The organism is Mycolicibacter sinensis (assembly GCF_001667375.1).
Taxonomy (GTDB): Bacteria; Actinomycetota; Actinomycetes; order Mycobacteriales; family Mycobacteriaceae; genus Mycobacterium; species Mycobacterium sinense_A.
Map to the genome: position 1 here is coordinate 1 of NZ_LZIN01000091.1, position 51765 is coordinate 51765.

At 68.4% G+C, this 51765-nt stretch carries 41 protein-coding genes and 1 pseudogene; 31 read left to right on the forward strand and 11 right to left on the reverse strand.

Annotated features, from left to right (window positions below; all coding sequences use genetic code 11):
- Nucleotides 1–740, reverse strand: a 740-nt coding sequence (gene mmuM / locus A5771_RS18335) for a homocysteine S-methyltransferase (RefSeq protein WP_207545474.1), incomplete at its 3' end; no start/stop codon positions are given.
- Nucleotides 741–1008: 268 nt separating this feature from the next.
- Between mmuM and clpX the strand changes: the two genes are divergently transcribed.
- Nucleotides 1009–2292, forward strand: a complete 1284-nt coding sequence (gene clpX / locus A5771_RS18340; RefSeq protein ID WP_041317576.1) for an ATP-dependent Clp protease ATP-binding subunit ClpX — start codon at nt 1009–1011, stop codon at nt 2290–2292.
- Here the strand turns inward: clpX and A5771_RS18345 are convergent.
- Nucleotides 2289–3431, reverse strand: coding sequence for a fatty acid desaturase family protein (locus A5771_RS18345; RefSeq protein WP_064856622.1), 1143 nt, complete (start codon nt 3429–3431; stop codon nt 2289–2291). The two genes, clpX and A5771_RS18345, sit on opposite strands and share 4 nt — an antisense overlap.
- 459 nt (nt 3432–3890) lie before the next feature.
- Between A5771_RS18345 and A5771_RS18350 the strand changes: the two genes are divergently transcribed.
- From A5771_RS18350 to A5771_RS18425, 16 genes are all read left to right on the forward strand, one after another.
- The gene (locus tag A5771_RS18350) at nt 3891–5831 is read left to right on the forward strand and encodes a 2-oxoacid:acceptor oxidoreductase subunit alpha (RefSeq protein WP_064856657.1); all 1941 of its coding nucleotides are present in this window, start codon (nt 3891–3893) and stop codon (nt 5829–5831) included.
- Nucleotides 5828–6913: a 2-oxoacid:ferredoxin oxidoreductase subunit beta gene (locus tag A5771_RS18355; protein WP_064856623.1), complete on the forward strand. Its 1086-nt coding sequence runs from the start codon at nt 5828–5830 to the stop codon at nt 6911–6913. The genes A5771_RS18350 and A5771_RS18355 overlap by 4 nt, the downstream gene beginning before the upstream one ends.
- 15 nt (nt 6914–6928) lie before the next feature.
- Nucleotides 6929–7504, forward strand: a complete 576-nt coding sequence (mobA, locus tag A5771_RS18360) for a molybdenum cofactor guanylyltransferase (RefSeq protein WP_064856624.1) — start codon at nt 6929–6931, stop codon at nt 7502–7504.
- A 756-nt stretch (nt 7505–8260) separates the two neighbouring features.
- Nucleotides 8261–8740, forward strand: a complete 480-nt coding sequence (locus tag A5771_RS18365) for a transglycosylase family protein (RefSeq protein ID WP_428844422.1) — start codon at nt 8261–8263, stop codon at nt 8738–8740.
- 80 nt (nt 8741–8820) lie between these two features.
- Nucleotides 8821–10077, forward strand: a complete 1257-nt coding sequence (locus A5771_RS18370) for a saccharopine dehydrogenase family protein (protein WP_064856626.1) — start codon at nt 8821–8823, stop codon at nt 10075–10077.
- 102 nt (nt 10078–10179) lie between these two features.
- Nucleotides 10180–10770 (forward strand): DUF937 domain-containing protein, encoded by a 591-nt coding sequence (locus A5771_RS18375; RefSeq protein ID WP_064856627.1) that lies wholly within the window; start codon nt 10180–10182, stop codon nt 10768–10770.
- 79 nt (nt 10771–10849) lie between these two features.
- Nucleotides 10850–13501 carry a valine--tRNA ligase gene (locus A5771_RS18380; protein WP_064856628.1) on the forward strand — a complete coding sequence of 884 codons (2652 nt, stop codon included), beginning with the start codon at nt 10850–10852 and terminating at the stop codon, nt 13499–13501.
- A complete protein-coding gene (folC, locus tag A5771_RS18385; RefSeq protein ID WP_064856629.1) occupies nt 13498–14925 on the forward strand; it encodes a bifunctional tetrahydrofolate synthase/dihydrofolate synthase in 1428 nt (475 codons plus the stop codon). Before A5771_RS18380 ends, folC begins: the two co-directional genes overlap by 4 nt.
- On the forward strand, nt 14922–15272 hold the full coding sequence (locus A5771_RS18390; protein WP_064856630.1) for a DUF4233 domain-containing protein: 351 nt from the start codon (nt 14922–14924) through the stop codon (nt 15270–15272). Before folC ends, A5771_RS18390 begins: the two co-directional genes overlap by 4 nt.
- A gap of 28 nt (nt 15273–15300) precedes the next feature.
- On the forward strand, nt 15301–15747 hold the full coding sequence (ndk, locus tag A5771_RS18395) for a nucleoside-diphosphate kinase (protein ID WP_064856631.1): 447 nt from the start codon (nt 15301–15303) through the stop codon (nt 15745–15747).
- Nucleotides 15748–16043: 296 nt separating this feature from the next.
- Complete coding sequence (locus tag A5771_RS18400) at nt 16044–18878, forward strand: Rne/Rng family ribonuclease (RefSeq protein ID WP_428844423.1); 2835 nt, start codon at nt 16044–16046, stop codon at nt 18876–18878.
- Between the two features lie 139 nt (nt 18879–19017).
- Entirely contained in the window at nt 19018–19329 is a 312-nt protein-coding gene (rplU, locus tag A5771_RS18405; RefSeq protein ID WP_064856633.1) for a 50S ribosomal protein L21, read from the forward strand.
- Nucleotides 19330–19343: 14 nt separating this feature from the next.
- Complete coding sequence (gene rpmA, locus A5771_RS18410) at nt 19344–19610, forward strand: 50S ribosomal protein L27 (RefSeq protein WP_064856634.1); 267 nt, start codon at nt 19344–19346, stop codon at nt 19608–19610.
- Nucleotides 19611–19712: 102 nt separating this feature from the next.
- Entirely contained in the window at nt 19713–21158 is a 1446-nt protein-coding gene (gene obgE / locus A5771_RS18415) for a GTPase ObgE (RefSeq protein ID WP_064856635.1), read from the forward strand.
- Nucleotides 21155–22261, forward strand: coding sequence for a glutamate 5-kinase (proB, locus tag A5771_RS18420; protein ID WP_064856636.1), 1107 nt, complete (start codon nt 21155–21157; stop codon nt 22259–22261). Before obgE ends, proB begins: the two co-directional genes overlap by 4 nt.
- A 12-nt stretch (nt 22262–22273) precedes the next feature.
- On the forward strand, nt 22274–23035 hold the full coding sequence (locus A5771_RS18425) for a PE-PPE domain-containing protein (RefSeq protein WP_064856637.1): 762 nt from the start codon (nt 22274–22276) through the stop codon (nt 23033–23035).
- Here A5771_RS18425 and A5771_RS18430 read toward each other — a convergent pair.
- On the reverse strand, nt 22996–23646 hold the full coding sequence (locus A5771_RS18430) for a TetR/AcrR family transcriptional regulator (RefSeq protein WP_064856638.1): 651 nt from the start codon (nt 23644–23646) through the stop codon (nt 22996–22998). The genes A5771_RS18425 and A5771_RS18430 overlap by 40 nt on opposite strands.
- Nucleotides 23647–23738: 92 nt before the next feature.
- On the opposite strand from A5771_RS18430, the gene A5771_RS18435 reads away from it, so the two are divergent.
- Nucleotides 23739–24998 (forward strand): cytochrome P450, encoded by a 1260-nt coding sequence (locus tag A5771_RS18435; RefSeq protein WP_064856658.1) that lies wholly within the window; start codon nt 23739–23741, stop codon nt 24996–24998.
- Nucleotides 24999–25065: 67 nt separating this feature from the next.
- On the opposite strand, the gene A5771_RS18440 is transcribed toward A5771_RS18435, so the two are convergent.
- From A5771_RS18440 to A5771_RS18450, 3 genes and pseudogenes are all read right to left on the reverse strand, one after another.
- Nucleotides 25066–26328 carry an MFS transporter gene (locus A5771_RS18440; RefSeq protein WP_109401200.1) on the reverse strand — a complete coding sequence of 421 codons (1263 nt, stop codon included), beginning with the start codon at nt 26326–26328 and terminating at the stop codon, nt 25066–25068.
- A 173-nt stretch (nt 26329–26501) separates the two neighbouring features.
- Nucleotides 26502–27335: pseudogene (locus A5771_RS18445) on the reverse strand (SIR2 family NAD-dependent protein deacylase); the annotation flags it as partial.
- Between the two features lie 4 nt (nt 27336–27339).
- Nucleotides 27340–27879 carry a cysteine hydrolase family protein gene (locus A5771_RS18450; protein ID WP_064856639.1) on the reverse strand — a complete coding sequence of 180 codons (540 nt, stop codon included), beginning with the start codon at nt 27877–27879 and terminating at the stop codon, nt 27340–27342.
- 58 nt (nt 27880–27937) lie between these two features.
- Here A5771_RS18450 and A5771_RS18455 point away from each other — a divergent pair, with 58 nt between their 5' ends.
- Genes A5771_RS18455 through A5771_RS18470 form a run of 4 tightly spaced genes read left to right on the forward strand, consistent with a single transcriptional unit; the run spans nt 27938 to nt 31402 of the window.
- Complete coding sequence (locus A5771_RS18455) at nt 27938–29992, forward strand: NAD(+) synthase (RefSeq protein WP_064856640.1); 2055 nt, start codon at nt 27938–27940, stop codon at nt 29990–29992.
- A gap of 15 nt (nt 29993–30007) precedes the next feature.
- Nucleotides 30008–30748: a class I SAM-dependent methyltransferase gene (locus A5771_RS18460; RefSeq protein WP_064856641.1), complete on the forward strand. Its 741-nt coding sequence runs from the start codon at nt 30008–30010 to the stop codon at nt 30746–30748.
- A gap of 43 nt (nt 30749–30791) precedes the next feature.
- Complete coding sequence (locus tag A5771_RS18465) at nt 30792–31013, forward strand: CopG family transcriptional regulator (RefSeq protein WP_064856642.1); 222 nt, start codon at nt 30792–30794, stop codon at nt 31011–31013.
- Nucleotides 31010–31402: a PIN domain-containing protein gene (locus A5771_RS18470; protein ID WP_064856643.1), complete on the forward strand. Its 393-nt coding sequence runs from the start codon at nt 31010–31012 to the stop codon at nt 31400–31402. The genes A5771_RS18465 and A5771_RS18470 overlap by 4 nt, the downstream gene beginning before the upstream one ends.
- Nucleotides 31403–31430: 28 nt before the next feature.
- On the opposite strand, the gene A5771_RS18475 is transcribed toward A5771_RS18470, so the two are convergent.
- Complete coding sequence (locus tag A5771_RS18475; RefSeq protein ID WP_064856644.1) at nt 31431–32288, reverse strand: ribokinase; 858 nt, start codon at nt 32286–32288, stop codon at nt 31431–31433.
- A 141-nt stretch (nt 32289–32429) separates the two neighbouring features.
- On the opposite strand from A5771_RS18475, the gene A5771_RS18480 reads away from it, so the two are divergent.
- From A5771_RS18480 to A5771_RS23480, 4 genes are all read left to right on the forward strand, one after another.
- Nucleotides 32430–33683, forward strand: a complete 1254-nt coding sequence (locus tag A5771_RS18480; RefSeq protein ID WP_064856645.1) for a glutamate-5-semialdehyde dehydrogenase — start codon at nt 32430–32432, stop codon at nt 33681–33683.
- Between the two features lie 17 nt (nt 33684–33700).
- Complete coding sequence (locus A5771_RS18485) at nt 33701–34591, forward strand: AAA family ATPase (protein WP_064856646.1); 891 nt, start codon at nt 33701–33703, stop codon at nt 34589–34591.
- An 11-nt stretch (nt 34592–34602) separates the two neighbouring features.
- On the forward strand, nt 34603–36045 hold the full coding sequence (locus A5771_RS18490) for a vWA domain-containing protein (RefSeq protein WP_064856647.1): 1443 nt from the start codon (nt 34603–34605) through the stop codon (nt 36043–36045).
- A 233-nt stretch (nt 36046–36278) separates the two neighbouring features.
- Nucleotides 36279–40742: a PE family protein gene (locus A5771_RS23480; RefSeq protein WP_165606126.1), complete on the forward strand. Its 4464-nt coding sequence runs from the start codon at nt 36279–36281 to the stop codon at nt 40740–40742.
- A 118-nt stretch (nt 40743–40860) separates the two neighbouring features.
- Here A5771_RS23480 and A5771_RS18500 read toward each other — a convergent pair whose 3' ends face one another.
- On the reverse strand, nt 40861–43473 hold the full coding sequence (locus A5771_RS18500) for a helix-turn-helix transcriptional regulator (protein ID WP_234783111.1): 2613 nt from the start codon (nt 43471–43473) through the stop codon (nt 40861–40863).
- 159 nt (nt 43474–43632) lie between these two features.
- Nucleotides 43633–44679, reverse strand: coding sequence for a class I SAM-dependent methyltransferase (locus A5771_RS18505; RefSeq protein ID WP_064856649.1), 1047 nt, complete (start codon nt 44677–44679; stop codon nt 43633–43635).
- Between the two features lie 107 nt (nt 44680–44786).
- On the opposite strand from A5771_RS18505, the gene nadD reads away from it, so the two are divergent.
- The 5 genes from nadD to A5771_RS18530 are packed head-to-tail and all read left to right on the forward strand — an operon-like array spanning nt 44787 to nt 48138.
- Nucleotides 44787–45458, forward strand: coding sequence for a nicotinate-nucleotide adenylyltransferase (gene nadD / locus A5771_RS18510; protein ID WP_082947318.1), 672 nt, complete (start codon nt 44787–44789; stop codon nt 45456–45458).
- Complete coding sequence (rsfS, locus tag A5771_RS18515; RefSeq protein ID WP_064856650.1) at nt 45455–45862, forward strand: ribosome silencing factor; 408 nt, start codon at nt 45455–45457, stop codon at nt 45860–45862. The genes nadD and rsfS overlap by 4 nt, the downstream gene beginning before the upstream one ends.
- Nucleotides 45859–46530: a glucosyl-3-phosphoglycerate phosphatase gene (gene gpgP / locus A5771_RS18520; protein ID WP_064856651.1), complete on the forward strand. Its 672-nt coding sequence runs from the start codon at nt 45859–45861 to the stop codon at nt 46528–46530. The genes rsfS and gpgP overlap by 4 nt, the downstream gene beginning before the upstream one ends.
- 16 nt (nt 46531–46546) lie before the next feature.
- A complete protein-coding gene (gene octT / locus A5771_RS18525) occupies nt 46547–47278 on the forward strand; it encodes a diglucosylglycerate octanoyltransferase (RefSeq protein ID WP_064856652.1) in 732 nt (243 codons plus the stop codon).
- Nucleotides 47275–48138, forward strand: a complete 864-nt coding sequence (locus A5771_RS18530; RefSeq protein ID WP_064856653.1) for a DegV family protein — start codon at nt 47275–47277, stop codon at nt 48136–48138. Before octT ends, A5771_RS18530 begins: the two co-directional genes overlap by 4 nt.
- Nucleotides 48139–48151: 13 nt before the next feature.
- Here the strand turns inward: A5771_RS18530 and A5771_RS18535 are convergent, their stop codons facing one another.
- Complete coding sequence (locus A5771_RS18535) at nt 48152–51067, reverse strand: RND family transporter (RefSeq protein ID WP_064856654.1); 2916 nt, start codon at nt 51065–51067, stop codon at nt 48152–48154.
- Nucleotides 51064–51507, reverse strand: a complete 444-nt coding sequence (locus tag A5771_RS18540) for an MmpS family transport accessory protein (protein WP_064856655.1) — start codon at nt 51505–51507, stop codon at nt 51064–51066. The genes A5771_RS18535 and A5771_RS18540 overlap by 4 nt, the downstream gene beginning before the upstream one ends.
- Between the last annotated feature and the right edge of the window lie 258 nt (nt 51508–51765).

The window sequence follows — 51765 nt, forward strand, 5'->3', positions numbered from 1 at the left end:
GCCCAGCCCCCGGCGCCCCAGCGTTCCCCGCTGTTGGGGTACGCGATCACCGGCTTGCCGGTGACCCGGCGGGCGATCTCGATGGCCGGCAGCACATCGGCGGGTGCACAGCAGTTCACCCCGACCGCGACGATCTGTGGTACCCCGGCCGCGACCGCGAAGGCGTCGGTCAGCGGCTGGCCCGCACGAGTCGCCGTGCCGTCGATGGTGTAGCTGAGCCAGGCCGGTACCTGCGCTTCGCGCACCAGGCCCACCAGGGCCTCGGCCTCGTCGATGTCGGGCACGGTTTCCAGCGCGAGCACGTCAGCCCCGGCGGCGGCCAGGACCTCCAGTCGGGGGCGGTGCCACGCCGCCAGCTCGGCAACCGAAAGCCCATACCGGCCAACGTATTCCGAGCCATCAGCGCGGGCGGCACCGTAGGGCCCGATCGAGGCCGCCACCCAGTGCCCACTCGCGGCGCCGCCGGCCTCCCGGGCGAGTTCCACACTGCGGCGCAGCAGCGCCAGCGCACCACGCTGGTCGACCCCGCGGGCGGCCAGGCCCGCGAAGCTCGCCTGATAGCTGGCGGTGGTGGCGATCTGCGCGCCCGCGGTGAAGAACGCGGCGTGTACGGCCGCGATCGCATCGGGGGCGTCGAGCAGCAGTCGGGCCGACCACAGCGGATCCGCCAGGTCGGCGCCGCGGGCTTCCAGCTCGGTGGCCAGCCCCCCATCGGCGACGAGCACGGTATCGTCGGGCACGGCGAACCCCACGTTCGCCACTGTAGGGCTCCTGGGCGCCGGCCGTCTTACGGCTGGATAACGCCGACGACACGCGCCAGCGCGTCAGACGCCGGGATGGCGGTACGGGCGATATCTTCTTGGAGCAGACGTACAGGCCCACAAACGAAATACCAACGACGCGATTCGGCCTTATCGGTCGCCTCGCACCGGAATGAGCGGGTAGCGTCGGGGCAGACACCGACACCCCGACGACTAACGGCGAACAGGAAGTAGGTCGTAACGCACTATGGCGCGCATCGGAGACGGCGGTGACTTGCTGAAATGTTCGTTCTGCGGAAAGAGTCAGAAGCAGGTCAAGAAGCTCATCGCGGGTCCGGGCGTCTACATCTGCGATGAATGCATCGACCTGTGCAACGAGATCATCGAAGAGGAGCTGGCCGACGCCGACGACGTCAAGCTCGACGAGCTGCCCAAGCCCGCTGAGATCCGGGACTTCCTGGAGGGTTACGTCATCGGTCAGGACACCGCCAAACGCACGCTGGCGGTGGCCGTCTACAACCACTACAAGCGCATTCAGGCCGGCGAGAAGAGCCGCGATTCGCGCTCGGGTGAGCCGGTAGAGCTGACCAAGTCCAACATCTTGATGCTGGGCCCCACCGGCTGCGGCAAGACCTACCTGGCCCAGACCCTGGCCAAGATGCTCAACGTGCCATTCGCGATCGCCGACGCCACCGCGCTGACCGAGGCGGGCTACGTGGGTGAGGACGTGGAGAACATTCTGCTCAAGCTGATCCAGGCCGCCGACTATGACGTCAAACGCGCCGAGACCGGGATCGTCTACATCGACGAGGTCGACAAGATCGCCCGCAAGAGCGAGAACCCGTCGATCACCCGCGACGTCTCCGGCGAGGGCGTACAGCAGGCGCTGCTGAAGATCCTGGAGGGCACCCAGGCGTCGGTTCCGCCGCAGGGTGGGCGCAAGCACCCGCACCAGGAGTTCATCCAGATCGACACCACCAACGTGTTGTTCATCGTCGCCGGGGCATTCGCCGGCCTGGAGAAGATCGTCTCCGACCGGGTCGGCAAGCGCGGCTTGGGATTTGGTGCCGAGGTTCGCTCCAAGGCGGAGGTCGACACCGTCGATCACTTCGCCGAGGTGATGCCCGAAGACCTGATCAAGTTCGGATTGATTCCGGAGTTCATCGGCCGGCTGCCGGTGGTGGCCTCGGTGACCAACCTGGACATGGAGTCGTTGGTCAAGATCCTCTCCGAGCCGAAGAACGCTCTGGTGAAGCAGTACACCCGGCTGTTCGAGATGGACGGGGTGGAGCTGGAGTTCAGCCAGGACGCGCTGGAGGCGATCGCCGATCAGGCCATCCACCGCGGCACCGGGGCGCGGGGCCTGCGGGCGATCATGGAAGAAGTGTTGCTGCCGGTGATGTATGACATTCCCAGCCGCAATGACGTCGCCAAGGTCGTGGTGACCAAGGAAACGGTGCAGGACAACGTGTTGCCGACCATCGTGCCGCGCAAGGCGTCGCGGTCCGAACGTCGCGACAAGAGCGCCTAGTCGACAGCGGGCGCGGCGGTCCGTTTCAGGGCGGTTCGCAGTCGGTGTCGCCGAGCACCCGGGCCGGCTGCCTGGGGGTCAGGCAGGGCCAGCCTGACAATGGTGCGGGCGACCATCAGGTACTGGCGCGGCAGCGGACCAGTGGTGTACGGCAGGTCGTACTTCTCGCATAACGCCCGCACTTGGACCGCGATCTCCGGGAGGCGGTTGCTGGGCAGGTCGGGGAACAGATGATGCTCGATCTGATAACACAGGTTGCCGCTCAGGTATCCCAGTACAGGTCCCGCGTCGAAGTTCGCGGAGCCCAGCATCTGTCGCAGATACCATTCGGAGCGGGTTTCGCGCTCCAGCACCGCCGGGTCGAATTTTTCGGCGCCGTCGGGAAAGTGGCCACAAAAGATCACCAGGTACGCCCACACGTTCCGGATCAGATTGGCGCTGGCGTTGGCCGCGAAGGTCCGGCGCCAGCGCTGTCCACCCAGCGCGGGAAAGAGCAGATATTCCTTGGTCACCTGGCGGGCGGCTTTGCGGAGGAACGTCCGGGTGGCCGCGGACTTCTCGGCGTCGGTCCGAGCGCGGCTGCGCCCAGAGGCCAGGGTGTGCAGGGCGACGCCCCATTGGAACCCCACCGCCAGCACCAGGTTGGCCAGCGGCTGTAACAGGTTGCCGGGTCCCCAAGGCTGGTCACGGCTGACCCGCATGATGCCGAACCCCATGTCCTCGTCCATCCCGATGATGTTGGTGAACACGTGGTGGGAATAGTTGTGGGAGTAGCGCCACTGTGCCGAGACGGCCGTCATATCCCATTCCCACGTGTTGGAATGGATCTCCGGATCGTTCATCCAGTCCCATTGGCCGTGAGTCACGTTGTGGCCGATCTCCATGTTTTCGACGCACTTTGCCACCGCCAGCGCGGCCGTGCCCAGCATCCAGCCCAGCCTGGTCTTGCTGCGGTGGATCACCACCCGCGCCGCGACATCCAGCAGCCGTTGGAACACGATCGTGCGGTGGATGTAGGCGGCGTCTCGGGCGCCGAGGGAGGCTTCGACGCCGCGGCGGATCGCGTCCAGCTCAAGGCCAAGCGCTTCGACGTCGGATTCGCTGAGATGGGCGTAGCGGCCGACCTGGCTGATTGCCACGTGACGATTCCTAAGGTGGTGGGTACGTCGACGGGGAGCCAGGGCTGTTTTGTCGATCTGGCCCGCACCCTACGCGACGATCTGCCTCGGTGCGACGCGAGCGGGACACCGGGAGCCGCTGGTCAGCTGCATCTCTGCGACACAAAGTAATCCCAGCTGTGCCGGGCGTTCATGCGCTGGCGACGGCGCCGCGCGGCCAAACCTTACTCGCCGGTAGCGATCTTTCTTAAAGTTCGGCCGCCGCCTATAGTGATGAAAACCACATTCTTGGTCGTGGTCGGGTGCGAACTCGGCCCTGACGTCGGGGTTTCACCGTCAACCGGTGCCGTTTCGACACGGTGTGGCGTCGAACCGTCTCTAAGAACGATGCAATAATCGGTACCGCCAGTGACAGAAAAAAATGTGGGTGCGCCAGTCGCGCTGCGCGGGCCCGGGGAGACAGTGATGGAAGGCGGGGCCGTGGGTCCGAGCGGTAACGGAGCCGGGTCGGCGCCCGGGCGCCAAAAACTCGAGAAAGTCGTCATCCGTTTCGCCGGGGACTCCGGTGACGGTATGCAGCTCACCGGCGATCGCTTCACCTCCGAGGCGGCGCTGTTCGGCAACGACCTGGCCACCCAGCCCAACTACCCGGCCGAGATCCGCGCACCTCAGGGCACCCTGCCGGGCGTGTCGTCGTTCCAGATCCAGATCGCCGACTTTGACATCCTGACCGCCGGCGACCGCCCCGACGTACTGGTGGCGATGAACCCCGCGGCCCTGAAGGCCAACATCGGCGACCTGCCCCGCGGCGGGATGGTGATCGTCAACTCCGACGAGTTCACCAAGCGCAACCTGGCCAAGATCGGTTACGAGAACAACCCGCTGGACACCGAGGAACTCACCGACTACGTCGTGGTCCCGGTCGCGATGACCTCGCTGACGCTGGGCGCGGTCGAGGTGATCGGCGCGACCAAGAAGGACGGCGCGCGCGCCAAGAACATGTTCGCCCTGGGCCTGCTGTCCTGGATGTACGGCCGGGAGCTGGCGAGCAGCGAACGCTTCATCCGGGAGAAGTTCGCCAAGAAGCCTGACGTCGCCGAGGCCAACGTGCTGGCGCTCAAGGCGGGCTGGAACTACGGCGAGACCACCGAGGCGTTCGGCACCACCTACGAGATCTCACCGGCCAAGCTGCCGGCGGGCGAGTACCGCCAGATCTCGGGCAACACCGCTCTCGCCTATGGCGTCATCACCGCCGGCCAGTTGGCCGACACCCAGGTGGTGCTGGGGACCTACCCGATCACCCCGGCCTCGGACATCCTGCACGAGCTGTCCAAGCACAAGAACTTCAACGTGCTGACCTTCCAGGCCGAGGACGAGATCGCCGGGATCGGTGCGGCGATCGGCGCCTCCTACGGTGGCGCGCTGGGCGTCACCAGCACCTCCGGCCCGGGCTTGGCGCTCAAGGCCGAAGCGCTGGGCTTGGCCGTGATGACCGAGCTGCCGCTGCTGTTGATCAATGTTCAGCGCGGCGGCCCGTCGACCGGCCTGCCGACCAAGACCGAGCAGGCGGATCTGCTGCAGGCGCTGTACGGCCGCAACGGTGAGTCGCCGGTCGCGGTGCTGGCGCCGTGCACGCCGTCGGACTGCTTCGAGACCGCCATCGAGGCCGTCCGGATCGCGCTGGCCTACCGCACGCCGGTGGTGCTGCTGTCCGACGGGGCGATCGCCAACGGTTCCGAGCCGTGGCGCATCCCCGACGTCGCCTCGATGGAGCCCATCGAGCGCAACCTGGCCAAGGCCGGCGAGCCCTTCCAGCCCTACGCCCGTGACCCCGAGACCCTGGCCCGGCAGTTCGCCATCCCGGGCACCCCAGGGCTCGAGCACCGGATCGGTGGGCTGGAGAAGGCCAACGGCTCCGGGGAGATCTCCTACGAGCCGGCCAACCACGACCTGATGGTGCGGTTGCGTCAGGCCAAGATCGACGGCATCAAGATCCCCGACCTGGTCGTCGACGACCCGACCGGTGACGCGGAGCTGCTGCTGCTGGGCTGGGGCAGTTCCTACGGACCGATCGCCGAGGCGTGCCGACGGGTCCGGCGCGGCGGCGTCAAGGTCGCGCAGGCGCACCTGCGCTACCTCAACCCGCTGCCGGCCAACCTGGGCGAGGTGCTGCGGCGCTACCCGAAGGTCGTGCTGCCGGAGATGAACCTGGGCCAGCTGGCGCTGCTGCTGCGCGGCCGCTACCTGGTCGACATCCAGTCGGTGACCAAGGTGGCCGGCAAGGCCTTCCTCGCCGAAGAGGTGGAGGGGATCATCGACGACGCGCTGTCCGGGACGCTGGCCGCGCGGGAGAACGAGAAGGCGTCGCTGGCCAAGGCCACGGCGGTCACCATTGCGGGTACAGCAGGAGCGAAGTCATGACCGCAGAACCGACGACCGAATCGCTGGTCGGCACCGAGCTGGGGCTGACCGCCCTCAGCGGGGTGCCCACCACCGACGAGCCGCAGAAGTCCAAGGACTTCACCTCCGACCAGGAGGTGCGCTGGTGCCCGGGGTGTGGCGACTACGCCATCCTCAACACGATGCGCAACTTCCTGCCCGAGCTGGGGCTGCGCCGGGAGAATGTGGTGTTCGTCAGCGGGATCGGCTGCTCCAGCCGATTCCCGTACTACATGAACACCTACGGGGTGCACTCGATCCACGGCCGCGGCCCGACGTTCGCCACCGGGCTGGCGACCGCCCGCGAAGACCTGAAGGTCTTCCTGATCACCGGTGACGGCGACGCGCTGTCGATCGGCGGCAACCACCTGATCCACACCTTGCGCCGCAACGTCAACATCACCATCCTGCTGTTCAACAACCGGATCTACGGCCTGACCAAAGGCCAGTACTCGCCGACGTCGGAGACCGGCAAGATCACCAAGTCGACGCCATTCGGGTCGCTGGACAACCCGTTCAACCCGGTCTCGCTGGCGATCGGCGCCGAGGCGACGTTCGTCGGGCGCGCCCTCGACTCCGACCGCAAGGGCCTCACCGAGGTGCTGCGCGGGGCGATGGAGCACCGCGGCTCGGCGCTGGTGGAAATCCTGCAGGACTGCCCGGTGTTCAACGACGGCTCCTTCGACCTGCTGCGCAAGGAGGGTGCGGAGAACCGCCTCATCAACGTCCGCCAGGGCGAGCGGATCATCTTCGGCGCCGAGGGTGAGTTTTGCGTGATCAAGACCGGCTACGGGCTGGAGGTCGCCAAGACCGCCAACGTGTCGGCCGACCAGATCGTCGTGCACGACGCCACCCTGGCCGACTCCTCCTACGCGTTCGCGCTGTCGCGGCTGTCCGAGCAGGACCTGTCGCACTTCCCGATGGGCATCTTCCGCAAGATCACCAAGCCCACCTACGACGACCTGGCTCGCGCGCAGGTCGCCGCGGCGCGGCAGGCAAGCGCGCACGACTCCGCCGCACTACAGGCGCTGCTGCGTGGCCGCGACACCTGGACCGTGGATTAAGGCGAGGCTGACACCATGACCGGCCGGTTGGCCGGGGTCGTACTGGCCGGCGGCGCCTCGCGCCGGATGGGCCGCGACAAGGCCGTCCTGACCGTCGACGGGATGTTCGACGGCCGCACCCTGGTGGAGCACCTGGTATCGGTCGTCTCCCGGCGCTGCGATCCGGTCTTCGTGGTGGCCGCCCAGGAGCAGGCACTGCCCGCTCTTGCCGCGCAGGTGCTGCGCGACGAGGTGCCCGGCCTGGGTCCGCTGCCGGCCATCGGACTGGGCCTGCGGGCCGCGGCGCACGCGGGCGCCGAACGCGCCTTCGTCTGCGCGGTCGACATGCCGTTTCTGACGCCAGAACTGATCGCCCACTTGGCCGGGACGCGCGCACCCGCCGACGTCGTGCTACCGCGGGCGGTCCGCGACCACTATCTGGCCGGGGTTTACCGCACAGCCTTGGCCGAGACCGTCGACGCGCTGGTCGCCGCAGGGGAGCGGCGAGTAGGGGCGCTGGTCGATCTGGTCGACGTCCGGCGCATCGTGGTGACCGATGCGGCCCCGCTGACCAACCTCAACTCTCCGGACGATGTGGCCGGACTGTCGTGAGCGCACCGGCGAAGCCCTCGGGACTTGAGCTGTTGACAGCAAATATCACTGGGCGATTCTGATAACGGTTTTTGTGACGCCGCGCTAGGTGTAAACAAACTTTTCTGTTATCTCGCCGACATACGGCGATTATCATCGCCGGGGGGCCGTGGCCCCGCGGCCGGTATGCCTGCGCTCGGACGGCGAAAGCATCTGTCGGGGAGCGAATTTCGGTCGTCGGCAACGGAAGGGACGCTGTCGGCGCCGATCGGCTGAAATGCCAGTCCGCAATGGCCCGACAGCTTTCGTAACGAAAACAAATAATCTCGATGATCCGGCGAATGGGTGAAGCCGCGACCCGGCGAGCGGGGAGAGGCGGGCGGGGCGGGGCATGCAGGGTCGATGATGTTCTGACCTGCATGCTGCTGGGGCAGATGATGCCCTTGGGGCCGGTGGGGTGGTGCTGTCGCTCGCGCCGGCACGCAAATGACCGGAAAAACCGCATCCCTTTCCGTGGCCCAGCCCACAAAATAACCGTGATTTGACTCACGAAAATCGGGTGGGCTGCCGGCCCCGTCCGGAAGCGGAAAGTTATTGCTGACCTGCTGTAACCATTCAATAGTCCGCTGTGATGGTTTCGTTATCTGCCCGAGATGCTCGCGACATCCGGCTGGACGGGACGTATGAGCGTTTCGTAAATTTCCCTTCGCCCGAATGTCGGGCAAACAAATTGAATCCACGGACCGCGTGTGAGCGGGGCCGCGGGCGGCCCCATGAATGCTTCCGCGGTGCCGGGTGTCATCCCCGGCGGGCAGACCCTGCCCCCGCTGTCGTGCCCGACCAAGACGGCACGTCTCGAAAACTACTCCACCTGGGCCACCAGGCCCGCCAGCTCACCTGCACTTCGGCGCGCGCGCAGCGAAAGGAACGATGTTGAAGAACGTCCGGAAGCCCCTCACCCTGGCCGCGATCGCCGGAGCCCTGATCACCGGCGCGGTCGCCCTGTCCGACGCCACCGCCAAGGCGGACGGCGTCAACTGGGACGCCGTCGCAGCCTGCGAGTCCGGCGGTAACTGGTCGATCAACACCGGTAACGGCTACTACGGCGGCCTGCAGTTCAATGCGGGCACCTGGCGTGCCAACGGCGGCAGCGGTATGCCGCACAATGCCAGCCGGGCCGAGCAGATCCGGGTGGCCGAGAACGTGCTGCGCAGCCAGGGCATCGGCGCGTGGCCGGTCTGCGGCCGTCGCGGCTGACCTCCGGACGACACGGCGCCGGGCGATGAGCCCGGCGCCGTCGTCGTCGGCGGCGGAATGCGCCCGGTAGCGTCGGGACCATGTCCGAAACGCCACGTGAGCTCGATGTCATCGTCTACGGGGCCACCGGCTTCGCCGGGAAGCTGACCGCCCAGTACCTGTCTCGCGCCGGCGGTGCCGCGCGTATCGGGCTGGCCGGGCGCTCGGCGGAGCGACTGCAGGCGGTGCGCGATGAGCTCGGTGCCGCGGCGCAGGACTGGCCGATCGTGGTCGCCGGCGCCGGAGACCCCGCGTCGCTGGAGGCGATGGCGGCCCGCACCCGAGTGGTGATCAGCACCGTCGGCCCCTACACCCGTTATGGCATACCCCTGGTCGCCGCCTGCGCCGCCGCGGGCACCGACTACGTCGACCTCACCGGCGAGGCGACGTTCGTGCGGGAGAGCATCGACCTCTACCACAAGCAGGCCGCAGACAACCGAGCGCGCATCGTGCACGCCTGCGGCTTCGACTCCATTCCCTCGGATCTCAGCGTCTATGCGCTCTACCGGGCGGCCCGCGACGAGGGCACCGGAGACCTACTCGACACCGACCTCGTCGTGCGGGGCTTCTCCGGCGGTGTGTCCGGCGGCACCCTCGCCTCGATGGTGGAGGTCCTGAGCACCGTCGCCAGCGACCCGGAGGCCCGGCGGCAGCTGTTCGATCCCCATACGCTCAGCGTCGACCGGCCGGCAGAACCCCGGCTGGGCCGCGAACCCGACCTGGCCTGGCACCGGGGCCGTGACATCGCGCCGGAACTGGAGGGAATCTGGACCGCCGGCTTCGCCATGGCGCCCTACAACACCCGCATCGTGCGGCGCAGCAACGGCTTGCTGGGCTGGGCCTACGGGCGCCGGTTCCGCTACGCCGAACACATGAGTGTCGGGTCGTCGGCCGCGGCCCCTGTGCTGTCGGCAATCGCGACCGTGCTGGGCAAAGTGACCTTCGGACTCGGCGGCCACCTCTTCCGGCTGCTGCCGCCCGAATTGCTCGAGCGGGTGTTGCCCAAACCGGGCACCGGGCCGAGCCAAAGCACGCGCGAAAACGGCTACTACCGCCTCGAGACCTACACGAAAACGACCAGCGGAGCTCGCTATCTGGCGGTCATGGCGCAGCAGGGCGACCCCGGCTACCAGGCCACCTCGGTGCTGCTGGCCGAGAGCGCGCTGGCGCTGGCACTCGATCGCGACGCTCTGTCCGATCACTACGGAGTGCTCACCCCGGCGGCCGCGATGGGCGACGCCCTGCTGGCCCGGCTGCCCGCGGCGGGGGTGACGTTAGAAGTGTCGCGGCTGCGCTGACCGGTATTGACACGACCGGTGTCGGTAGCCGTTGTTTCCGCTAGTGTTTTTTGCGACCGCTCTTACGTCAGCACCCAGCAACGAAGGTGGACGAATACTCCCATGGCCGGCCTTGACGATCTCTTCGCGCAGATTCCCATCCAGGACATTGCCAACCAGCTCGGTGCCGACTCGGGTGAGGTGGAGAGCACCATCCGCACCCTGGTGCCGGTGCTGGTCAGCGGACTGAACCACAACGCCCAGGACCCGGGCCAGGCCGACAACATCGCCAGCACGGCCAACAGCTTCGCGGCCCAGGGTTTTCTGGGCGACGCGCTCGGCAGCAACCAGGCCGAGGGTCAGCAGGTGATCTCGACCATCTTCGGCGGCAACGACACCAGCCAGGTTGCCTCGGCGCTGTCGGGCGCCGGCGCGGGCAACAACGACCTGTTGCAAAAGCTGCTTCCGATCATCGCGCCGATCGTGCTCGCCTACATCGGCAAGCAACTGAGCGGCCAGAAGGAGGAGCCGGCCCAACAGCAGGGTTCCGGCGGCGGCCTCGGTGACGTCCTGGGCAGCATCCTGGGTGGCATGGCCGGTGGCGGCGGTGCCAAGAACCAGTCGATGGGCAGCATCCTGGGCAACATGCTCGGCGGCAAGACCGGCGGCGCCATCGGCGACATCCTCGGCGGACTGCTCGGCGGCAAGAAGTAGCCAGTCTTCACCAGCCCTCGGACCGATGGCGGTCCGGGGGCTTTGGCCTGTGCTGGGCCGTCGTTCCTAGAATTGAGCGGTGACCGTGACCCCCGATGCCGCGAACACCGATCACCTGCCCAAATCCTGGGAGCCGGGTGCGGTTGAGGACGCGATCTACCAGCGCTGGGTGGATGCCGGCTACTTCACCGCGGATCCGGCCAGCACCAAGCCCGGCTATTCGATAGTGCTGCCCCCGCCGAACGTCACCGGCAGCCTGCACATGGGCCACGCCCTCGACCACACCCTGATGGACGCGCTGACCCGCCGCAAGCGGATGCAGGGTTATGAGGTGCTGTGGCTGCCGGGCATGGACCACGCCGGTATCGCGACTCAAAGCGTCGTGGAGCGGCGTCTGGCGGCCGAGGGCAAGACCAAAGAGGACCTCGGCCGCGCGGCCTTCATCGAGAAGGTGTGGGAGTGGAAGCGCGACTCCGGCGGCACCATCGGCACCCAGATGCGCCGGATCGGCGACGGCGTGGACTGGAGCCGTGAGCGGTTCACCATGGACGAGCACCTGTCACGCGCTGTCCGCACCATCTTCAAGCGGCTCTACGACGCCGGTCTGATTTACCAGGCCGAGCGGCTGGTCAACTGGTCGCCGGTGCTGGAGACCGCGATCAGCGACCTCGAGGTCAAATACGAGGACATCGAGGGCGAGCTGGTGTCGTTCCGGTACGGCTCATTAGACGACGCACAGGCGCACCTGGTGGTCGCCACCACCCGGCTCGAGACCATGCTCGGCGACACCGCGATCGCGGTGCACCCCGACGACGACCGCTACCGAGACCTGGTCGGGACCAGCCTGGCGCACCCGTTCCTGGAGCGGCAGATCGCCGTGGTCGCCGACGCCCACGTCGACCCCGAATTCGGCACCGGCGCCGTCAAAGTCACTCCTGCCCATGACCCCAACGACTTCGAGATCGGCCTGCGCCACCAGCTGGCGATGCCGACGATCCTGGACACCAGGGGCCGGATCACCGGCACCGGAACGCAGTTCGACGGCATGGACCGCTTTGAGGCCCGGGTCGCGGTGCGCGAAGCGCTGGCCGCCCAGGGCCGCATCGTCGCCGAGAAACGGCCCTACCTGCACAGCGTCGGACATTCCGAGCGCAGCGGCGAGGTCATCGAGCCGCGGTTGTCGATGCAGTGGTGGGTCGATGTGTCCTCGCTGGCCAAGGCGGCCGGTGACGCCGTCCGTAACGGCGACACCATCATTCACCCCAAAAGCCTGGAGCCGCGCTGGTTCAGCTGGGTCGACGACATGCACGACTGGTGCATCTCCCGCCAGCTGTGGTGGGGTCACCGCATCCCGATCTGGCACGGGCCCAATGGCGAGAAGGTCTGCGTCGGCCCGGATGACACGCCGCCGGAAGGCTGGGAGCAGGACCCCGACGTGCTCGACACCTGGTTCTCCTCGGCACTGTGGCCGTTCTCCACGATGGGCTGGCCGGAAGCCACGCCGGAGTTGGCGAAGTTCTATCCCACCACCGTGTTGGTGACCGGCTACGACATCCTGTTCTTCTGGGTGGCCCGGATGATGATGTTCGGCACCTTCGTCGGCGATGACGACGCACTGCACGGTGGCAAGGTTCCGTTCCACAACGTGTTCCTGCACGGCCTGATTCGCGACGAGCACGGCCGCAAGATGAGCAAATCCCGCGGCAACGGCATCGACCCGCTGGACTGGGTCGAGACGTTCGGCGCCGACGCCCTGCGGTTCACCCTGGCCCGCGGCGCCAGCCCCGGTGGTGACCTGTCGATCGGCGAGGACCATGCCCGGGCGTCGCGCAACTTCGTCACCAAGCTGTTCAACGCCACCCGCTTCGCGCTGCTCAACGGCGCCCGGCCCGCGCCGCTGCCGTCGCTCGAGGAGCTGACCGATGCCGACCGCTGGATCCTGGGGCGGCTGGAAGAGGTTCGCGCCGAAGTGGATTCGGCCTTCGACGGCTACGAGTTCGGCCGCGCCTGCGAGGCGCTCTACCACTTCGCCTGGGACGAGTTCTGCGACTGGTATGTGGAGTTGGCCAAAACGCAGCTGGGCGAGGGCCTTTCGCACACCACCGCGGTGCTGGCCGCGGTGCTCGATACGCTGCTGCGCCTACTGCATCCGGTGATCCCGTTCGTTACCGAAACCTTGTGGCAGGAGCTCACCGGTGAAGAGTCCCTGGTGATCGCCGACTGGCCGGAGCCGTCCGGAATCGTTCTGGACCAGGTTGCCGCACAACGGATCGCCGACATGCAGAAGCTGGTGACCGAGGTGCGCCGGTTCCGCAGCGATCAGGGCCTGCGCGACCGGCAGAAGGTACCGGCCCGGTTGACCGGTATCGACGGCGCCGATCTGGCCACCCAGGTCGCCGCGGTGACGTCGCAGGCCTGGCTGACCGAGCCGGGCGAGGACTTCGCGCCATCGGCCACCGTCGAGGTGCGACTGGGCCCCACGGGCGGTGGAAGCACCGTCGTGGTCGAACTGGACACCTCGGGCACCGTCGATCTCGCCGCCGAACGGCGCCGCCTGGAAAAGGATCTGGCGGCCGCGGAGAAGGAGCTGGTGGCCACCGCGGCGAAGCTCGACAACGAGGCCTTCCTGGCCAAGGCGCCCGAAGCGGTGGTCGAAAAGATCCGGGCCCGTCAGCAGTCGGCCCGCGACGAAGTGGACCGGATCACCGTGCGTCTTTCGGGGCTGACATGACCGAGCACCCGGTCGGCACCACCGAGCCGACCCCGGATGAGATCGCGGCGCTGCTGCAGGTCGAGCACCTGCTCGACCAGCGGTGGGGCGAGACCAAGATCGAGCCGAGCCTGACCCGGATCAACGCCGTGCTGGAGCTGCTCGGCTCCCCGCAGCGCAGCTATCCCTCGATTCACGTGGCGGGTACCAACGGCAAGACCTCGGTGGTCCGGATGATCGATGCGCTACTGACGGCGTTCAGCCGTCGTACCGGTCGCACCACCAGCCCGCATCTGCAATCGGCGGTCGAGCGCATCGCCATCGACGGGGTCCCGATCACCCCGGCCAGATACGTGGAGACCTACGCCGAGATCGAGCCGTTCGTGCAGATGGTCGACGCGTCCTCGCAGGAGCAGGGCGGGCCGGCGATGAGCAAATTCGAAGTGCTCACCGCAATGGCGTTCGCGGCGTTCGCCGACGCCCCGATCGACGTCGCGGTCGTGGAGGTCGGCATGGGCGGCCGCTGGGACGCGACCAATGTCGTCGACGCCCCGGTTGCCGTGATCACCCCGATCGGCATCGACCACGTCGACTACCTGGGCGACGACATCGCCGGCATCGCCGCGGAGAAGGCCGGCATCATTCACCGCTCCGCCGATGAGCTCGTCGATACCGTGGCGGTGATTGCCCGTCAGGCCCCCGAGGCGATGGAGATGCTGCTGGCCCAGTCGGTGCGCGCGGATGCCGCGGTGGCGCGGGAGAACTCCGAGTTCGCGGTGCGCAGCCGCCGGCTGGCGGTCGGTGGCCAGCTGTTGGAGCTGCAGGGCCTGGGCGGGGTGTACGCCGATATCTTTCTGCCGCTGCACGGCGAACACCAGGCCCACAATGCGGTGGTGGCGTTGGCGGCAGTCGAGGCGTTCTTCGGTGCCGGTGCCGAGCGTCAGCTCGACGTCGACACGGTCCGGGCCGGCTTCGCCGCGGCGACGAGCCCCGGGCGGCTGGAGCGGATGCGCAGTTCGCCCACGGTGTTCGTCGACGCCGCGCACAACCCGGCCGGCGCGGCCGCCCTGGCCCAGGCGCTGACCGACGAGTTCGACTTCCGGTTCCTGGTCGGGGTGGTCAGCGTGCTCGCCGACAAGGACGTCAGCGGAATCCTCGCCGCCCTGGAACCGGTGTTCGACCGAATCGTGGTGACCCACAACGGATCTCCGCGGGCCGTGGACATCGAGACGCTGACCGCGGCGGCGGTGCGGTGGTTCGGAGACGACCGGGTGGTGACCACCGAGACGCTCGGGGACGCCATCGACACCGCCACCGCGCTGGTCGACGAGTTCGACTCCGAGGGCTCCGGACAGCAACCGTTCGCCGGAACCGGCATTGTGATCACCGGCTCGGTGGTCACCGCCGGGGCCGCCCGCACCTTGTTCGGAAAGGACCCGGCATGACCGACCACACCGCGGCGCCCGATCCGTGGCGCGGTTTCCGCGGCGTGATGGCGGCGACCCTGATCCTCGAGGCGATCGTGGTGCTGCTGGCGCTGCCGGTGGTCCACGTGGTCGGCGGCGGGCTGACACCGGCGTCGCTGGCCTACCTGCTCGGCTTGGCGCTGGTGTTGGTGCTGTTCACCGGAATCCAGGGCCGGTCCTGGGCGATCTGGGCCAATCTGGCGGTGCAACTGGTGTTGGTCGCCGGGTTCGCGGTCTATCCGGGCGTGGGTGTGATGGGCCTGGTGTTCACCGGCGTGTGGGCGCTGATCGCCTACTTCCGTGCCGAGGTGTTGCGCCGGTCATAGCGGGGCGGCTATTCGGTACGCTGACGCGGTGACTGAGCGGACTTTGGTGCTGATCAAGCCGGACGGCGTGAACCGTCGGCTGGTGGGCGAGATCATCAGCCGGATCGAGAAGAAGGGCCTGACGCTGGCGGCGCTGGAGCTGCGGCCGGTGCAGCAGGCCGTGGCCCGGCAGCACTACGGCGAACACGAGGGCAAGGCGTTCTTCGCCTCCCTGCTGGACTTCATCACCTCCGGCCCGGTGGTCGCCGCCGTGGTGGAGGGACCGCGGGCCATCGAGGCGTTCCGGCAGCTCGCCGGCGGTACCGACCCGGTGGCCAAGGCCACCCCCGGGACCATCCGGGGTGACTTCGGACTGGAGACCCAGTACAACCTGGTGCACGGCTCCGACTCGCCGGAGTCGGCCGAGCGCGAGATCGCGCTGTGGTTCCCCGACCTGAAGCCGTCGACGCCGACCTCACCCATGACACTGGCCTGACGTCGCAGTTAATGCCTTTGGCCCGGGTTGCTCGGGTTGTGTGGGATACTGACCAACGGGTGAACGTCACCGGACCGGTGTCGGACACCCGAATGAAGACTTAGCGAGTGCGACGGTCGCGATATGTGATGCGGCGCCGATCGCGGGTCCTCATTCAGCCAGGCACCGAGTCGGTTCCACCCGAGCCCCTCGGAGCGAGACCACCACAAGCCCGGGGGAAGTGAGCCGGGCGAATAACGAGAAGCCCTCGCGTGGCCGCGTCGTAGTTACGCGCCCGGGGGCTTGAGGAGACGTACGTGGCAGACCCCTCGCTTTTTAAGGGCCCTTTTTCAGATGCACCGGCGGTGCCGGCCGAGCACGAGGACTTGCCCGACCGGCTGAGGGTCCACTCCCTGGCCCGGGTGCTGGGAACCACCAGCAAGCGGGTACTGGATGCCCTCATCGAGCTGGATGGCCGGGCGCGCAGCGCCCACTCCAGCGTGGACCGCGTCGAGGCAGTCCGCGTGCGTGACCTGCTGGATTCGATCGGGAAGCCGACCGCCGAGGTGGCCGAGGAGACCGGTGATGTCGCCGAGGAGCCCGAGTCCCGGCTGCTGCTGGAGACCGCCCCGGAGGCCGCCAGCGCGCGGGTCGCCGACTACATGCCGCTGTTCGTGGCGCCGCAGCCGGTCACTTTCGAGCCCCCCGCGTCCGACGACAGCGACGACAGCGACGACGGCTCCGACGATGACGACGACCTCGGCGCCGACGCCGACGCCGACGCCGACGACGAGAACGGGGACCGTCCCGCCAGCCGTCGCCGCCGTCGCGGCCGGCGCGGACGCGGTCGGGGCCGCGGCTCCGAGGGGGGCGCCCCAGACGACACGGCCGACACCGCCGACTCCGACGATGACACCGAGGACACCGAGGACGACGATTCGGCCGCGGAATCCGACGAGACCACCGATACCGATGACGGCGGCGACGACGAGACCGATTCCGCCGACGAGACGGGTAGCCGGCGCCGGCGCCGCCGCCGTCGCCGAAAGACCGGTAACGGCGACGACGACGACACCGGGTCCGCCGATGACCCGCCCAACACCGTCGTGCACGAACGGACACCGCGCGCCAAGACCGCCAGGAACGCCAAGAACGAGAAGAGCTCCTCGGACGACGAGATCCAGGGCATCACCGGGTCCACGCGCCTGGAGGCCAAACGTCAGCGTCGCCGCGACGGGCGTGACGCCGGGCGCCGCCGCCCGCCGATCCTGAGCGAGGCCGAGTTCCTGGCCCGCCGCGAGGCCGTGGAACGCCGGATGGTGGTCCGCGACCGGGTCCGCACCGAGCCGCCGCACATCGGCGCCCGCTACACCCAGATCGCCGTGCTCGAAGACGGCGTGATGGTCGAGCACTTCGTCACCTCGGCGGCATCGACCTCCCTGGTCGGCAACGTCTATCTGGGCATCGTGCAGAACGTGTTGCCGTCGATGGAGGCCGCGTTCGTCGACATCGGTCGCGGCCGCAACGGCGTGCTCTATGCCGGCGAGGTGAACTGGGAGGCCGCCGGCCTGGGCGGCGCCAACCGCAAGATCGAGCAGGCGCTCAAGCCGGGCGACTACGTCGTGGTGCAGGTCAGCAAGGATCCGATCGGGCACAAGGGCGCCCGGCTGACCACGCAGGTCTCGCTGGCCGGCCGCTACCTGGTATATGTGCCGGGAGCGTCGTCGACCGGGATCAGCCGCAAGCTGCCCGACACCGAGCGTCAGCGGCTCAAGGAGATCCTGCGCGAGGTGGTGCCCGCCGATGCCGGCGTGATCATCCGCACCGCGTCGGAGGGCGTCAAAGAAGAGGACATCCGCGCCGACGTGGAACGTCTCCAGGAGCGCTGGAACCAGATCGAGGCGACCGCGGCCGAGACCAAGGCGAAAGCCGCCGGCGCTGCGGTGGCGCTCTACGAAGAGCCCGATGTCCTGGTCAAGGTGATCCGCGACCTGTTCAACGAGGACTTCTCCGAGCTGGTGGTCTCCGGTGACGACGCCTGGGCGACGATCAACGAGTACGTGGGATCGGTGGCGCCGGAATTGCTGCCGAAGCTGACCCGCTACCCTGGGCCCGCGCAGGGCGCGGAAGAGCAAGCCGGTCAAGCCGGCCCGGACGTGTTCGCCGTGCACCGCATCGACGAGCAACTGGCCAAGGCGATGGATCGCAAGGTCTGGCTGCCCTCCGGCGGAACCCTGGTGATCGATCGGACCGAGGCCATGACGGTCGTCGACGTCAACACCGGCAAGTTCACCGGATCCGGGGGCAACCTCGAGGAGACGGTGACCAAGAACAACCTGGAGGCCGCCGAGGAGATCGTGCGCCAGCTGCGCCTGCGCGACATCGGCGGCATCATCGTCATCGACTTCATCGACATGGTGCTGGAGTCCAACCGCGACCTGGTGCTGCGCCGGCTGACCGAGGCGCTGGGACGGGACCGCACCCGCCACCAGGTCTCAGAGGTGACGTCGCTCGGTTTGATCCAGCTGACCCGCAAGCGGCTGGGCACCGGGCTGATCGAGGCGTTCTCGACGTCGTGTCAGCACTGCGCCGGGCGCGGCATCATGGTGCACGCCGACCCGGTCGACTCGGCCGCGCCGGGGCGCAAGTCCGAGCCGAGCAGCCGTCGCAGCAAGCGGTCGAAGAAGCCCAAGGTCGACGAACCGGTGGTGGCCAAGGTTCCGGTGCACACCCCCGGTGACCATCCGATGTTCAAGGCGATGGCCGCGGCCAGCGACCGCCACGACGACGAGGCGGACGAGCCGCAGGACGCGACCGACACCGACGAGCAGCCCGACGCCGATACCGAGGAGCAGCTGCCGGTGGAGGCCGTCGAGGAGGCGGCTGACGACGAGGACACCGAGGACACCGAAGACTCCGAGGACACCGACGAAGACACCGAGGACGCCGACGACGACTCCGATGAGGATGACGTCGAGGTCGATCTGGACGACGATGACGACGACTTCGACGACGATCTGGATGTCATCGACGAGTCGGACGATTCGGATGAGGCCGACGAGTCCGACCAGGACACGCTGGCCGCGGCGGCGCCCTACGAACGTCCCCGGCGGCGGCGGGCGGCGGCCCGTCCGGCCGGGCCGCCCAGCTGAGAAGGGCCGGTTTGACCCTTTAGTCGCTGGTCAAGTACCCTAGACCAGTTGTCACCAGGCCGGTGGACTCGGCCGACAAACCCCAGCTGTACGCGAGCCTCGATAGCGCGCGCTCCGAAAGAAGAGGAAGACACCAACGATGGCGACGTACGCAATCGTCAAAACCGGCGGCAAGCAGTACAAGGTTGCCGTCGGCGACGTGCTCAAGGTGGAGAAGCTCGAGTCCGAGCCGGGTGCATCGGTATCGCTGCCGGTCGCGCTGGTGGTGGACGGCACCACCGTCACCACCGACGCCGCCAAGCTGGCGAAGGTCGCGGTCACCGGCGAGGTGCTCGAGCACACCAAGGGCCCCAAGATCCGCATCCACAAGTTCAAGAACAAGACCGGCTACCACAAGCGGCAGGGTCACCGTCAGCAGCTGACCGTGCTCAAGGTCACCGGAATCAAGTAGCAGGAGGCAGCGAGATGGCACACAAGAAGGGCGCTTCCAGCTCACGGAACGGCCGCGATTCAAACGCGCAGCGACTCGGGGTCAAGCGGTTCGGCGGCCAGGTCGTCAAGGCCGGCGAGATTTTGGTGCGGCAGCGGGGTACGCATTTCCACCCGGGCATCAACGTCGGGCGCGGCGGCGACGACACGCTGTTCGCCACGGCACCCGGCTCGGTCGAGTTCGGCCAGAAGCGCGGCCGCAAGACCGTCAGCATCGTGCCTGTCGCCCGCGCGGAGAGTTAACCAACCGGCCCCGCGTCGCGAGCGTGCACTGACTGCGAAGAAGAGCAACGAAACTCGCAGTGGTTACCCGCTCGACGCGTGGGACGGGTGAGAGGAAGCCCGATGTCCCGGTTCGTCGACCGCGTCGTCATCCATGTGCGCGCGGGCGACGGGGGTAACGGCTGCGCGTCGATTCACCGGGAGAAGTTCAAGCCGCTCGGCGGTCCGGACGGGGGCAACGGTGGTCGCGGCGGCAGCGTCGTGCTGGTTGTCGACGGCGGCGTGCACACGCTGTTGGACTTCCACTTCCGGCCGCACATCAACGCCGCGTCCGGAAAACAGGGGCAGGGCAGCAACAAGGACGGCGCTGCCGGGTCCGACCTGGAGATCAAGGTGCCGGACGGCACCGTCGTGCTCGACGAACACGGGCGGCTGCTGGCCGACCTGGTGGGCTCCGGCGCCCGCTTCGAAGCCGCCTCGGGTGGCCGCGGCGGATTGGGCAACGCCGCACTGGTGTCGCGAGCCCGCAAGGCGCCGGGATTCGCGCTGCTGGGGGAGAAGGGCGAAACCCGCGATCTCACCCTGGAACTCAAGACGGTCGCCGACGTCGGTCTGATCGGCTTCCCGTCGGCGGGCAAATCTGCACTGGTGTCAGTGATCTCGGCGGCCAAACCGAAGATCGCCGACTACCCGTTCACCACGCTGGCGCCCAACCTGGGGGTGGTCTCCGCCGGGGACAACACTTTCACCGCCGCCGACGTGCCGGGTCTGATCCCGGGCGCGTCGGCCGGGCGCGGGCTGGGTTTGGACTTCCTGCGCCACATCGAGCGTTGCGCGGTGCTGGTGCACGTCATCGACTGTGCAACTGCGGAACCGGGCCGCGACCCGATCTCCGACATCGAGGCAATCGAAGCCGAACTGGCCGCCTATACGCCCACCATGCAAGGGGATTCAGCGCTGGGCGACCTGGTGGACCGGCCGCGCGCGGTGGTGCTCAACAAGATCGACATACCCGAAGCGCGAGAGATGGCCGAATTCGTCCGGGACGACATCGCGGCCGAGCGTGGCTGGCCGGTGTTCGAAGTATCGACGGTGAGCCGGGAAGGATTGCGCCCGTTGACGTTCGCGCTGGCCGAGATGGTGTCGGCCTATCGTGCGGCGCGGCCGGAGCCGGTGGCGCGCCGGCCGGTGATCCGGCCGGTACCCGCCGGAGAGACCGGGTTCACCGTGGAAGAGGATGGTTGCGGGGCTTTCGTTGTGCATGGGATTCAGCCCGAGCGCTGGGTGCATCAGACCAACTTCGACAACGACGAGGCGGTCGGCTACCTGGGTGACCGACTGGCGCGCCTGGGCGTCGAGGACGAGCTGCTGCGGCTGGGCGCCAAGCCGGGCTGCGCCGTGACGATCGGGGAGATGACCTTCGACTGGGAGCCGGCAACACCGGCCGGGGTCGATATGACGCTTTCTGGTCGGGGCACCGACAGCAGGCTGGAGCGCACTGATCGGGTCGGGGCCGCCGAACGCAAGGTCGCGCGCAAACAGCGCCGAGAGCACTCGGAGGAGCCGTGACGGGCGGCGGTGCGCGCGAAGCGATTCGGCGCGCGCGTCGCGTCGTGGTCAAGATCGGCACCACCGCACTGACCGCCGAGAACGGTATGTTCGATGCGGCCCGGCTGGCCGGTCTCGCCGAGGTGATCGAAGCCCGGATGAAGTCCGGGTCGGATGTGGTGATCGTGTCGTCCGGGGCCATCGCCGCCGGTCTGGAGCCGCTGGGATTGCTGAAGCGGCCAACCGATCTGGCCACCAAACAGGCTGCCGCCAGCGTGGGCCAGGTGGCGTTGGTCAATGCCTGGAGTGCCGCCTTCGGCCGGTTCGGCCGCACCGTCGGGCAGGTGCTGCTCACCGCGCAGGACGTGTCGATGCGGGTATCGCACACCAATGCCGCCCGCACCCTGGACCGGCTACGGGCCCTGCACGCGGTCGCGATCGTCAACGAGAACGACACGGTGGCCACCAGCGAGATCCGGTTCGGCGACAATGACCGGCTCTCGGCGCTGGTGGCCCACCTGGTGGGCGCCGATGCGCTGGTGCTGCTTTCCGACATCGACGGCCTCTACGATTCCGATCCGCGCAAGGGCCCGGCCCGGCTGGTCCCCGAGGTGTCCGGACCGGAGGATCTCGCCGACGTGGTGGCCAGCGAGGGCAGTCACCTGGGCACCGGCGGCATGGTGTCGAAGCTGTCTTCGGCGCTGCTGGCCGCCGACGCGGGCGTTCCGGTGCTGCTGGCCGCCGCCAGTGCAGCCGGCGCGGCCCTGGGTGACGCTTCGGTGGGCACCGTCTTTGCGCCGCGGGCGCAGCGGTTGTCGGCGCGCAAGTTCTGGGTACGCCATGCCGCCGACGCGGCGGGGAGGCTGACGCTGGACGCCGGGGCCGTCGAGGCGGTGCTGAGGCGGCGTGGCTCGCTGCTGGCCGCGGGGATCACCGGCGCATCAGGACGATTCCACGGCGGCGACGTGGTCGACCTGTGCGGCCCGGACGGCTCGGTGGTGGCGCGCGGCGTCGTCGGTTACGACGCGGTGGAGCTGACCGGGATGATCGGTCATTCCACCGCCGAGTTGTCGGCGGATGCCCGCCGCCCCGTCGTCCATGCTGACGACCTGGTCGCGGTGTAGGACCGTGCCTGCGTGAGCACGGTATTCACCATCGACGGGGCGGGCTGGAGCGGATTCCTGCGGTTCATGTGCCGAGGTGCTGTCACCAACGGCAAGACCATCCGAAGCGTCGAGTACCCCAACACCTACTTCGACGGCCTGCGCTATGTGCCCGCGGTCAAAGCGGTGGAACGCGGCGCCCGAGCCCTCGACGACATGTTGGTCGCCCACTTCAACGGGAACCCCGATGCCGATGATGTGCTGGTCTACGCGGTGAGCATGGGGTCGCAGGTTGCCTGCAAATGGCTGCGCGACTACGGGCCGGCCTCCTCGATCCCCGCCGGCAAAGTGTCGTTCCTGCTGCTGGCCAACCCAGAACAGCCCTTCCACGGCATCTACCAGGCCGACCCCAAACTGGTCTGGTTCATGAAGCTGCCCGACTACGGCGGCGTGGGCGTGCCGCAGAACACGCCCTTCGCGGTGACGGACCTGTGCCGCCAGTACGACGGCATGGCCGATTTCCCCAATCTGCCCGCTGCACAAGTCGATTCGAGGGCTGTCACCAACGCATTGCTGGGGCTGGTCACCGTCCACAACAACTACTTCAGGGTCGATATCAACAGCCCTGGCAACCTCCGCACCAGCCGCGGCAACATCACCTACGTGTTCTCGCCGACGCGCGTGCCGCCGGTCGGCAGGTTCACGGCGACGTTCGGCGCCCGGCGCACCAAGCAGCGGCGCAAGATCGAGGTCTGCTACGACCGCTCGGCCTGGGACGGCCCGGCGTTCAGATAGAGTGCGCCCCAGACGATTTCGGTCAGCGCGGTGGCGAGCTCGGAATCGTAATCCGCACCCCGGGCCGGTAGGTTCTGCTGACAGGCCCGCTCGACCATCCAGGTCAGCGCACTGGCCGTGGCCGCCGCCGGTAATGCGCGGCGAATGGAGCCGCCGGCCTGGCCGTCCTCGATGATGTGGGCCACCCGGTCCGAGATGCCGGCCAGCAACTCCCGGTAGGTGGTTGCCACCTGCGGGTCGTAGCCGGCCATCTCGCTGAGCGCGATCAGCAGCGGTTGGTGCTGCCGATAGCTGGCGATGATCGCGGTCATTGCGGCGCGCACATCGTCGGGATCGCGGCGATGGGCGACATTCCACCAGCGCTCGGCGCCCGACGCGAGATCGCCGAACACCTGGCCGGCGAGCCGGCGCAGCAGATGGCCCTTGTCCTCGAAATAGATGTAGAAGTTGGCGCGCGACATCCCGGCCTCGGTGGCGAGTCGGTCCACGCTGAGTTCGGTGAAGCTGGCGCCGTCGCCCATCAGCCGCTCGGTGGCGTCCAGCAGGCGGCGCTCGATCTGCTCGCGACGGGCCTGCCGGGCCGCTTGCGGCTTCCGGGTGACGGAGGGCATGGGTCCAGGGTAAACCGCAATCGACATGTTGACTAGACGCAGTGTCTAAATTACGGTTTGTGGGCGAAGTCACAGACCGCAAAGGGGCAACCATGACCGCGACGACCGCTTCCGCCCGCAGCTACGACCTGATCGACCTGTCCTCGCGGGCGTTCTGGTCGACCACCGCCGCCGATCGGGAACGAGCGTTCGCCGTCCTGCGTGCCGAACGACCGGTGAGCTGGCACCCTCCGGTCGAAGACTCGATGCTCAACGATCCCGATGACCCGGGTTATTGGGCGGTCACCCGGCACGCCGACATCGTCACGGTGAGCCGCGCCAACGACGTGTTCCTGTCCGGCAAGGGCGTGCAGTTCGAGAACGTTCCCGCGGAGCTGCTGGAGACGACGCAGTCCTTCCTGGCCATGGATCCGCCCCGGCACACCAAGCTGCGCAAGTTGGCCACCGCGGCCTTCACTCCCCGGCAGGTCCGGCGCATCGAGGACTCGATCAAGGCCAGTGCCACGGCCATCGTCGAAGAGTTGAAGGCTGCCGGCAGCGGCGCCGACTTCGTCGACTACTGCGCCAAGGAGCTGCCGCTGCGCACGCTGTCGGACATGATGGGCATCCCCGAATCCGAGCGGGAGCGGGTCGCTGAGGCCGCGGATGCACTGGTGACGGCCAACGACCCGGTCTGTCTGGCCGGCCGTAACCCGCTGGAGGTCATGTTCGAGTCCGTGACGTACCTGCATCAGGTGGCCGGCACGCTGGCCGCGCAGCGCCGCGAGAACCCCGGTGACGACCTGTTCAGCAGCCTGGTGAACACCGAGGTCGACGGTGATCGGCTCACCGACGCGGAAGTGGCCGCCTACTTCGTGCTGCTCTCGGTGGCGGGCAACGACACCACGCGGCAGACCACCAGCCACGCGCTGCGGGCACTGACCACCTTCCCCGACCAACGGGCCTGGCTGCTGGAGGATTTCGACCGGCGTATCGGGATGGCCGTCGAGGAGTTCATTCGCCACGCCACCCCGGTGATGACCTTCCGGCGTACCGCCGCAACCGATTACGAGCTCGGCGGTCAGACCATCCGGGCCGGCGACAAGGTGGCGATGTTCTATGCGTCCGGCAACTGGGACGAGACGGTGTTCGAGGACCCCGACCGCCTGGATCTGAGCCGTGACCCCAATCCGCACCTCGGTTTCGGTGGCGGCGGGCAGCATTACTGCCTGGGGACGCATGTGGCGCGGGCACAGCTGCGCGCCATCTTCGGCGAATTGCTACGCGAGCTGCCGGACATCGAGGCCGGTGAGCCGGAGTACGTGGCGGGCAGCTTCATCCACGGTATCCGTGCCATGCCCTGCACGTTCTGATCGGGGGCGCGGTCCATGGGCGCGAGCAGACGCGAAAGCCCCTAAATCGCTCCGCAAAAGGGGGCTTTCACGTCTGCTCGGCGGGGTTGGGGGTGAGGTGGTCGGTGCCGAACCGGATCCCGGTGGCGTCCTTGCCGACCGCGGTCAGCACCGTGACGGCGATCAGCACCGGGAACAATGTGGCCGCCAGCGCGAACGGGTAACCGTGCGAAGCGGCGAGGTGCTCCTGAATCGGCAGGTTGAACGCGGCCAGCAGGTTGCCCAGCTGGTAGGTCACACCCGGATAGAAGCCGCGGATCGCGTCGGGGGACATCTCGGTCAGGTGCGCCGGGATCACGCCCCAGGCGCCCTGTACGCAGAACTGGATGAGAAACGAACCCAGGCACAGCATCGCCGCGCTCTGCGACAGCGCGAACAGCGGCACGATCGGCAGTGCCATCACCGTGCACCAGATGATTGCGTACCGACGCCCCAATCGTTGCGACAGGGCACCGAAGATCAGCCCGCCGATGATGCCGCCGATGTTGTAGATCACCGCGATCCACTTGGCGGTCACCGGCGGCAGACCGGCTCCCTCGGGGGAGGTCAAGAACGTCGGGTAGATGTCCTGGGTGCCGTGGCTCATCCAATTGAAGGCGGTCATCAGCAATACCAGGTAGCAGAACCGGCGGATCACCTTGGCGTCGGTGAACACATCGCGAATCCTGGTGCGGGTCAGCCGCATCCGATTCTGCGTGGCCTGCCACACCTCGGATTCGGACACCCGGTAGCGGATGAGCAGGCTGATCAAGGCGGGCAGGATGGACAGCCCGAACAGCCAGCGCCAGGACAATCCCAGCCAGTCGGTCACCAGCAATGACGCCAGGGTGGCCGCCAGGTAGCCGAACAGGTAGCCCTCCTGCAGCAGCCCGGAGAAGAATCCGCGCCGCTCGGGCGGGATCTTCTCCATGGCCAGCGCGGCGCCCAGTCCCCATTCACCTCCCATGCCGATCCCGTACAGCAGGCGCAGAATTACCAGCACCGTGAAATTGGGCGCGAACGCGCACAAGAACCCCACCGTCGAGTAGAAGATCACGTCCACCATCAGCGGCAGTCGCCGGCCGACCCGGTCGGCCCACAGGCCGAACAGCAGCGCCCCCACCGGACGCATCACCAGGGTGGCGGTGGTCAAGAACGCGACTTCGGTCTTGGTGTGGCCGAAGGTCTTGGCGATATCGGCGTAGACGAACACCACGATGAAGTAGTCGAAGGCGTCCATCGACCAGCCCAGGAAGGCGGCCAAGAACGCGTTGCGCTGATCGGCGTCCAAGCGCTGTTTCACCAGAGACATCGTGCCGGACTCAGCGCTCCTACGGGTGGCCTCGTTGAGGATTACCGCGCCGGAATCGCAGGGGTCATGCGGCGGTCCCAGCTTCGCCTCTCCTCCGTCGAGCCTCGCTGAACCGCTCGGCTGATGCGGCGGTCCCAGCTTCGCCTCTCCTCCGTCGAGCCTCGCTGAACCGCCGGGGCCAGCTCGGAGGCCAGCAGTGCCAGGACCGCGGAACACCCGCCGTCGATCTTGACGGCCGCCAGCGCATCGCCGCGGGTGGGGCCGCGGTTGACGATCGCGACCGGGATACCGCGGGCTGCGGCGTGGCGGACGAACCGGTAGCCGGAGAACACCGTCAGCGACGAGCCCGCCACCAGCAGGGCGTCGGCTTCATCGACCACAGAATAGGACCGGGCGACGCGGTCTTTGGGGACGCTTTCGCCGAAGTAGACGATGTCGGGCTTGAGGATTCCGCCGCAGTGGTGGCAATCGACAAAGCGGAATGACGCGGTGTCGGTGACGACGGCGTCCGCGTCGGGGGCCACGGCGATGCCGCCGAGCGTGCCCGCCCGTTCGAGAAACCCGGGGTTGAGTTCCTCCAACTGCTCGGCCAACGCCGCGCGGCTCACACGGTTCCCGCAGCTCAGGCAGACCACCGTCGCATAGTTGCCGTGCAGATCGATGACGCGGCGACTGCCGGCTTTGGTGTGCAGTAAGTCGACGTTCTGGGTGATCACCGCGGTCACCACCCCGGCGTCTTCTAGTGCGGTCAGCCCCAGGTGCCCGAGGTTGGGCGCGGTGTCGGCCATGTGGCGCCAGCCGACGTGGTTGCGGGCCCAGTACCGCTGCCGAAAGACCGGATCGCCGGTGAACTGTGCGATCGTCATCGGGTTGCTCGGCGGAGAGTCCGGGCCGCGATAGTCCGGAATGCCCGAATCGGTGGAGATGCCGGCACCGGTGAGCGCCGCGACCCGCCGGCCCGCCAGCAGCTCCAGCAGATCGCAGACCGTCGGCTCGGAGTCGCCCATCGGCCTAGCGTAGGCACTTGTCGGCAGCCGACCGCTCGGCTCCCATGTTGCGGCACATCATTTCCAGCGCCGCGGCGCCCAATTCGGCGTCGATGTGAGCGACGGCATCGACCGGGATCACCACCGGAATATGCCGCACGTAGGCGTCCAGGGCGGTGTAGAGAATGCACTGCTCGGTGACCTGCCCGGTCAGAATCAAACGCCGGGTGCCGAGCCGGCCGAGCATGTACTCCAGCGGAGTGGAGAAGAATGCGCTGTGGCGCACCTTGGTCACCATCCGATCGCCGGTCACCGGGACGATGGGCCGAACCAGTTCGGGGCGCGCCCCGTGCAGCGCCGAGTCGATGATCTGGGCGAATCCCGCGGTGAAGTCGCCGTAGTTGTCGTTGACGTAGATCAGGTCGACGTCGTCATCGGCCCGGCTGCGTTCGACCAGGTCGGCCAGCGGTCCGACGATGTTCGCGACGTTTCCGGCCAAGTCTGCTGCGTCGTCGTGCCGGTAGGCGTTGAGCATGTCGACGACGACCACCGCGGTACCGGTCATGATCCTGGTGATACCCGAAAGCTGCAGATTGACACTGGCCGGGCAACAATGGGGACCAATGGACCGCTCCGGAGACTTCTACAACGCCTACCGGCACGGGTTCGCGCGGGTCGCCGCCTGCACACACCGCACGACGCTCGCCGACCCGGCCGCCAACGCCGAGTCGATGCTGCGGCTGGCGCGCGAGTGCCACGACGACGGCGTCGCGCTGTCCGTCTTTCCCGAGCTCACCCTGTCGGGATACTCCATCGAGGACATCGTGCAGCAGGACAGCCTGCTTAGTGCCGTCGAGGCGGCGCTGCTCGACGTGGCCGCCGCATCGGCGGAGCTGTTGCCGGTGCTGGTGGTCGGGGCGCCGCTGCGCTATACGCATCGCATCTACAACACCGCCGTCGTCATCCACCGCGGGCGCATCCTCGGGGTGGCGCCGAAGTCCTACCTGCCCACTTACCGGGAGTTCTACGAGGGCCGCCAGCTGGCCGCCGGCGCCGGCGAGCGGGGCGTGATCCGACTGGGTGATGCCGAGGTCCCGTTCGGCCCGGATCTGCTGTTCGCCGCGACCGACGTGCCCGGGTTCGTGCTGCACGTCGAGGTGTGCGAGGACATGTTCGTGCCGGTCCCGCCCAGCGCCCAGGCCGCCCTGGCCGGCGCGACGGTGCTGGCCAACCTGTCCGGCAGCCCCATCACCGTCGGGCGCGCAGAGGACCGCTGCCTGCTGGCCCGCTCGGCCTCGGCGCGGTGTCTGGCCGCCTACGTCTATGCCGCCGCCGGGGAGGGGGAGTCGACCACCGACCTGGCCTGGGACGGCCAGACCATGATCTGGGAGAACGGCACGCTGCTCGATGACAGCGAACGGTTCCCCAGCGGCTCTCGCCGGTCGGTCGCCGACGTCGATCTCGGGCTGCTGCGCTCGGAGCGCTTGCGGATGGGCACCTTCGACGACAACCGGCGTCATTACCGGGATGCGGTGCAGGCGTTCCGGCGGGTGGAGTTCGTTCTGGATCCGCCGGCCGGGGACATCGGACTGCGGCGCACGGTTGAGCGATTCCCGTTCGTGCCGTCGAATCCGCAGCGGCTGCAACAGGATTGCTACGAGGCCTACAACATCCAAGTATCAGGCCTGGAGCAGCGGCTGCGGGCACTGGACTTTCCCAAGGTGGTGCTCGGGGTGTCGGGCGGGCTGGATTCGACGCACGCCCTGATCGTCGCCGCACGAGCCATGGACCGGGAAAACCGGCCCCGCAGTGACATTCTGGCGTTCACCATGCCCGGCTTCGCCACCGGTGAACGCACCAAGGCCAATGCGGCCGCGCTGAGCAGGGCGCTGGGGGTGACGTTCGCCGAGATCGACATCCGCGACAGCGCCAAGCTGATGCTGACCGATCTGGAGCATCCGTTCGCCGGCGGTGAAGCCGTCTACGACGTCACTTTCGGGAACGTGCAGGCGGGCCTGCGCACTGACTACCTGTTCCGGATCGCCAACCAGCGCGGCGGCATCGTGCTGGGCACCGGCGACCTGTCGGAGCTGGCGCTGGGCTGGTCCACCTACGGGGTGGGTGATCAGATGTCGCACTACAACGTCAACGGCGGCGTGCCCAAAACCCTGATCCAGCACCTGATCCGGTGGGTGATCAACTCCGGGGAGTTCGACGCCGACGTGTGCGCGGTGCTGGCCTCGGTGCTCAACACCGAGATCAGCCCGGAGCTGGTGCCGGCGGGCGAGGGTGAGGAGATTCAGCGCAGCGAGGACAAGGTGGGCCCGTACTCGCTGCAGGACTTCGCGCTGTTCCAAGCGCTGCGCCACGGGTTCTCGCCGGCTAAGACCGCGTTTTTGGCCTGGCACGCCTGGCACGACGTGGAAGCAGGGTCCTGGCCGCCCGGATATCCGGCCGACAAGCGGCAGGCCTATTCGCTGGCCGAGATCCGGTACTGGCTGAAAGTCTTTGCGCAGCGGTTCTATTCGTTCAGTCAATTCAAGCGCTCGGCATTGCCGAACGGGCCGAAGGTGTCCCACGGCGGCTCGCTGTCGCCGCGGGGGGAGTGGCGGGCTCCGTCGGACATGTCGGCGCGGGTCTGGCTCGACGAGATCGAACGGGAGATTCCGCACGGCTAGGCAGGAGCACCGAATATGGCCGAGGTTCGAAGGTTTCCGTTGTCACCGGCGTTGCAGCGGGCCATGGAGTTGCTCAGCGATCCGCCATCCGACCCCGACGTCAGCCGAGGCTATCTCGACCTGCTCGGCGCGGGAGCCGGCTCCAACACCCCACAGAACGCCGGTGCCATCCAGCAGCTGTGGGCCTCGCCGTTCGGATCGATGTTCTACGACAACGCCCAGGCGCTGGCCCGCCGGCTGCTCGAAGCCTGGCAGCACCCGATCGACTGGCTGAACATCCCGGCCGGCGGGGTGGCGCTGGACGTCGGCTGCGGTCCGGGCAGCATCACCGCCTCGCTGGCCGGGGCGGTGGGTGCGGACGGGCTGGCGCTGGGCATGGACGTCTCCGAGCCGATGCTGGCCCGGGCGGTACGGTTGCAGGCCGGCGCCCAGGCCGGGTTCCTGCGCGCCGATGCCCAGCGGCTCCCGCTGCGCGACAACACCGTTGACGCCATCACCTCGATCGCAGTGCTGCAGCTGATCCCGGACCCGGCCGCGGCGCTGGGCGAGATGGCGCGAGTGCTCAAGCCCGGTGGGCGGATCGCGCTGATGGTGCCGACCGCCGGCTCGGCCGCCCGGCTGTGGCGGCTGCTGCCCAAGGCCGGTGCGCGGGTGTTCGGCGACGACGAGATCGCCGACACCCTGGAAAGCCAGGGTTTCACCAGCGTGCGGGTCAAGAGCGTCGGCACCATCCAGTGGGTGCGGGGCAAACGGTAGTGATGTATACATCAATTCGAAATCCGGCGTAAGATTCCGGGTTGTGAAGCGATTGCAGATCTACATCGAAGAGGACGTTGACCAGGCGCTGGGCGCCGAAGCCCGGCGCCAGCGCAAGTCGAAAGCGGCGCTCATCCGGGAGTACGTCGCAGACCGTCTTCGCGCGCCGGGCCCAGACCCTGTGGAGTCCTTCATCGGGTCTTTCGAGGGGGACCCCGATCTCTCTGCGACGGTCGACGACGTGGTCTACGGATCAGCTGGATGATCTTCGTCGACACGTCGTTCTGGGCGGCCCTCGGCAATGCGCGGGATGCGCGGCATGAGACGGCCAAGAAGCTCTGGAACACGAAGACCGACGCGGTTGTGACTTCCAATCACGTCCTCGGTGAGACGTGGACACTGCTTAATCGACGTTGCGGGCATCGAGCTGCAGTAGCCGCTGCGAGCATCCGGCATAGCGCAAGTGTTCGGATCGAACACATTACGACGGATGTTGAAGAGCAGGCGTGGGAATGGTTGGCCCGTCACGACGAACGGGAGTACTCCTTTGTCGACGCGACGAGTTTCGCACTGATGCGAAAGAAGAAGTTGGTCAACGCCTTTGCTTTCGACGAGGATTTGAGCGCGGCGGGATTCGTCGAGTTACGTCCGTAGTCAACCGCCTGCGTTCTACCTGTGCACGTCAGCGTTCGGGTTTGTCGTCGCTCAACGCCGCGCTGATCGCCGCTGCATTCGGGGCGCAATCCCCGGCGCCGGGCACCAGCGTCGCCAGCGCCCCGGCCGCACAGGCGCGGCGCAACGCATGCGCAGTGCCGCGCGGCCACTCGGCGGCCAGCACGCCGGCGAACACGTCTCCGGCGCCGGAGGTGTCGACGGCATCCACCACCGGTGACGGCATTTCGGCGGTGCCGTCGGCCCCGGTGTAGCGCGCCCCGCGCGCGCCGAGCGTGACCACCCGGTGCGGCACTAGGTGGTCGAACTGTGCGGATTCGGTCTCGTTGACGACCGCGACGTCGATCAGCCCGGCCAGTTCGGTCACATCGCCGCGGATCGGGGAGACGTTGACGATCACGGTCGCGCCCGCCTGCCGAGCGGTCCGGGCGGCGGCGGTGGCCGTGGCGATCGGAATCTCCAGCTGTAGCAGCAGCACGTCGGATCCGGCGATGAGCTCGAGATCGCCATCGATGGTCAGCGAGGCGTTCGCTCCCGGCGCCACCACGATGGTGTTCTCCCCGGCGGGGTCCACCGTGATGACCGCCGATCCGCTGGGCCCGGGCACCGTCGTCAATCCTTCGGTGCCGACCCCGTTGGCCTGCAGGTGCCGGCGCAACCGTTCGCCCGCGTCATCGTCGCCGACCGCGCCGACGAACGAGACATCCGCACCGGCCCGAGCGGCCGCGACCGCCTGGTTGGCGCCCTTGCCGCCGGGGTGAATGCTCGGTGCCGAGCCCAGGACCGTCTCGCCGGGAGCGGGCAGGGCGGCCACCGTGAACACGCTATCCAGGTTCACGCTGCCCACCACGCACACCCGCGTCGCCATGCTGCCAGCTTCCCATCCCGAACGCGGAGCGGCACGGATCCCCTGGAGGGCGTCGGACAAGACTGCGGTCGAGTCGACGCCGCAGCGGGGCTTGCGTGGGGCCGTTTCGCCGGATCCCGCGTTCGCCGATACGCTGGGACGATGAGCGTCCCCGTGCTTCCCGACCTGCGTCAACAGGTCCACGATGCCGCCCGCCGGGCCCGGATCGCCTCCCGGGCGCTGGCGTCGTTGTCGACCGCGGCGAAGAACAATGCGCTGAACGCCGCCGCCGACGCGCTGCTGGCCCACTCCGATGACATCCTGGCGGCCAACGCCGAAGACCTGGCTGCCGCCCGGGCCGCCGGCACCCCGGAGGCCATGCTGGACCGGCTCGCGCTGAACGCCCAGCGTGTCGAGGGGATCGCTGCCGGACTGCGCCAGGTGGCCGGGCTGCCCGATCCGGTCGGTGAGGTGCTGCGCGGCTACACCCTGCCCAACGGGTTGCAGCTGCGTCAGCAGCGGGTGCCGCTCGGCGTGGTGGGCATGGTCTATGAGGGCCGGCCCAACGTCACTGTGGACGCCTTCGGGCTGACGCTGAAGTCCGGCAACGCCGCACTACTGCGGGGCAGCTCGTCGGCGGCACACTCCAACCAGGCTCTGGTCGACGTCCTGCGGGGCGCGCTGACCGGTGAGGATCTGCCCGCCGACGCCGTGCAGCTGCTCTCGGCGGTCGACCGCGCAAGCGTCACCCACTTGATCCAGGCCCGCGGGCTGGTCGACGTGGTGATTCCGCGCGGGGGTGCCGGGCTGATCGAGGCTGTGGTGCGCGATGCGCTGGTGCCGACCATCGAGACCGGGGTCGGCAACTGCCACGTCTACATCCATGAGGGCGCCGACCTCGCCGTCGCCGAAGAGGTTCTGCTGAACTCCAAGACCCGGCGGCCCAGCGTCTGCAACGCTGCCGAGACTGTGCTCATCGACCGGGCCATCGCCGAGACCGCGCTGCCGCGGCTGGTCGATGCGTTGACCGCCGCCGGTGTCACCGTGCACGGCGACGCCGATGACGCCGCCGCCGAAGACGATCTGCGCCGCGAGTACCTGGCGATGGACATCGCCTTGTCGGTGGTCGACGGGCTCGAGGACGCCATCGACCACATCAACGAGTACGGCACCGGCCACACCGAGGCCATCGTCACCACCAACATGGCCGCCGCCCAGCGGTTCAGCGAGCAGGTCGATGCCGCCGCGGTCATGGTCAACGCCTCGACGGCGTTCACTGACGGCGAGCAGTTCGGCTTCGGCGCCGAGATCGGCATCTCCACCCAGAAACTGCATGCGCGCGGACCGATGGGCCTGCCCGAGCTGACCTCGACCAAATGGATCGTGTGGGGCGACGGCCACACTCGTCCCGTCTAAAGGAGCCACACCCTCGCATGGAAAAGCCCGCCATCCCCGCGCAGCACGCCTCGCTGTTCACCGACATCGACGACGTCGCCCGCCGGCTGGCCGAGACCGGCTACCTGGCCGATACCGCCACCACCACCGCGATCTTCCTGGCCGACCGGCTGGGCAAGCCTCTGCTGGTGGAGGGACCGGCCGGGGTCGGCAAGACCGAACTGGCCCGCGCGGTGGCCGCCGCTACCGGCGCCGGGCTGGTGCGGCTGCAGTGCTACGAGGGCGTCGACGAGGCCCGCGCGCTATATGAGTGGAACCACGCCAAGCAGATACTCCGTATTCAGTCCGGCTCAGGCGCCGGTAACTGGGACGCCACCAAGATGGACGTGTTCTCCGAGGAGTTCTTGCTGTCGCGTCCGCTGCTGACCGCGATCCGGCGCACCGATCCCACCGTGCTGCTGGTCGACGAGACCGACAAGGCCGACATCGAGATCGAGGGCCTGCTGCTGGAGGTGCTCTCCGACTTCGCGGTCACCGTGCCGGAACTGGGCACCATCACCGCGACCCGCACCCCGTTCACGGTGCTGACATCGAATGCCACCCGGGAGTTGTCCGAAGCGCTCAAGCGCCGCTGCCTGTTCCTGCACATCGACTTCCCCGACCCGGACCTGGAGCGGCGCATCCTGCTGTCCCGGGTACCGGAGTTGCCCGAACACCTCGCCGCCGAACTGGTGCGCATCATCGGCGTGCTGCGCGGCATGCAGCTCAAGAAGCTGCCCTCAGTGGCCGAGACCATCGACTGGGGCCGCACGCTGCTGGCGTTGGGCCTGGACACCATCGATGACGCCACCGTGGCCGCCACCCTCGGGGTGGTGCTCAAGCACCAGTCCGATCAGGTGCGCGCATCCGGGGAACTCCGGTTGAACTGATGGTCGCCTAGATGGTGCGTAGAACCCGCCCACCCCAGCCACTGGCCCCGCACGGTATCCCGGGGCACCTGGTGGAGTTCGTCGAAGCATTACGGGGGCAAGGGATTTCGGTGGGGCCATCGGAGACCGTCGATGCCGGGCGGGTGCTCGCCGCGCTCGGGCTGGGTGATCGGGAGGTGCTGCGCGAGGGGCTGGCCTGCGCGGTGCTGCGCCGGCCCGATCATCGCGACACCTACGATGCGATGTTCGACCTGTGGTTCCCCGCCGCGCTGGGTGGGCGCACCGTGATCCTCGATGGAGATGTGGCCGACCCGTCGGAATTCGCACCTCTGCCCGAGGACGTCGAGGACATGCGGGCCATGCTGGTCGACCTGTTGACCGCCAATCCCGATCTGGCCGATACCGACGCACGGTTGTCGGCGATGATCGCCGCGATCGTCGGGGCTTACGGGCAGTACCGGTCCAGCCGCGGCCCGTCCTACTCGGCCTACCAGGCGCTCAAGGCGCTCGCACTCGACGAGCTGGAAGGCAGACTGCTGGCCGGGCTGCTCACCCCGTACGGCGACGAGCCCAGTCCGACGCAGGAGCAGATCGCCAAAGCGGTTGCGGCGCAGCGGATCGCACAGTTGCGCAAGCTCGTCGACGCCGAGACCAAGCGGCGCACCGCCGAACAGCTGGGCCGTGAGCACGTGCAGATGTACGGCATCCCGCAGCTGTCGGAGAACGTCGAGTTCCTGCGTGCCTCCGGCGAACAGCTGCGCCAGATGCGCCGGGTGGTGGCGCCGTTGGCCCGCACCCTGGCCACCCGGCTGGCCGCCCGTCGGCGCCGCTCCCGCGCCGGCACCATCGATCTGCGAAAGACGTTGCGCCGCTCGATGTCCACCGGCGGCGTGCCGATCGACGTGGTACTGCGCAAACCGCGCCCGGCCCGGCCCGAGCTGGTGGTGTTGTGCGACGTCTCGGGGTCGGTCGCCGGGTTCAGTCACTTCACCCTGCTGCTGGTACACGCACTGCGCCAACAGTTCTCGCGGGTTCGCGTCTTTGCGTTCATCGACACCACCGATGAGGTGACGCATCTGTTCGGGCCGGAGGCCGACCTGGCGGTGGCCATTCAGCGGATCACCCGCGAGTCCGGGGTCTACACCCGTGACGGCCACTCCGACTATGGCCACGCCTTCGTCTCGTTCGTGGAGAAGTACCCGAGCGTGGTGTCACCGCGCAGCGCGCTGCTGGTGCTCGGCGACGGCCGCACCAACTACCGGGACCCGGGCACCGACGTGCTGAGCCATTTGGTGACCGCGAGCCGCCACGCCCATTGGCTCAACCCCGAGCCCCGACACCTGTGGGGCAGCGGGGATTCCGCGGTACCGCGATACGAGGACGTCATCGCCATGCATGAGTGCCGTTCGGCCAAGCAACTGGCGGCGGTCATCGACCAGCTCCTGCCGGTCTGATCGGTTTCCTAGTAGAACCTTCTGAGCTGGTCTTCCCCGACGAGCGGGTTTGCCACTGACCCGGTGGAGTCGGACGGTCCAGCTGGCCACCTCTCGAGAATGCGAGTAAGCAAGAGGCCTTTCTCGGAAAAACTAGGGTAGTTGATTACTCTATGATCACGGCCGAATACCGAAATAGCCTAAGGCGTCTTAGCAAGCTTTAAGCATCTCGTTGTTCACGGGGAGGTCGTGTGATGTCTGACAGGAACCGCAGTGCGAAGCGGAATTCCACGCGCAAAGGCAAGGAGCGTCGCGGTGGCCGCGTCGCCGGTGCCGGCGCAGCGGTAAGTGCGTTCTTGGCGTTCGGGATGGGGCCATTGGCGCACATGCCGTCCGCCCAAGCCGATGATTTCGACTTGGGCGATCTGTTCGATCCGTCGGCGTGGGCACTGCCCTACGACGGCATCGACTGGAATTCGTTCGTCGATCCGGCGGCCTGGTCGTCCCTGTTCGACTCCTCGGCATTCGACGCGGCCACTGCGGGCAGCGCGACCGCGGACCAGGTCGGCTGGGACGCGACCTGGAACTCACTCATGGCTACGGTCAACAGCTGGTTCGCCGGCCCCAGCCAGGCCGGTGACGCGGCCGGCTCTGTGCCCGGCGGCGCCTGGTCGTTTGCCAACTCCTGTGGTTTGTGGTGTGACGGTGCCGCCGGCACCGCGGCGGACCCTAACGGCCAAGACGGCGGACTCTTCTTCGGCAACGGTGGTGCCGGCTACTCCGGTCTGGACGCGAACGGCGACTGGATCGTCGGCAACGGTGGCGACGCGAACATCTGGGGCAGCGGCGGCGCCGGTGGCGACGCGGCTCTCGACCCGAACGCCGACGGCCTTGCCGGTGGCGACGGTGGTGCCGGTGGCACCTGGTTCGGCAACGGCGGCAACGGTGGCGACGGTGACGCCGGTGCGGCCGGCACCAACGGCGCCGACGGCGTGTGGGGCGTGCCCGGCAGCGGCGGAGTCGACGGTGCCGGCCAGGACGGCGGGAACGGCGCTGACGGTGGTGCCGGCGGTGCCGGTGGTGCCGCGACCGGCTTCCTCAACAGCTGGTTCGGTGGCCACGGCGGTAACGGCGGTGACGGTGGCGCCGGCGGCTCGGCTGGCAACGGCGGCGACGGCGCAGCGGCCGACGCCACCCACCTCAACGGCGGCAACGGCGGTAACGGCGGCGCCGAGGGCAACGGTGGGGCCGGTGGCGCGGCGGGCGCCGGTGGTGGCAAGGCCGGCGTTGCCGGGCCCGATGGCACCGGCGGCGGCAACGGCGGTAACGGTGCGGACGGCTTCACCCCGCTTATCCCAGGCACGGCTGGCGGTACCGGCGGCAACGGCGGCAACGCCGGTACCGCCACCGGTAACGGCGGTAACGGCGGGAACGGCGGCAACGGCGCTGCGGGCAAGACCGGTAACACCGGTGAGGCCGGCGGTACCGGTGCGGCCGGCGGCGACGGCGGCAACGGCGGCAACGGCGGGTCGGAGGGCCATGGCGGTAACGCCGGTAACGGCGGTGACGCCGGTGACGGCGGCCAGGGCGGCACCGGTGCGGCCGGGCAGTGGGGCGTGAACGGAGAGTACGGCGACGGTTCGGGCGGCGTCGGTGGCGCCGGTGGCGCCGGCGGCACCGACGTCGGTCACGCCGGAACTGCCGGGACCGGCGGAGCCGGCAACGGTGCGGCCGGTACCGACGGCAGCGTGGGTGCCATCGGTCAGGCCGGAGATGGTGGCGTGGGCGCCGCGGGTGACTGGGCGCACAACGGAGGCATGGGCGGTCACGGCGGCGACGGCGGGGTCGCCAGCCCCGGCGGCACCGGTGGTACCGGTGGTATGGGCGGTCAGGGTGCCAATGCCACCGCGGGACACCTGACCGCGGGTACGGGCGGCACGGCCGGCAACGGTGGTGCCGGCGGCACCACCGGCAACGGCGGCGACGGCGGCCAGGGTGGTCAGGGTGGTCAAGGCATTACCGGCGCCAACGGCGGCACAGGCGCCGACGGCAACGGCACCGACGGCCACACCGGTGGCAGCGGCGGCCTGGGCGGTCAGGGCGGTAACGGTGGTGCCGGCGGCACGGTCAGCGGCAACGCCGGCGACGGCGGCCAGGGCGGCACCGGCGGCACCGCCGGCAGCGGCGGCAACGGCGGCAACGGCGCCGATGCGCTGGCGGCCAACAACCCCAACGGCGGGCACGGCGGCAACGGCGGCTCGGCCGGCAGCGGCGGCGGCGGCGGTAAGGGCGGTGTCGCGGGTACCGCCACCAACGGCGCGGCGGGCACCGACGGCAACGGCGGTGACGGTGGCTCGGCGGGTACCGGTGGCAACGGCGGTGACGGCGGTAAGGGCTACACCCCCACTCAAGGCGACATGGTGGGGAACACGGTCGGACTCAACGGCGGCAACGGCGGCTACGGCGGCAACGGCGGCAGCGCGGGCGCAGCCGGTAGCGGCGGCCTGGCCGGTGGCGCCACCGGACAAGCGGGTGCCACCGGGGACGGCGGCTCCGGCGGTAACGGCGGCAACGGCGCGATCGGCGGTAACGCCATCGGCTACGACGTCGGCACCGGCACTGGCATGACCGGCGGCACCGGCGGTTACGGCGGCAATGGCGGTAGCGGCGGGCCGGCGGGTCTGGGCAACGGAAACGGCGGCAACGGCGGTAACGGCGCTGAAGGCGGCACCGGCAGCAACGGGTTCACCCCCGACGGCGTCAACGCACTCGATGGCTTCAACGGCGGCCAAGGTGGCGCCGGCGGCTCCGGCGGTAACGGCGGCGACAGCGGCGCGTTCGGCGGCAACGGCGGGCTCGGCGGTAACGGCGCCGACGGCGGTGCCGCGGGCAACGGCACAGCGGGCTTCCAGAACACCGGCAACACCGCCGGGTCCGCCTCGGTGGGCCACAACGGCGGCAGCGGCGGTACCGGCGGTGACGGCGGCCACGCCGGCAACGGCGGCAATGCGCTGGCGACCGGCGCCGGCGCGACCGGCAACGGCGGTGACGGTGGCGTGGCCGGCAACGGTGGCGCCGGCGGTAACGCCGGGGCCGGCAGCAACGCCAACGACCCGACGCACCTGGGTGGCCCGGCCAACGGCGGCAACGCCGGTAACGGCGGCACCGGCGGTCAGGCCGGCTACGGCGGCAACGGCGGCAAGGGCGCCGGGACCGGTTCCGGCGGCAATGGCACCGACGGCGGCCAGGGTGGTGTCGGCGGCAACGGCGCGGCAGGGGGCAACGCGCTGGACACCGGCACAGGCGGTACCGGTGGCAACGCCGGAACCGGCGGCGACGGCAACTACGGCGGCAACGGCGGGAACGGCGGCCTGAACGCCACGGGCACCGCACCGGCCGGCGCCGGGGGCAACGCCGGCAATGGCGGCGCCGGCGGCAACGCCGGGGCGACGGCCGGCGCGGGCGGCAACTCGGTGGACGGCACTGCCGGCACCGGCGGCTCCGGTGGCACCGGCGGCAACGGCGCCCAGGGTGGTTACGGCGGCTTCGGCACTACCGGCGGCAACGCCGGTAACGGCGGGGCCGGCGGCAACGCGGTCACCAACGGTGCCGCCGGCGGTAACGCCAGCGGCGCGGGTGCTCAGGGCGGCCAGGGCGGCGCCGGTGGCAGCGGCGGTCGCGGCGGCGCCGCCGGCAGCAACGAAACCAACAACCCCACCGGCCATGGCGTCGGGTCCACCGGCAACGGCGGCGCGGGAGGCGTCGGCGGCAACGGTGGCAACGGCACCGACGGCGGCACCGGCGGTACCGGCGGCAACGCGGCCGGTGCGGTGGCAGGCGGCCAGGGTGGCCAGGGTGGCACCGGCGGCAACGCGGGGGCGGGAGGCGCCGGCGGCGATGGCGGCGGCACCAGCGCCGTCGGCGCCTCCGGGGGCGACGGCGGTAACGCCGGCAACACCGGCACCGCCGGCAACGGCGGCACCGGCGGGGCCGGCGGCCAGGCCGACGCCGCGGGAGCCAACGGCGGGCAGGGCGGTCAGGGTGGCGCCGGCGGGAACGTCAATGGCGCGCCCGCCAGCGGCGGCGACGGTGGCAACGCCACCGGCGGCACCGGCGGGGCCGGCGGTGACGGCGGTAACGCCAGCGCGGCCGGTCAGGGCGGCACCGGCGGCGCCGGCGGCGCAGCCAGCACTGCAGTCGGCGGCGGCGACGGCGGCCACGGCGGGGCCGGCGGTAACGGCGGCACGACCGTGGCCGGCGGTCAGGGCGGTGATGGCGGTTCTGTCAGCACCGGAACCGGCGGTCAGGGCGGCGACGGCGGAACCGCCGGCGTCGGTGGCGCCGGTGGCACCGGCGGGGCCGGCGGTGCCGGTCAACCGCTGGTCGGCGGTAACGGTGCCGGAACGGTCGGGGGCGCCGGGAAGGGCGGCGACGGCACGGCCGGCCAGTCCGGCGGCACCGGCGGCACCGGCGGCAGCGCTGGCCAGCCCGGTGGCAACACCGGTAGCGGTGGCGACGGCCAAGACGGCGGTATCGGCGGCAACGGCGGCGCCAACGGCGCCGGGACCCCCGGCGGCGTGGCTCCCGGGCTCGGCGTCACCGGCGGTCCGACGCCCGGTACACCCGGTCAGCCCGGCCACGCGGGCGCGGGGGCCGGAGGGGCCGGCGGCGCGGGTGGCAGCGGCGGCGCCCCGGGTGTCGGAGCACCTGCCACCTAAGGAGTCGCCAAGCCCGACAACGGAGAGGCCCGCTACGGCGGGTCTCTTCGTTGTTGTGTGGTGGTTGTCCGAGAACCGCGAAAAGCCCGCTACCGCCGGCCTTTCTGACGCTCGGAGCTCAGGCCCGGGGCCGGCCCTCGGCAAACAGCCGGACCAACTGATCGCGCCGCTCGATGCCCAGTTTGGCGAACATCCGGTAGAGATGCCCGTCCACGGTGCGTACCGAGACCGAGAGCCGATCGGCGATCTGACGGTTGGGCAGACCGGCGGCGACGAGCATCGCGATCTCGCGCTCCCGGTCGGTGATCGGCAGGGGCTGAGTCACCGCCTCGACTGCCGGAGTGTGGATGTCACCTTGGCGGGCCAACCACTGTGTCCGCGTTGAGGACTCCAATTGCTTGCCGCGTTGACCGCTGCGCGCGTATTCGGCGGATGCCTGGGCCGCCGCATCTGCAGCGAGCGCGAATGCCCCCAGGGTCGCGAACTTGTCCGACGCGGTGCTCAATAGGTCGGCGTTGTGGTCGGCCAGACCGCGAGCATGCGCCGCAACCGCATTGGGCAACGGGGAGTCCAGTGTCTCAGCGAGCTCTGCCAGCCGGTCGGCGTGCGAGCGGTCGCCGAACCTGACCGCGGTGTGCAGCGCCCGCAACTCGACCGCGTGCATCCCGGATCGGCGTGCGCTCTGCGCCGCCCGCAGCGCGTGAGCGCGCGCATCGGAGATCTGACCGTGCGCTGCCCGCTCCCAGGCCCGTGCTATCTCGAGTTCCGGTGCGAAAGCAGCGATTTGCGCTCCATAAACTTCTTCGCAGTGCCGCAATGCAGCTGAGGCCGACGCAGCGTTGCCTCGTGCCCCTTCGGCTTGGGTTGCCCATGCGTTGGCCAGCATCGGCCACAGCGATAGGGAAGCGCCCGACAACACCGGTATCGAGTCCTGAAACAACGAACACGCCAACGGCAGTTGACCGCGTGCCAGCTGTACCAGGCCGAACAGCACTCCGACCATCGCATCGGGTTCCGGCACGCCGGCAGCCATAGTGGCATAGCGTTCGGCGACCATTTCGGTCGCGGCCAAGTCACCGGCGGTGACCAGCGCCATGACCTCGGCGATACCGAGTGCGAATCGGATCATCCCGGAGCGACTACGCGCAGCCGCCTGCAGCCCCAGGTCGGCGATTCCGGAGACTTCGCCGAAGCGCCCCGCTGTGCTCAGCGCGTGCGCGGTGGGCACCGCAGCCAAGGCGGTTGACTCCGGCGATACGTCCGCCGCGCAGAACGGTGGTCCGGACCGAATCGTCTTTGCGAGGTTGCCAGCGAAGAACGTGAAAGCCACTTCCAGGGCGCGGCACTGGGCGGCGGTCACCTCCGAGTGCGCGCGGTCCTTTACCTCGGCCAGAACCGCCCATGCGGAATCGATCTCACTGCAGTTCCAGAACAGGTTCGACGCGCGAAGACAACCCCACTGAACTGTTGACGCATCGTCGGCGCCGTCGAGGCTGACATCGGTCAACACCGACTCGGCGTCGTCGCCTCGCCCTTGCCACAACAGTGCCTCTCCGAGAACGAGGGCCGCGGGTAAGCCACCGTCGCGGTCAAAGGCGAAGCGGGCCAGCTCTTCTGCATGGCCGAGGTTGGACATCGCCGCCGCCCTCACCGCCGCGCCGATGATCAGCTTGAAGTCGGGATCCAAGTCGCTGCAGATCATGAATTGAGCCATCCGGATCTTGCCGCGCACATCGGGCAACCGCAAGCGCCGCCCGCCACCACGAAGGTACTTGTCGAAGGCGTTGAACAGCAGACCGTTGAGTCGGCGGGCGCGCACCACCCCGACACGCTCGAGCACCGCTTCGCCGAAGACGGGGTGGGTCACCTGGACCAGCGTTCCCCCGGCATCGGAAGTCAGATGAATCAGCCGGTGACGCTCCAGCCCGGAAACAGCTTCGGGAGAACAGAGCTCACGGAAGACCTCCCAGTCGAGCAACTCGGCGGTCGCCAGGATCTCAAGTGCCTCAAGCTCTTCGGGGGTGAGGGCCTGGAGCCGAAAGCCGAGTAGGACAGACAATTCCTGGTCGGCGTGCAGGGAACCTTTGAGCTGCCAGCCGTACTCGTCTTGCACCAGGACACCGTGGTCGCGGCCGGCCCGCAGTAGTCCGCGCAGGTACAGCGGGCTTCCGCCGCTTCGGTCGTGCAACCGGTTGATCGCTTGCGGGCACACGACACCACCGAGTACCCGGCGGGCGAGCTCACCGGTCTGTTCGCGGGTGAACGGATTGATGCGCATGTTCAACAGCAACTGTTCTTTGAGCAGTGCAGTGACCGCGTCGAGAAGCGTTTCACCGGACCGGATCACCACGATCACCTGTGCCGTGCCTTCGGCGGCAAGCTGGTAGACCAAGGTGGCCGACAACGGATCCAGCAGTTGGGCGTCATCGACCACGATCACCGGGTTCTCGGCGGCCTCGAGGTTTTGGTGCGCGATCGCCAACATCGCTGCCGGCTCGCACGATGCATCGACAGTCACCGACCGGGAGAACGCGCCCAACGGCACGTCGCGGCCGGTCTGAGTGCCCAGCACAAAGCGAACCGTGCGCCCGGCGGCGGTGAGACGGGCTCCGAGCGCGCGTGCCAGCGTCGACTTGCCGACACCGCTGTCGCCGACCAGGGCGACGCCTTGAAACCCGGAATCGGGCTCGAGTGTCGCCAATGCTTCGCGCAGCTCATCGTCGCGGCCCACGATCGGCCACGCCGAAACTGCTTCAGCCTTGCTTCGCAAAGGGTCCGACCTCCCCCGGGGCCAACTGCGTTTGGCGCAAAAATACGCCGCACTTACGGGAGGGTGTAGATATTTCCGCCGCGAAAAACAAACGTTGACGATCGCGTTAATATGTCCTGGTCAGCGCGTGCGCTCGTACACCAACCAACGCAACTCGATCGGGCTGTCTTCACGCGACGTACGGAACGCATCGAGCCCGCTCACCCAGTCGACGTACCAGCTGGTGGGCGGCCAGGCGCCCTCGGGCAGATGAACCTTCTCGTACTCGTAGACCGACTCGTCGCCAACCAACCCCAGCGGCAAGCCGGCTGTCGCGGCGGATATCTCCTCGCGGGTAAACAGACTCGAGTACACCTGCTGACAGAATTCGCGGGCGGCATCTTCGGGTTCGTAGCCGTCCTGCGCCAGGAACGCGTTGAACACCAGCCGGCCGCCGGGCGCCAGACAGCGGGCGGCGAGCTCGAAGAGACTGCGCACCTGTTGCGTCGACCGGAAATCGGTCAGCACCTCCGAGAGCACGATCAGCTGGTAGTCGTCGCGCAGGTCGTCGCCATCGACGAATACGTCCCGCACGATGACGCGCACGTCCAACAGTTCCCGGTTCGCCTCATGCGTGAGTATCTCGGCGAACTTCGGGGTCATCTCCACGACGTCGACCGGATGCCCGCGTCGTGCCAGCGCCAGGGCGTTGCGCCCGGTGCCCGCACCGATCTCGAGGATGCGATGCGCGGCTGGATCTTCAGCTTCTAACGCCAGCTGCCAGACTCGGGCATCGGGCTCGGTGCCGAACAACGGCGGCTCCCGCGTCGCCAGCCAGCGTTCGTACGCCTCGGCGATCGAGGTCCATTCGGCGCGGACCGTGTAGCTCAGGGTGAGACCGATCGGGGCCTCGTATGAGATGACGATGTTCGAGCGCGGCGATGCCGCGTAGGCGGCGGCCAGTTGGCCCTCCAACACCTGGCGCAGATGGGCGAGTTCGGCGTCATTGAAGCGTTTGCCCAGGCCCGCGAATACCGTGTCGCACATCGACACGTATTCGTCCAGCATGCTCGGGACGGCCGGCAGCACGACCTGGCCACCGATCCGCGCGCGGGTATAGAAACGCCGCAACATGGCGTCCTTGGCGGCCTGCGCTCGATCAACCGATGACGACGGCAAATTCTCCACAGCCCTCTTCTACACGACCGTGGACCGCTTTGCCTCGACAATCGCGCTGAGCTGTCCGCGGCCGTCTGGCGACAGCCGTTTCCGCTGGTCCAGTAAGCTGGCGAACCATGCATGACGGGCTGCGCAGGCTGGGGGTGATGGGCGGGACGTTTGATCCCATCCACTACGGCCACCTGGTCGCAGCCAGCGAGGTAGCCCACAAGTTCGCGCTGGACGAGGTCGTGTTCGTGCCCAGCGGTCAGCCCTGGCAAAAGGATCGGCACGTCTCGGCCGCCGAAGACCGTTACCTGATGACGGTGATCGCCACGGCGTCCAATCCGCGCTTTTCGGTGAGCCGGGTGGACATCGACCGCGCCGGCCCCACCTACACCCGCGATACGTTGCGGGACCTGCACGCGCTGAACCCCGAATCCGAGCTGTATTTCATCACCGGCGCCGACGCGTTGGGCTCGATATTGTCCTGGCAGGGCTGGGAGGAGCTGTTCGACTTGGCGCGTTTCATCGGGGTCAGCCGGCCCGGATTCGAGCTGCGGCATGACCACATCACCGGCGTGCTGGGCGAACTGGAGGAGAATGCGTTGACCTTGGTGGAGGTCCCGGCGTTGGCAATCTCGTCGACCGAGTGTCGTCAACGCGCCGAGCAGCGCCGGCCGCTGTGGTACCTGATGCCCGACGGCGTCGTCCAGTACGTGTCCAAGCGCCGGCTCTACCGCAGTGACCCGGGCGCCAAGAAGGCCGTCGGCCGATCCACCAGCCTGGCCGCCGGGAACAACGCATGACAGCGACCCGCGAAGCGATCGACATGGCCACGGTGGCCGCGGTGGCCGCCGCGTCCAAGCTCGCCACCGACGTCGTCGTCATCGACGTATCCGCCCACTTGGTCATCACCGACTGCTTCGTGATCGCCTCGGCGTCCAACGAACGTCAGGTCAACGCCATCGTCGACGATGTGGAGGAGAAGATGCGGCTGGCCGGGTACAAGCCGGCGCGCCGCGAAGGCACCCGGGAGGGGCGCTGGACGCTGCTGGACTACGTCGACATCGTGGTGCACATCCAGCACCAGGACGAGCGGGACTTCTATGCGCTGGACCGGCTGTGGAAGGACTGCCCACTGGTGCCGGTGGACTTAGCGGACTCAGCCGCCGAGCCGGACGACGCGTCGGCGTCGGAGGGAGCCCCGTGAGGGTCCGCCGACTGATCCTGTTGCGGCACGGCCAGACCGAGTTCAATGCCGGCAGCAGGATGCAGGGTCAATTGGACACCGTCTTGAGCGATCTGGGTCGCGCGCAAGCGGAGGCGGCCGCCGAGGTACTGCGAAAGCGCCATCCGCTGCTGATCGTGTCGTCGGATCTGTGGCGTGCCTACGACACCGCCACGGTGCTGGCCGAGCACAACGGGCTGCAGGTCCGGGTGGACACCCGCCTGCGCGAAACACACCTGGGCGACTGGCAGGGCCTGACCCACGAGGAGGTTGACGCCGTGGCGCCGGGTGCCCGGCTGGCCTGGCGTGACGACGCCCGGTGGGCTCCGCATGGTGGCGAGAGCAGAGTGGATGTGGCCGCGCGCAGTGAACCGCTGGTCGCCGAGTTGGTGGCCGGCGAGCCCGAATGGGGGAGCGGTGACGCGAACCGGCCGGCGGTGCTGGTGGCCCATGGTGGCCTGATCGCCGCCCTGACCGCGGCGTTGCTGCGCCTTCCGGTGGAGAACTGGCCGGTGCTGGGCGGAATGGCCAACGCCAGCTGGACCCAGCTCAGCGGGTACTCCGATGTCGACGTGACCGATCCGGCCGGGGTGCGCTGGCGCCTGGATGTCTGGAACGCGTCAGCACAGGTAGCCGACTGTGAACTCTAAGTCCTACGACGCGCGGATGTCCTCGCCCTCCCGTCCGACGCTGTTGGTCTTCGCCGATTCCCTGTCGTACTACGGGCCCACCGGCGGGCTGCCGGCCGACGACCCGCGGATCTGGCCGAACATCGTTGGCGCGCAGTTGGGCTGGGATGTCGAGTTGATCGGGCGGATCGGCTGGACCAGTCGGGACGTCTGGTGGGCGGCCACCCAGGATCCGCGCGCCTGGGCCGCCCTGCCCCGGGCCGGGGCCGTCATCATCGCCACCAGCGGGATGGATTCGCTGCCCTCGGTGTGGCCGACCGCGGTGCGCGAGTTGATCCGGTATGTGCGGCCGCCCTGGCTGCGACGCTGGGTTCGCGACGGTTACGGTTGGCTGCAGCCTCGGCTCTCGCCGCTGGCCCGGGCGGCGCTGCCGCCGCGGCTGACCGCTGATTATCTTGAAATGACCCGTGGCGCACTCGATTTCAATCGGCCGGGGATCCCGATCGTGGCCTGCCTGCCGTCGGTTCACATCGCCGATACTTATGGCCGCGCCCACCATGGGCGAGAGCCGACGGTGCGGGCGATCACGCAATGGGCGCAGCGGCACGATGTCGGGCTGGTCGACCTGAAGTTGGGCGTGGCCGACGAGGTCATGAGCGGGCGGGCAAATCCGGACGGCATCCACTGGAACTTCGAAGCGCACCGGGGCGTCGCCGAACTGATGCTCAAGGCGCTGGCCGAGGCCGGCGTTCCCGGACAGGCGGAATGACCGGCCCCTCCGTCGTCGTGGTCACCGACTCGTCGGCGTGCCTACCCACTGAACTGCGGGACCGGTGGGACATCCGCGTGGCGCCGCTGCACATTCTGCTCGACGACGCCGACCTGCGCGACGGCATCGATGACGTGCCCGAGGACATCTATGCCCGGGACGGCGTCAGCACGGCCGGAAGCAACCCCGAGGAGCTGACCGAGGCCTATCGAAACGGGTTGGCCGACAGCGGCGGCGCCGGAGTGGTGGCGATCCACATCTCCTCGGCACTGTCCGGCACGTTCGGCGCCGCCGAGCACGTCGCCGCCGAAATCGGCCCCGGTGTCCGGGTTATCGACTCGAGGTCTGCGGCGATGGGCACCGGATTCGTGGCGCTAGCCGCCGCCCGCGCTGCCGCCGGCGGCGCCGATCTGGACGGGGTGGCGGCCGCCGCCGAGGCGGCCGTGCAGCGCAGCCGCGCCTACCTGGTGGTACAGCGGCTGGACAATCTGCGGCGCAGCGGCCGGATCGGCAGTGCGGCGGCCTGGCTGGGAACCGCACTGTCGCTCAAGCCGCTGTTGGCAGTGGACGATGGGAAACTCGTACTGGCCCAGCGGATCCGCACCGTCAACAAGGCCGTCGCATCGATGATCGATCGGGTCTGCGATGCGGTCGGCGATCGTCCCGCCGGGCTGGCCGTGCAACATGTCGCCAATCCGCACGGGGCACAAGAGGTGGCCGGTGCGCTGGCGGAGCGGTTGCCGTCCTGCGAGCCGGCCATCATCACCGACCTGGGACCGACGTTGGCCCTGCATGTCGGGGCCGGCGCGGTCGCGGTGTGCGTGGACCTGAATCCGGGAGGGGCTCCGGCCGGCGTCTGACCCGACCCGCGGGCTACTGCGTGGCGAACCTGTCGGTGTCTGCGGCGGGATCGGGGCGGGGCGTGTGGGCCGCGATCCCACGGATGTTCTTGTTGGGCCCCCACGGGCGGACCACCTGAGGCCACCAGAACCACTTGCCCAGCAGCGTCGCGATCGACGGCATGAAGAACGCCCGGACCACGAAGGTATCCAGCAGCAACCCGATGGCCACGGTCGTGCCGTACATGCCGATCGCCTTGAGATCACTGAAGAACATGATGCCCATGGTCGCGGCGAACACCATGCCCGCCGAGGTCACCACGCCACCGCTGCCGGCCATCGCCCGGATATAGCCGGTCTTCAGCCCGGCGTGGATCTCCTCTTCGAACCGCGAGACCAGCAGCAGGTTGTAGTCCGAGCCGACCGCCAGTAGCACGATCACCGCCAAAACCAGGGTCACCCAGTAGATGTGCTGGCCGAAGATGTGTTGCCAGATCAGCACCGAGATACCGAAGGACGCCGCGATCGAACTGGAAGCGGTACCCAGGATCACCAGCGCGGCCACCATGCTGCGGGTGATCATCATCATGATCAAGAAGATCAGCGTCAGCGACGCGACCACCGCGATCATCAGGTCGTACTTGGCGCCGTCGCTCATGTCTTCGTACAGGGCGGCCATCCCGCCGACGTAGACCTTGGCGTCGGACAGCGAGGACTGCTTGAGTGCCTCCTGCGCGGCGATGCGCTCCGGCTCCACGCGGGCAATGCCCTCCGCGGTGGCCGGGTAGGTCTGGTGGGTGACGAAGAAGCGCGCCGACTTGCCGTCCGGCGACATGAACAGGCGCAGACCCGTCTGGAAGTCCTTGTTGTCGAACGCTTCCGCGGGCAGGTAGAAGAAATCGTCGTTCTTCGAGTCGTCGAAACTCTGCCCCATCATGATCTGGGTGTTGCTCAGATCCTCCATCTGGTTGACGAACGCCGAGAACGTGGAATGCACGGTCAGCACCAAGCCGCGCATGATCCTCATGGTGTCGACGACGGCCGGCAGCAACTCCACCGCCTGGGGCAGCAGGCGGGCCGTCTTGGTGATGTCGGCTGACAGGTGGTGCAGTTGCTCGGTGAGCTGGTCGACACCATCGGTGGTGTCGAAGGTGCTCCGCAGCGCCCAGCACATCGGGATGTCGAAGCAGTGCGGCTCCCAGTAGAAGTAGCTGCGCAGCGGCCGGAACTGGTCGTCGAAGTCGGCCAGGTGGTCGCGGATCCGGTCGGAGACCTCCACGGTGCGCTCGGTGACCTCGGCGGTGTCATCGAAGGTCCGGTCGACCTCCTGCAGGTAGCCGTACATCTGGATCAGCAACTCGATGTCCTTGTCGAGCTGCTGGGAGATCGTGTCGATGTCTTTGATCCGGTCCTTGAGCGTCTTCATGTTCTGGATCATCAACTGATTGGACGCACTGAGCTGGAAGGGAACCGAGCTGTGCTGCAACGGGATTCCCAACGGCCGGGTGATGTCCTGGATCATCGCGATGCCGTGCACCCGCATGATGTTCTTGGCGACCCGGTCCAGCACCAGCATGTCGGCCGGGTTCCGCATGTCGTGGTCGGAGGTCACCATGGTGATGTCGGGGGCCATCCGGGCGGCCGAGAAGTGCTTCTCGGCGGCGGCATAACTCACGTTGACCGGGGTGTCCTTCGGCAGGTACTTCCGGTCGTCGTATCCCGGTTTGAACCCCGGCAGGGCGACCAGTCCGACCATGACGACCGCCAGGCTGGCCACCGCGATCGGACCCGGCCAGCGCACCACCGAAACCCCGGCGCGCCGCCAGAACCCACCCGGCTTGGCCGGTTTGGGCTCCAGCAGCCCGAAGCTGGTGACCACCACCAGCAACGCCGGTCCCAGGGTGAGTGCGGCGGCGACCACGACGATCATGCCCACCGAGACCGGGATCCCCATGGTGTGGAAGTAGGGCAGCCGGGTGAAGTACAACACCGCCGACGCCCCCGCGATGGTCAGGCCCGACCCCAGCACGACGGGGGTGACGCTGCGCACGGTGGTGTAGTAGGCGTCGACCCGCTCTTCGCCGGCCAGCCGGGCCTCGCGGTAGCGGCCGATCAGGAAGATGCCGTAATCGGTACCGGCGGCGATCGCCAGCATCACCATGATGTTGACCGCGAACGTCGTCAGGCCCATCACGTTGTTGAATCCGAGCACCGCGACGACGCCGCGCGCGCAGATCAGTTCCAGCAGCGTCAGGAACAGCTGCGTCAGCATCGCCGAGATGGACCGGAAGACGATCAGCAGCATGATTGCGATCGCGGCGATGGTGAACAGGGTGATCTTCACCAGGCTGGCGTCACCGATCTCGCGCAGATCCGCGGTCAGCGCTGCCGGACCGGCGACATAGGCCTGCACGCCGGGTGGGGCGGGGGTGTCATCGATGTGCTTGCGGACCGCTGCCACCGAGTCGTTGGCCTCGGTCATGCCCTGGTTGCCGACCAGGTTCAGCATGATGTAAGCGGCTTTGGCGTCGGAGCTCTGCACACCAGCCGCGGTCAGCCGGTCGCGCCAGAAGTCCTGCGCGTGCTCGACGTGCTCCGTGTCGGCGACCAGCTTCTTGACGATTTCGTCGTAGTAGTGGTGGGCGTCCTCGCCGAGTTCGTCCTCGCCGACCACCACCATCATCACGGTGCTGTTGGATTTGTATTCCTGGAAGTTCTCACCCACCAGCTGACTGGCGACCATCGACGGCGCGTCCATCGGCGCCAGCGGGGCCGAGTGTTCCTCGGAGATCACTTCCAGCTGGGGCACAAGGATATTGACCAGCACGGTGAACACGATCCAGGCGATGATGATCGGCACCGCGAAGATACGCAGCATGTGCGCGAAGAACGGCCGTTTGACGTGCGGGTCCTGGTGCTCGTCGAGCTGCGCTCGGATCCGTTTGATCATCCGGACTTCACCAGGCAGAAGGTCTGGGCGTTCACCCCGGTGGCGCGTCGTTCGTCGAGCAGTCGGTCGTCGATCTTGATCCGGCAGCCGATCTCACCGGTGTTGCCCTGCACGATCATGTTGGCCTGCACCGCGGGAAGCACGGTGACGACGGTGTAGGACCAGGGCAGCGGCACATTGTTGAGTTGATGGACGTTGGCCTCGGCGTCCCAGTAGTTGATGTCGGCGGTGGTGCCCGGCGGACCGAAAGCCTCGTAGGCGACGTACTTGGGGTTGAACTGCACGATCTCGATGCCGGCGCCGGCGTGGGGATTGAGGTCCTGGGAGGCGAATACCTTGTGCAGCCGGGTGACGATCACGGCGGATATGAAGACGACCACGATGAAGACCAGCGGAATCCAATGCCGTTTGACTATTGCGGCGATCTGAATCTTCCTCATATCACCGCCTTCCGCTGGTCGATAGTGCGGTCGAACGCCGGCAGCTGACAGTTTGTTCCGGCCTCGCTCGGAATCGTCGAAGGCTGCCCCGAAGATCGTCCCCGGGCAGCATAAACCTTCGCTTGGCTAACGATCGCAATGGGTGCGTCTGACCTCCTCCCACCCCGCCGAACGTGAAGGTGGCTTCACGGCCGACGGAATCCAATGGCGTTTGACTATTGCGGCGATCTGAATCTTCCTCTAATGACCGCCAACCGG

What these genes read in the sequence shown, in the direction of transcription:
- clpX (WP_041317576.1), top strand. Translation starts at nt 1,009, where the DNA reads ATGGCGCGCATCGGAGACGGCGGTGACTTGCTGAAATGTTCGTTCTGC.
- A5771_RS18355 (WP_064856623.1), top strand. Translation starts at nt 5,828, where the DNA reads ATGACCGCAGAACCGACGACCGAATCGCTGGTCGGCACCGAGCTGGGG.
- mobA (WP_064856624.1), top strand. Translation starts at nt 6,929, where the DNA reads ATGACCGGCCGGTTGGCCGGGGTCGTACTGGCCGGCGGCGCCTCGCGC.
- A5771_RS18365 (WP_428844422.1), top strand. Translation starts at nt 8,261, where the DNA reads ATGCTTCCGCGGTGCCGGGTGTCATCCCCGGCGGGCAGACCCTGCCCC.
- A5771_RS18370 (WP_064856626.1), top strand. Translation starts at nt 8,821, where the DNA reads ATGTCCGAAACGCCACGTGAGCTCGATGTCATCGTCTACGGGGCCACC.
- A5771_RS18375 (WP_064856627.1), top strand. Translation starts at nt 10,180, where the DNA reads ATGGCCGGCCTTGACGATCTCTTCGCGCAGATTCCCATCCAGGACATT.
- folC (WP_064856629.1), top strand. Translation starts at nt 13,498, where the DNA reads ATGACCGAGCACCCGGTCGGCACCACCGAGCCGACCCCGGATGAGATC.
- A5771_RS18390 (WP_064856630.1), top strand. Translation starts at nt 14,922, where the DNA reads ATGACCGACCACACCGCGGCGCCCGATCCGTGGCGCGGTTTCCGCGGC.
- rplU (WP_064856633.1), top strand. Translation starts at nt 19,018, where the DNA reads ATGGCGACGTACGCAATCGTCAAAACCGGCGGCAAGCAGTACAAGGTT.
- rpmA (WP_064856634.1), top strand. Translation starts at nt 19,344, where the DNA reads ATGGCACACAAGAAGGGCGCTTCCAGCTCACGGAACGGCCGCGATTCA.
- obgE (WP_064856635.1), top strand. Translation starts at nt 19,713, where the DNA reads ATGTCCCGGTTCGTCGACCGCGTCGTCATCCATGTGCGCGCGGGCGAC.
- A5771_RS18430 (WP_064856638.1), bottom strand. Translation starts at nt 23,646, where the DNA reads ATGCCCTCCGTCACCCGGAAGCCGCAAGCGGCCCGGCAGGCCCGTCGC.
- A5771_RS18435 (WP_064856658.1), top strand. Translation starts at nt 23,739, where the DNA reads ATGACCGCGACGACCGCTTCCGCCCGCAGCTACGACCTGATCGACCTG.
- A5771_RS18440 (WP_109401200.1), bottom strand. Translation starts at nt 26,328, where the DNA reads ATGTCTCTGGTGAAACAGCGCTTGGACGCCGATCAGCGCAACGCGTTC.
- A5771_RS18450 (WP_064856639.1), bottom strand. Translation starts at nt 27,879, where the DNA reads ATGACCGGTACCGCGGTGGTCGTCGTCGACATGCTCAACGCCTACCGG.
- A5771_RS18455 (WP_064856640.1), top strand. Translation starts at nt 27,938, where the DNA reads ATGGACCGCTCCGGAGACTTCTACAACGCCTACCGGCACGGGTTCGCG.
- A5771_RS18460 (WP_064856641.1), top strand. Translation starts at nt 30,008, where the DNA reads ATGGCCGAGGTTCGAAGGTTTCCGTTGTCACCGGCGTTGCAGCGGGCC.
- A5771_RS18470 (WP_064856643.1), top strand. Translation starts at nt 31,010, where the DNA reads ATGATCTTCGTCGACACGTCGTTCTGGGCGGCCCTCGGCAATGCGCGG.
- A5771_RS18475 (WP_064856644.1), bottom strand. Translation starts at nt 32,288, where the DNA reads ATGGCGACGCGGGTGTGCGTGGTGGGCAGCGTGAACCTGGATAGCGTG.
- A5771_RS18480 (WP_064856645.1), top strand. Translation starts at nt 32,430, where the DNA reads ATGAGCGTCCCCGTGCTTCCCGACCTGCGTCAACAGGTCCACGATGCC.
- A5771_RS18485 (WP_064856646.1), top strand. Translation starts at nt 33,701, where the DNA reads ATGGAAAAGCCCGCCATCCCCGCGCAGCACGCCTCGCTGTTCACCGAC.
- A5771_RS18490 (WP_064856647.1), top strand. Translation starts at nt 34,603, where the DNA reads ATGGTGCGTAGAACCCGCCCACCCCAGCCACTGGCCCCGCACGGTATC.
- A5771_RS23480 (WP_165606126.1), top strand. Translation starts at nt 36,279, where the DNA reads ATGTCTGACAGGAACCGCAGTGCGAAGCGGAATTCCACGCGCAAAGGC.
- nadD (WP_082947318.1), top strand. Translation starts at nt 44,787, where the DNA reads ATGCATGACGGGCTGCGCAGGCTGGGGGTGATGGGCGGGACGTTTGAT.
- rsfS (WP_064856650.1), top strand. Translation starts at nt 45,455, where the DNA reads ATGACAGCGACCCGCGAAGCGATCGACATGGCCACGGTGGCCGCGGTG.
- octT (WP_064856652.1), top strand. Translation starts at nt 46,547, where the DNA reads ATGTCCTCGCCCTCCCGTCCGACGCTGTTGGTCTTCGCCGATTCCCTG.
- A5771_RS18530 (WP_064856653.1), top strand. Translation starts at nt 47,275, where the DNA reads ATGACCGGCCCCTCCGTCGTCGTGGTCACCGACTCGTCGGCGTGCCTA.
- A5771_RS18535 (WP_064856654.1), bottom strand. Translation starts at nt 51,067, where the DNA reads ATGATCAAACGGATCCGAGCGCAGCTCGACGAGCACCAGGACCCGCAC.
- A5771_RS18540 (WP_064856655.1), bottom strand. Translation starts at nt 51,507, where the DNA reads ATGAGGAAGATTCAGATCGCCGCAATAGTCAAACGGCATTGGATTCCG.